Raw genomic sequence first — 57,671 nt, 5'->3', positions numbered from 1 at the left:
CCAGGTGTGTAGCCATCATTTTTGTTGTATTGAATTGTGACTTGTGTACTTTCATCACCACTTATTGGCGCTTTGATGTTTTCATTAATTTCGTGAGAAAATCCATCATCCCAGACAAGTTGAAAAGGGAAAAGTAACCAGTATTTATCATTGATAAATTTTTGATGTGCTTCAGCTAAATCGTCATCAACATTATTGGTGTTGAACTTTGTCTTTTGATCATCAATCATCATTTGGACCTCGCCAGTTTTTGGATTCCAAATCCATGAGCGTTCCATGTGATTTCCTCCTCTATCAATATTAAAAGTGTATTCTAAAGAATTGATTTCATCCCAATTTTTGATGCCGTGAGCTTCTGCTATTGAATGTAAAATGGGTTTTTTTTGAGTTTCAACCTGACTTGATGTTTCAACTTGTTTTTGTTCAGAATCTTTTTTTTGATTTTCTTGACAAGAAGTCAAAGATAAAAACGCGAACAAAAGGCTTAAATATTTCATTATACTAAGAATTTTCGTAAATATAAATGAAGTCTTACAGCTATACAAAGTTAATTTTTAAATCTTGATAAGGATTTAGTTAAATGTAAATTGAGTTGAGTTTACAAAGGTTTGACGCTCGTCAAAATACAAGGCATAAAGCAATTTCATCCAGATATACATTATTTGTATGCGTTTATACATTTTGTAAATTTAAATCTATTGATTTTCAGATATTTGTGGAGTTGTGTGAGTCGATTTAGAACTAATTTTTCTTACCAACTTTAAAGACAATTTTTAGGTGCAGCAGCATCTTGATCTGAAGATTATTAGTCATGAAATTAATTCTATTATTATAATAGTTGCGAAAATTTTATAAATCAGAAATCCACTAAAATCAGATTATTGTGCTGCTGTTTTTTTAAAATAAATAACTAATATTTAAACACATAATATACTATGAAAAATTTAAACATTATCCTATCAGCATTTGTTCTCGCCTTCTTTACCTTCTCATGTAGCAGTGATGATGATTCAGGAAATCCTGATCCAGGAGGTAACGATGGTTATGGAAGTTACGAATACAATATTGATGGCGTAGGGTCTTACACAAGCGCACCTGAAGATATGGCTTATGCTGTTTATTCGACAGACCCTGAAGATACTGAAGTTGATGGTGTGTCAGGTGTTTATATTGTTAATGGAAGTAGTTCGTCAGGTAATCATATTATGAATCTTACACTTATCGAAATAAACGGTGAGATTGTTACAGCTATTAACAGTGATGCTGATGATAGTTCAGGAGCTTATATATCGCATTTAGATAATGGAATGTATTTTTCCGTTAGCGGTCAGATTGAGGTTCTCCACGCTTCTCACGGGCCGCTTAATGGAAATAATGTTGCGACTGCAAAAGTCAAACTCAAGCTTAACGGACAATTTATGGATTCATCTTTTAATGAAGAATCACTTAAAAGTGTGAGTGCTTCTATCAATGCTGATACACCACCTTTATTTTATCCCGGCCTATAAAAAAATATTAAAACTTTAATGTGAAGTGAGGTTTGAGCTGTCCGAGTGAGTTGGACAGCTTTTTTTTATGAGATGAGGTCAAGTATTGATTTTTGTGACATGAAAATTAAAATAAACAGAAATTGCTTTTAATAATCTGATATATAAAATATATTTGTATTAAATTAATTTTGAATCCTATGAAATTTATAGTCTCGAGTAGCCATATGCTTAAAAAGCTACAACTTCTAGGCGGTGTGCTCAATAACAACAATACTTTACCAATTTTAGATAATTTCTTGTTTGAAATTAGCAGTGGAAAATTAAGTATGACAGCCTCTGACTTGGAGACAACAATCACCTCAACTTTAGAGATTGAAACAACTGATGAAGGTAGTATTGCTGTCCCTGCAAAGTTAATTTTAGATACACTCAAAACTTTTCCTGAGCAACCCTTAACATTTGTTGTGAATGAAAACAATACTTTAGAGATCAGTTCTGATCAGGGTAAATACGAAATTGCTTACGCAGATGCTGAGGATTACCCTAACGAAATTGAGGTTGAAGACGCGATGACGACAGATATTCAAGGTGATATCTTAGCGACAGCAATTCATAAGACACTTTTTGCAACAGGTAATGACGATTTGCGTCCTGTGATGAACGGTGTTCTTTTTCAGATGAACGAGCAAGGAACTACTTTTGTTGGCACAGATGCACATAAACTTGTAAAGTACCATAGAGCTGACAAGGTAGTTGAAAAAGCTACTGAATTCATCATGCCTAAAAAACCTTTAACGATACTCAGAAACACATTACAAGGTGAAGAAAATGACGTTAAAATTGAATATAACGAATCTAACGCAAAGTTTATTTTTGAAGACATTCAGTTAACTTGTCGTTTGGTTGATGGGAAATACCCAAACTACGAAGCTGTGATTCCGCAAGAAAACCCGAATGTATTGGTGGTTGATAAATCACAGTTTTTGAATTCTGTAAAACGTGTTTCTATTTTCTCAAATAAAACAACACACCAGATCAGATTAAAAATCGCTGGTTCTGAGCTTCATATTTCAGCAGAAGATGTTGATTACTCTAATCGAGCTAAAGAACGTTTAACTTGTGATTACCAAGGTGACGATATCGAGATTGGGTTTAACTCAAAATTCTTAATCGAAATGTTAGGGAATTTAACCGCTGATCAAGTTCAGTTACGAATGAGTTTACCAAATCGTGCTGGTATTTTAACGCCAGTTGATGGACTCGAAGAAGGAGAAACAATCACGATGCTTGTGATGCCAGTAATGCTGAGCAACTCGTAAGAGAGTTATGATACATTGACAAAAAAGCCGTATCGAGTTCGATACGGCTTTTTTTATACTTTGTTGTTTTTCAATTAAAGATAAAAACTCTTTTGAGTTATTTTAGAAATTTAAATGAAAGCGGATAACTTGTTGATTCACCTTTATTAGCTTTAACCGCATTGATAATTGGAAATATTAAAGTTAAAAGTCCGACTGCAAATATAATAACAAAACCGATCAAGATTAAGGTCAAAGGAATTGCTACTATTGCTGCAATAAGCATGGTGATTTGAAAGTTTAAAACTTTCTTTCCTTCCTCATCAAGGTTAATGATTTCATCTTTTTTAACCAACCAAATAATGAGTGGTGCAATTAAACCACCAAAACCTGTAAATAAGTTGAGGAGCTGAGATAAATGCGTAAACATGATAATTTGTGTGTCTTCACGCTGCGCTTTTTGATGTACTTCCATAGTATTGATTATTAATATAAGTGTTTAATTTGTTTCAATAGTTAGACTTTAAATTTAAGACTTTGTTACAGAGTGTTAATTTAAAACTTCAAAAGCAATGCTTAAATTTATACTTTATTTAAAATTATAAAGTCACAAACTTAGAAATATTATCCATTAAAAATATCTAAATGATGAAAAATATATTTATTGCAGTTTTTGGTCTTATGCTAATGAGTTGCCAGAATAATTCTGCGCAAAATCAAAACTCAAAACAAAAAGTGCTTTATGACAAAGAACCAATTGAAGTTTCTGAAACAAATGAAGGCTATAAAAAAGCTTATTTTGCAAGCGGATGCTTTTGGTGCGTTGAAGCAGTTTATGAAAGTGTAAAAGGCGTTAAAGAATCAATATCAGGTTATGCTGGCGGGCATACAGAAAACCCAACTTATGAGTTGAGTAACACTGGCACAACTGGTCATGCTGAGGCTGTAGAAATTATTTATGATCCTGAACTTATCGATTTTGAAACCTTAGTCGATGTTTACTTTGGTTCTCAAAATGTGACTCAAAAAAATGGTCAAGGCCCAGATATTGGCTCGCAGTATCGCTCAATTATTTTTTATCAAAACCAGAAACAGAAAGACATTATTCAAAATAAAATTGAAGCATTACAAAAAGAATACGACAAGCCTATTGCTGCTGAAGTGATGCCATTTCAGAAATTTTGGAGAGGTGAAGATTATCATCAAGATTATAAAAAGAAGCATCCCAATAATCCTTATATTTTAAATGTCTCTAATCCTCGTTTTGAAAGATTTAAAGCTAAATTTCCTGAATTATTGAAATAAATTCAAGGCAAGATGACCTACTTTATAAGATGCTAAATAAGAATTTTCAGTTTTTTTATAAATTCAATATATGTCTGTAACTTTGCAGCATGACAATTCAAGACACAATTGTTGCATTAGCAACACCATCAGGAAGCGGAGCGATAGGTATCATTAGAGTTAGCGGATTAAACGCAATTGACTATTGCAATTCTATTTTTTTTAGTCGTTCACGAAAATCACTTCTTGATCAAGCTTCGCATTCAGTACAACTAGGATTAATCAAAGATGGTGATCGCGTAATTGATGAAGCTTTAGTCACAGTTTTTAAAGGTCAACGCTCCTACACTGGTGAACCAAGTGTCGAAATTTCATGTCATGGCAGTTACTTTATCTTAAATGAAGTCATACAGTTATTAGTTCAAAAAGGTTGTCGCGTTGCCAATGCTGGCGAATTTACCATGAGAGCTTTTCTTAATGGAAAAATGGACTTGAGTCAGGCTGAAGCCGTTGCTGATTTGATTGCGAGTGATAACGCAGCTTCACACCAAATGGCAATGCAGCAAATGCGTGGCGGATTTTCAAATCAACTCAAAGAATTAAGGCAAGAATTACTTGATTTTGCTTCTTTAATAGAGCTTGAACTCGATTTTTCTGAAGAAGATGTTGAGTTTGCCAATAGAGAGCAATTTCAGAATTTAATCTTAAAAATTCAGAAAACACTTCAATATCTCATTGATTCTTTTGCGGTTGGGAATGTTTTGAAGAAGGGAATTCCTGTTGCAATTGTTGGTGAGCCTAATGTGGGGAAATCAACCTTATTAAATGCTTTTTTAAATGAAGAAAGAGCCATTGTCAGTGATATCGCAGGGACAACAAGAGATAGTATTGAAGACGAGATATCGATTAACGGCATAGGTTTTAGATTTATTGATACAGCAGGCATCCGTGTGACTGATGATAAAATTGAAGGTTTAGGAATCAAGAAAACCTTTGAAAAAATAGAACAATCTCAAATTGTTTTACGCTTAATTGACAGCCCGTCATTATTTAATAATGATTCAGAAACACCAAGCCTGGATAGTTTAAAAACTGAAATTGAGAAGTTGAAATCAGAATTTTCACATAAACCTATTTTGGTCATTGCCAATAAACTTGATGGGTTAACTGGAGATCAAAAAGAAGTTTTACAGTTAGAATTTGATGACATTCATTTTATTTCAGCAAAAGAGAAACAAGGCATTGAAGATTTAAAGGAAAAGTTGACATCACTTGTAGATACAGGCGCTTTACAATCTCAAGATGCGATTGTAACCAATGCGAGACATTATGCTTCATTACAAGCCGCACTTAAAGAAATCAATGAAGTTCAGAAAGGTTTAAACCAAGGTTTAACCACAGATTTATTGGCTATTGACTTACGTCAAGCGCTTTATCATTTCGGAGAAATCACAGGTGAAGTCACAAATGATGAGCTCTTGGGTAATATCTTTGCAAATTTCTGCATCGGGAAGTAGATCAAGAATAAAGTTTATATTTTAGCTTACAAGCAGTTGTTTGTAGAGAACTTTCACTTATTTATTTAAGTTTGTTTTTCAAAACTATATGGGATCAATGCACCCTGAATTCAAATCATATTTACAAAAGCTATTGAAAGCAAAAGATTGTCAAGAAACTGAGGTTATACAATCTTTATGGAGTGGATATGGGAAGATTTCTCGATTTCAGTTATACGGATCAGCATATGGATCTGTTGTGGTGAAACAGATTAGATTAGAAAAAGTCAAAACGCATCCGAGAGGTTGGAATACCGATATTTCGCATCAACGAAAAGTGAAATCATACAAAGTAGAAACAAATTGGTATAAAAATTTTAACAAAAATTGCTCAGTCGATTGTCGGACGCCACAATTTTTAGGATCGTTATCGCAAGAACAAAAACAGTGGATTGTCTTGGAGGATTTGGATCATTTTTTTCCTTTGCGAAAGGAGTATTTACAACTAACTGAAGTAAAACTTTGTTTGCGTTGGCTTGCTCATTTTCACGCTACATTTTTAAACAAATCACCAAACGGACTCTGGAAAATTGGGACTTATTGGCATTTGGCGACTCGACCTGAGGAATTTAATAAAATGGAGCTTTCTCCTTTAAAGGATAAAGCTAAGCGCATTGATGATTTACTTAATAACTGTCAATACCAAACTCTTGTTCATGGTGATGCCAAAGTAGCAAATTTTTGTTTTTCACAAAACGAAAAACAAGTGGCTGCAGTCGATTTTCAATATGTCGGCGGTGGTTGTGGGATGAAAGATGTAGCCTATTTAATAGGGAGTTGTTTAACTTCGGAAGAGTGTCAGAAATATGAAAAAGAGATTCTGAATTTTTATTTTGATGTGCTTAAAAATCTTTGTTTAAACTCTATGAGTCTTGAAGAATATGAAAAATTAGAGCAGGAGTGGAGAAAGTTGCATCCTTTTGCTGTTGCCGATTTTATGAGATTTATGAAAGGCTGGATGCCAAACCACAAAAAGGTGAACAGCTATACTGAAGAAAAAGTGAATGAGGTTTTGAAAATTCTCAATCCCCAACAATAAATATCTTCCTTTAATTTTAGCCTTGTATTCATCAAAAAAACTTAGTGAAACTTTTGACAATTTTTTCTCTAAATTTGCATTTTTAGCGATGAATTAAAATTCAAATGATGAAAGCTAATTCTCTTCAAAACTTCTAAATCTTGTCAGGAAAACAAAAAATGCACCATAAGAAATAAATCCTATTGCTGTAATTGCCATCAACACTCTGCCAAATGTTGATTGATCCATAAAGGCAAAAGCATCTTGCATGCCTTTGATGTCATGGTTGCCAGTATAAATACCAGCACGTAAAAAGAAATAAGCGATAATAAGCACAACAAACGCTCGCGCATAAAATCCAAACCTTCCAACCGATCTGATGATTTTATGATGTTTTTGCCCTTCTAAATTAAACTGGTCTAACAAACCACCTTTAAAAGCACCAATAATAAGAATAATTCCTTGTACTAAGAGAACGATTCCAATTCCAATAAAAATATAAGATAATACAGTCGGATCTATAAAACTCATATATTTCGTTTGAGAATCACCCTTGTAAGAACTCGTCAATAAATGGTAAAAAGCCATAACAGCAACGGCTGTATAAACTAAACCTGTGGTGAAAAGACTAAATCGACGTAGTTTCGCATTTCTGTTTGAGCCTCTATTTTCAGGGTCTTTGATACTTTGTAAAAACATCCATACAGAATAACATAGAAGGCCAGCACCAAGAAGCAAAAGCATAACTTGTCCAAAAGGTTGACTTTTTAAAAAAGCCAAAGCTTGATTGGTTCCAGAACTTTCACCACCTAATTGTAATGCAGCTAATAATGATAAAAAACCAATAACTAAATAGATAAAGCCTTTAGAGATAAAGCCAACGATAGCTATTGTCTTATAAGATTTTTTCACTTTATATTATTATTAAAATCAATTAACGAATTGACATTTAATCCTAAAAATAAAATACTTTGTACAATTGAAATCATATCTAACGAAATATTATGATTATGAGTTTTCTGAAATTTAGCCTTACTATGCAATTCTTTATTTGATATTTCGTTTTATAGATATGAAAGCGTTATTTCTATTTATAATTTTCACGTTTTCAGTTGTTATATATTCTCAAACTGAAAACTCAACAAAAACTTTATCTGATCATGCGATTGAGCTCATTGATGAAGAGGTAATATACGATCCAAGTTACTTTTCAATAGACTATCCAAATGGTGATGTGCCAGAAGGTAAAGGTGTTTGCACTGATGTTATCATCAGAGTTTATCGTCAAATGAATATTGACTTACAGAAATTAGTTCATGAAGATATGAAGGCTAATTTTAAGGATTATCCTCAAATTTGGGGACTCAACACAACTGATAAAAATATTGATCATAGAAGAGTACCGAATTTGATGAGGTTTTTCAAAAGAATGAATACTGAATTACCAATCACGAATAATCCCGATGATTATAAACCTGGAGATGTTGTGGCATGGAGATTAAGCAACGGAATGACTCACATTGGTGTCGTGGTTGATTTGAAATCTAGTGACGGAAAAAGACCTTTAATTGTTCATAATATCGGCGCAGGTCAAGTGATCGAAGATTGCTTATTTGATTTCAAAATCATTGGACATTACAACTATAATTAATTTAGTTTCCTAGAAAGTTTTATCAAAAAAAATCATTCAAAATATAATAAAAAAGACTTTTTTTATCTAAACGATTTTAACTTGAAAATTCATCGATAACTTCCCAATACGCTTGGGAAAGTATCTCAACAGAAGTTTCCATTTCTTGTGGATTAAGGTGAGCAAAACCAAGTCGTAAAGCAATTGTTTTTTTGTTTTGATAAAGACAAACACTTGGTATTAATAGTTCTTTTTTTCTTGCCGTTTTTTGAAGTTGCGTTAGTGAGAAAAAGTTTTTAAACCGAATCCAAAACGCCAAACCTGAATCTGGAGTGCTAAATGTAATTTGATCTTTTAAGTGCGTTTGAAGTAAATTGGCAAAGAATTCTTTTCGTTCAGTAATTACTTTTTTAGACTTTCTTTGATAGCGATGAATATCTCCTTGATGAATAAGTTCTCCCAAAGCCTTTTCCATCATTAAATCTGGTTTACCAAAAATATTTAAATATTTAGAGGCTTCTTCTAAAAGGTCCGTTGGAGCAATTAGAAAGTTCATTTGAAAACCTGGGCTTAAAAATCTTCCGAAAGTCCCCACATAAATAACGCGCTTTCCTCCATTCTTGCTGAATAAGGATTCTTTTTTATTTTTTATAAGTGAAAATTCAAAATCGGTATCATTCTCAATCACAATAAAATTGTAGTCTTCAGCTAATTCCAGTAATTGTATTTTTCGATTCTCTGAAAGACTGACTGTTGTGGGATATTGGCATTTTGTGTTGATATATATCAAGCGTATCTCCCCGGGTTTAAAGTTATTTTTAATAAAGTCAATATCCATTCCTTCAGAATCAACAGGCACAGTTTTCATTTGAGCTCCCGCCTGATTAAAAATCATATTGGGTAAAAAATAACTGAATTCTTCTACTAAAACTACATCTCCTAAACTGATGAGCAAACGTGATAATATAGAATGAATTTGTTCCAAACCAGTCACAGGTAATAGAAAATTTCTAGACAGATGAAAGCCTCTGGTCAAATTCAGATAATAACTCAATTGGTCTCTGAAAAATAATTGACCATCATTCGTAATAGGTAATGTTTTAGCGTTTTTTTTTCTGCGAAGTACTGAGCTGTAAAAACGAACCAATTCTTCAGAGTTAATAACACGATAGTCTGCTGTTCCATCCGTAAAATAAAGCTTTTCTAGGTGTTTGTCTAAAGGTGTGTCTAAAATGAATTCTTTCCTAAATTGAAAGGGAGCAATTGTTGGCGGTTGCTGAAAAGCATTGACTTTTTTTGATTCAACTGATGAAATTTCTGGGTTTTTTACAAATGTCCCAATATTAGGTCGCGTTTTTACCCAACCTTGTTCTTGTAACTCCTCTAAAGCAGCTATTATCGTTTTACGATGAACTTGCAGCTCTTCGGCAATCTTTCTGCTTCCAGGGAGTCGGTCATCATTTTCTAATAGCTTGCTTTTGACGGCATTAATAAATTGATAGACAATCTGCATATAAACTGCTTCTTTTTTTCGGCGATCTATTTTTATAAAAGATTCAAAGCTGACTTTAACTGGACTACTCATTATTTTTATTTCGGACTACCAAAGCTAATTTTTTTATCCAAATATTTGCACTTCAGTTTTAAATTTTAGTATTAAAAAATGATGAAGAAAGTATTAACTATTGCAGGTGTTTTAGCATTCTTTTCAGGCTATGCACAACAAAAAGATTCAATTCAAACGCATAATTTACAACGTGATGAATTAGAGGAGGTTGTGATACAAGGCAACCGATTGGATACACCATTTGATAAAATAAATCGTGATATACAAGTGGTGACACAAAAGCAAATTGAGGCGCTCCCTGTCAAGTCGCTTAACGAAGTTTTATCTTATATCAGTGGTGTTGATATCCGACAAAGAGGACCTTTTGGAACGCAAACTGATGTTGCAATTGATGGTGGTACTTCTGAGCAAACAATTGTGCTCATTAATGGTGTGAAAATGATAGATTCACAAACGGCTCATAATATGATGAATATTCCGGTGCCCTTGAGTGCTATTCATCATATTGAAGTTCTAAGAGGTGCTGCAGCCAGAGTTTATGGTGTCAACGCCTTAACAGGAGCGATTAATATTGTGACTAAAAAAGAAAGGCGTTCTTCTGTCACGGCAAATCTCCAAGCTGGCAGCTCTTTCAAAAATAAGGAGGAAGGTGATGGCTCTGGAATTTACGGTGGAGGATCAGCTGAGGTGACTGGCGTTTTTGGATCAGAAAAACAAAGTCAACTTTTATCTATCGCTCATAACAATTATAACGGTCAGCGATATAATTCGGCTTCCAAAAACACACGCCTTTTCTATAATGGTCATTATGATTTTGATGCTAATAACAGCATCCAGGCGATGGCAGGTTATGCCTACAGCCGCTTTGGAGCTAACGGATTTTACGCTGCCCCCGGTGATGTCAATTCAGAAGAAATTGTTGAGTCTTCTGTTTTTAGCCTTTCTTCAAAACATACTTGGGGAAATTTTACAATTTCGCCTCGAATTAGTGACCGATACGGAGAAGATGATTATCGTTATTTTAAGGGTGATCTGAGTAAAGGCAGGTCTGTACATTACACAAACGCCTTGATGATGGAATTAAATACGAGTCTTAAAACAAACATAGGAACTTTCGGTTTTGGTTGGGAATCACGTTTAGAGGAAATCAACAGTTCGAATATCGGTGAACACAAACGCGACAATCATGGAGCCTATGCAGAACTGAAAACAAAAATCGGTGATAAAATTAGAACATCAGCGGGTTTGTATGCTAATTACAATACTGATTATGATTGGCAAGTCTATCCAGGTATTGATTTAGCTTACCTCATTAATGATGCTTGGACGCTTTCAACGAGCATTGGTTCTGGTCAGCGTATCCCGTCTTTTACGGATTTGTACCTCGATCAACGTCCAGGTAATATAGGAAATGAATTATTGCAACCTGAAAATGCTTGGACTTACGAAGGGAATATTCAATATCAAAAAGCTGGCCTTCAAGTGAAAACAGGATATTTTTACCGTAGTATTTCAGATTTTATTGACTGGGTAAGGGATGATGCTTCAGAGCCTTACACCCCAATTAATTTTGGTAAAAACAAAATGCATGGTGTTTATGGAAGAGTACAGCAAGATTTTTATTTCGGACGTCAGCAATCTATTGGTTATGAGTTAAGTTATAATTACCTGAGCCCAAGTTTAGAAACACCAGATGGCAATCAATCTAAATATGTTTTAGAGTCTTTAAAACATCAGTTTATTGCAGGGATTCACTACCGGGTTAATGATTTTTCTTTGCAACTGAAAAATAGATGGCTCAAACGTGAATTGGCCAGCGCTTATAATATTACAGATCTTCGCGTTAATTATCAATTAGATAGCTTTCTTCTCTATACAGAAGTTACCAATATATTTGATGCAGAATATACAGAAGCTGGCGCCGTTCCAATGCCAACACGTTGGTTTGGTTTGGGTGTGAAGTATCAATGGAAACAGTAAAGAAGATTTACTAGTATTGAAGCAGGTGTTTTGAACGATTTGAAGGCTTATTGTTAATAACAACAGTCTTATTTCAAAAAGGGAGACAAAGAGAATTTAAAGCTTTGTGTCCTTTTTTTTTTAGTTTAAAAATTATAAGCTCAACTTCATTCCACCAAAATAATTTCTTTTAGCTGCAGGGTTAAAATAACGCTGACCATAAGCGTTAATGTCATTTCCTAAACTATAGTCTTCATTGAGCAAATTATCTACACCAGTAAAAAACTCAATTTCTGTTGTATTACTGATATTCCATTTCCATATCCCTTTCATTTGTATTAAGTGATAAGCTTTTGAATAAACTGTGTTGGCATCATTTAAAGGGATTTCGGAAGTATAGTTGTGAGAAATATTTAAATTTAAATTTTGAGTAAATTTTATAAATAGCGTATTATTGACAACCCAATCTGGCACTGAAGTTACTTTGTTATCTGAAAAATTATTGTCTTTAACTTTATAAGTTCCAAAACGATAATGATTGTATGTTAAGGCTGATTTTAATTTTAAATTTCTAATAAATCTGTTTTCTGTTTCATTGATGAGGTTTGCCCAAAAGCTAGCTTCAATTCCGTTTTGATTAATCTCACCTGCATTGACGTAATATTCATTTCCATTGTCATTCAACTGACGAACAATGCCGTTATTCATTTTGTAATTGTAGAAACTTAAATCTGCAATAAAGCGTTTGTTTTCAGTTTCATAGCGCAACCCCAATTCGTAATTCACACCTGTTTCAGCTTCTAAATCAGTATTGATTGTATTATCTGAGGATCTCACCTCTGCGATTGTTGGTGGTGAATAGCCTTTAGAGATCGATGCACGAATGGCTAAACCATCATTAATTAAATATGATGTGGCAACACGTGGCATCCAAACACTTCCAAATGAAATTTCTCCTTCAGGATTTTGCACAACAGGAAAGCGCGTGCGATAGTCTATTTTAACTTGATTAAGACCCAAAGAAGCTTCTATTGTCCAGCGTTTAAAAAGATTAGCTTTGGCTCTGTAAAAATAAGATACTCTTGAATTGTCTAAATTATCTTTTGCTTGAGTAGAGCCAAGACTTCCTTGGTTATTATCAAAATTATCGATGCTATTCCAGCCTTTTTGACCTTCAAAACCAATCTGCATTTGGTACTTGAAATTTTGATTAATATCATCTTTAAAAGAAAAATAGCTGCGTAAACCAATATTTTCTTCGGTTCTGAATTCATAATTGGTGATAAACGGATTTTCAAAATCAGTTGTAGAACCAAAGATGCTGATGCTGTGTTTAAGCTTTTTAGAAATTTGTGCATCGTGTGCAATTCCTCCAAAAAATGTTTCATTATAAATTCCTGCATTTTGTTCTTTAGCAGATGGATTTGGATCGCTAGCTGGCCTTGACATTCTCCGGTTTTCTTCTAACTGACTTTCGGTAAGTCCGCCTGGGGTTTGGTATTCTAAATCAGAATATAAAGCAAGGAAACGCAAAGTGTTATTTTTTGAATATTTCCATTTGTGAGCAGTTTGTAGTGTTTTTTTATTTAAAGCTGTATGATCTCTATAGCCATCAGAGCGCGTTAATGACTGATCAATAGAAAAACTGTACTCATCATTAACTTTGCGTTGTACTGAAACTTGTTCTTGAAATAAACCGTAAGAACCACCACCGACTTGTAAGGAAGTTTTGTTTTTATTGACGCTAAAACCATGAGGTTGCAACCTGATAACGCCACCTGAATTAGCACCATAAAGTGAGCCATCTGGTCCTTTTAAAATGTTTACAGATGAAAGTGAGGCAGGATCGATGAGGTTAAGGTAGGTGTTTCCGCCTGCATCGGTTAAGGCAAATTCATCGAGATAGATTTTGATATTACGAACACCAAAAGGTGAACGGATCAGGCTTCCGCGCATGGCTAACCTGTAGCTTCCAGGTGAGCGTTCCTCCATACGTAAACCTGAGACAGTATTGAGTGAAGGAAGTAAACTTGTGTTTTGTTGAGTTTCAATTAAATTGGTTGAAATAGATTCGCCAGCTGATGTTAATTCTAGAATAGGTTGCTTGCTGAAATAAGCGATGATATCAACAGACTTTAATTCTTGAACTTGTGAAAGACTGTCTTTTTCTTGGGCATATAAATTTAATGATGAGCTTAAAACAATAAAAAAGAGAATAAGAATTCTTTGCATTTGAGTTTCTTTTAAAATCTTTAAAAAACGAAACAACTGCTGTTAAGATGTCTGACAGCAGTTGTTTGAGGAAGTATAAGTCCTATATTATTTCTTGCTAATTTTATAAAGTTTTCCACTATCGGTTATTGTAAATAAAGCGCCATTTTTTGATTGCGTAATATCTCTAAAACGTTCATCTTCATCTTCTAAAAGGCGTTCTTCACCAATTACTTTATTGTTTTCAATCACCAATCTTGCGATGTGCTGACTGCTTAAACCGGCGATGAATAAATTGTTTTTCCATTCAGGAATTTGATCACTAACATAAAATGTCATCCCACTTGGTGAAAGCACAGGATCCCAATAGTAAACAGGCTGTTCCATGCCTTCTTTTTGCTGAATCACCGGGTCGCCAATTTTGTCACCACGATACTCAATACCATAAGTAATGACTGGCCAGCCATAATTATTACCAGCTTCAATTAGGTTGAGTTCATCTCCGCCGCGTGGGCCAAACTCATTACTCCAAAGCTCTCCAGTTTCTGGATGAAAAGCCAAACCTTGTGGGTTACGATGTCCGTAGCTATATATTTCAGGACGGGCTTCATCTTTATTGATGAAAGGATTGCCATCAACAGGCTTACCTTCAGTGGTGATATGAATTATTTTACCAAAAGAGGTATTTAAATCTTGCGCTTTAACGCGCGTCACTTTATCAGAACGTTCGCCAATACTCACAAATAAATTTCCTTTTTTATCAAAAATAACGCGACCTCCGTAATGTAATTTTCCATCATAAGTAGGCGATGCGCGATAAATGATTTTGACATTCTCAAGCTTTTTCTCATCTTCAGACAGCTTTCCTTTAGCAACGGCAGTATGATTGCTATCTTCAACTTTTTCAGAAAAAACCCAGTAAATCATGTGATCTTCTTCAAAATTTGGAGATAATGTTAAGCCTAGCAAACCGCCTTGACCTCTATTATCAACTTCGGGTATGCCTTGAATTTCTTCACTCATATTTCCATTATCTGGGTTAATGATTCGCATATAACCTTCGTTTTCAGTAATCAAAAGTCGAGCATCAGGCAATTCTGTGATGCCCCAAGGTTCATCTAAAGATTTTGTGATTATTTTGGTCTCATAAGCTGTTGAAGTTTTGACACCAGAAATTCTGGTTTGCCCTTCAAAAGCTGGCTGAAAATCTGTGTTTGCTTTCTCTGTTTCTACAGGAGGCAAATTTTGTGATTCCTTTTCTTGATCAGTCGTTTTTTGTGCTGATGATTTGCTGTTGTTTCCGCATGATAATAAGGTTAAAGCGATGATTGTTGCTGGTAAAATTGATTTCATAATAAAGCCTATTTTATAACAAACTTATTATATTTTATAAATAATTAAGGCTGAGAGCTTTTTTATTAAGATAAACTTATTAAAAACGTCTCATTAGTTTGACTTCATCAAGGTTCCTTTAAGCTTCATTATATTTGCAATTACATTTACTATAAATTCAAAGTCATGTTTAATTCTAACAAAAACTTAATTCTCATCTTATTTCTAATCATACAAAGCATTGCGATACAAGCGCAAGAATGCAGAAGTTTTGATGAGGATTTTATTAGAAAAGAAAGAGAAAACATCCCAGGCGAAACGATGGGGCAAAAACTTGAAAGTTTACTTTTTTGGTCACAAAAAGAAAAAGAACGCCGCTTTCCGATGATGTATGGCATTTACCCAAGTATAGAGATTTCAGCGAATCAAGATGTTTTGGATTTTCAGAAGTCAAATGAAATTGATCCGCATTGGGGTAACAGCACAACTGTAAAAAAATATATGGTTGATAATCATATTGCAGGTGTGATTGTTTTGAAAGATGATGAAATTCGATTAGAGAAATACGCTAAAGATGTTGATGAGAAAACATTGTGGACATCTTTTTCAATGGCAAAATCTGTGTCGTCAATGCTTTTAGGTGTTGCTCTAAAAGAAGGAGATATTGAAAGCCTTGATGATCATTTGAAAAAATATATTCATGAATTTGAAGGTTACGACTATGGTGAAGTGAGCGTTAGGCAATTATTAACCATGACATCCGGCATTGCTTGGAGTGAAGATTATGAAGATCCTAACTCTGATGTGGCTCAAATGTATCAGAATCCTTGTGTTGGCGATGAGTCGCATATTTTGACTTATATGAAATCTTTAGAATTCGAACATAAGCCAGGCACACATTGGAATTATAGCACAGGTGAAACTGATTTGGTCGGTATTTTAATTCAAAAAGCGACTGGCAAAAGTTTAGCTGAATATCTTTCAGAAAAGATTTGGAAACCTTGGGGAATGGAGCATTGCGCTTATTGGCTCGCAGATGAGTGTAGCAATTTAAATATTGGTGGAAGCGGACTCTCAGCAAGTTTGAGGGATTATGCGCGATTAGGGCATTTGATGCTGAATAAAGGTCAGCGAGATGGGATGCGTCTTCTTTCAGAAGAATGGATGGCAGATGCAACTTCACTTTTACAGCAAACAGATGAGCAGGGTGGAGGCTATGGTTATTTATGGTGGCGATTTAAAAATGGAAGTTATGCAGCAGTTGGTATTTTTGGACAAATGCTTTATGTTAACCCAGATCAAAACCTTGTGATAGCACAAGTGGCAGCTTGGCCAAAAGCGAGTTCAAAAGAGCTTATAAAAGAAAGGTTGAAATTTATTAAAGCAGTTGAGAAGGGAATTGAGTAAGGAGGCTTTTATGAAATGATTAAAGTATTAAACTTTAGAGTATTATTTATTAATCGTTATTGTATATTCACTTTTAAATAGTTCTTTTTGAATAGAAATCAAATCAAATTTTCTTTAGAGTTTCTACTGCTAGGTATCGCTCCTGTCTTTTTATATGCGATGATCTTGTGTTTTTACACGCCAAATTTAATGGATTACTTACGAGAGATGATTGATCTTTCATTGACGTGTTTCTTAATTTACGCAATTGGATTTTTGATACCAATTGATTTTCTTAAGCGTTTATGGCTTTGTTTACTCTTGAGCCTATTTAGTTTAATTGTTTTCTTTAAGCTGAGTTTCTATTATTTATTTGAGTCAAAACTTACACTCTCTGCTTTTTATATTATTTTGGAGACGAATGCATCAGAAACTAAAGATTTTTTTAGCCTTTATTTTAATTGGATAATAGGAACTCTTTTTTTGTTGATATTTATTCCGATTGTTAGACAACTTCATCTTTTAGTTGCTCATCAAACAAGGTTTAATAGCCTAGGTTTATATAATGGTCACAGCAAAATGAATTTTCGTTTTACTATTTTGATTATCGGAGGAATTTTTATTTCCATTTATATTATCAATAAGAAAACAAAAGCTTTAAATATTGCTTACACTTCAATAGATGCTTATAAGTCTTACCATGAGATGCAGGATATTTTTAAAAATGATTTAGGTCAATCTGAAAGCGATCATTTTTTCAATATTAAAAGTGAAGATCATGAACAAACTTATGTTTTGGTGATTGGTGAGTCAACTACTTCACGAAATATGAGTCTTTATGGGTATGAGCGTGAAACGAACCCTCTTCTTGAAGAAATCAAGGATGAACTTTTAGTTTTTAATGATGTTATTTCTCCACATGCGCACACAATTCCATCATTAAATAAAGCCTTAAGCTTTTCTAATTATGAAAATGAAGAAGATTATAATTTGGGTTCACTTATACAAGTAATGAATGCTGCAAATTTTGAAACATATTGGTTATCAAACCAAAAGCCTTTAGGTTTATATGAAAATATGATTACTTTATTAAGTAAGGCTTCTGATCAACAAGTTTTTTTAAGTGAAGACAATCATCAATACGGAGCATATGATGAATATTTGCTTGATCCTTTAAATGAGTTGCTTTCTCAGTCTGTGAATAAAAAATTTATCATTGTTCATTTAATGGGAACACATTCAGTTTACAAACATCGCTATCCTTCTAAATATGATTTTTTTAATGATATCCCTAAAACAAAATTCCCATCAGATAAGGCAACTGAAATGATCAATACTTATGATAACGCTTTACGTTACAATGACTTTGTCGTTAGGGAAATTATCGAATCTGTTAGAAAAGAAAAGACAAATGCTTATGTAATATATCTATCTGATCATGGAGAAGAGGTTTTTCAAGATATAGATTTTGTAGGGCATAGTGAGCATCGAGGTAGTCGGACAATGTTTGAAATTCCTTTTTTAGTTTGGTTATCTGAAGGTTTCAGAAAATCTGATTCTAAAAATCATTTATATGAAAATTATTTAGATAGAAAATACCTTACAGATGATTTAATACACAGCATATTAGATTTAAGCCAAGTTAAGCTTAACTTATTTAAACCTGAACGAAGTATTTTTAATTCAAATTTTAAAACTCGTCAACGTATAATTAAAGGAACTATTGACTATGACAAGCAATAAACTGATTAAATTTATTTTGAAATCTCTTCTTTTTATAGGGGTCTGTCTTGGTGTTGCTTATGCTTATCATTATTATCCATTTAAGTTGGAGCATATAGGTCATACAGAAAAAATTTGGGTATGGCGGGTTAATAATTTAGAGAAACAAGCATATACTCAAAAACTTTATACAGGACTCGAAGTTGATGTAATGTTTGATATCACTACAAAAACATTTGATGTTAGGCATCCTAACAATTCAAGTATTGGTTTATCACTTGATGAGTATATGAGGCATTTGGGAAGTGATAAAGGATTATGGATAGATTTTAAAAACCTTAACAAGAAAAATCGAATTGACGCATTAAAAAGATTAATTGAAATCACTGATAAACACAAGATTTCTAAAAATAATCTCAGAATTGAATCTTTAAAGCCTAAGAATTTAATGCCATTTCAAGAAGTTGGATTTAAGACATCTTATTATTTGCCGACTAATTTACATAAGTTATCTAAAGATGAACTTTTAATTGAAATAAATGAAATTAGAAAGACAATGGAAATTTATGAAACAACAACAATCTCAACTGATATTGTTAACTATGAAATTACAGCAAAATATTTTCCCGAAAAAAAGAAAATGATTTGGACATTATTTACAACATTTCATAATAATTTCATTTCAAACTATTTTAAGACAAAGTCTGTTGTTCAAGATACAACAGTTGAAGTATTTTTAATTCCTATCGCTAGAAAGTTTAATTTAAATAAGAGATAATAAAATCCCTCCTGATAGCTTTATCTATAATTAATAACCTATTTAGCACCAGAATTCTTTTGTTGACTTAGTTTTGTCTCTTATATCTTTTTTATAATCAGACTTTTTTATAATTTAAAGGCTTATTGTTTTTGTAAGTTGGTTAATATTCTAAACCTTCAAAAAACGATAAGCTTTATTTTTATCATACTTTTATCACTCAAAACACAATACATGTCTAAAGTTATTAGAAGTAAATATTTCGTTGCCAATAAAGCTGTGTTTTTTATTTCCATAGTTTTAATTTTTATCTTGATCTTTTTTGGTGTTGCCTTTCCAGAAGCAATGGATAAGAAGTTAACAGTTTTTCGACTTTGGTCATCAAGTAACTTTGGCTGGTTATTTGTTTTAGCGGTTAATATCATCTTGGTTTTTTGTATTTATTTGGCATTTTCTAAATATGGGAAAATTAGGCTAGGCGGTGCTGATGCAAAACCAGCTTATAGCAAAACCTCATGGTTTGCCATGTTGTTTAGCGCTGGCATGGGTATTGGGTTGATGTTTTATAGTATAGGCGAACCCGTTACACATTTCGGCACACCACCACTAGATGTGGCCAACGATCTTGAAAAGGCAAAACAAGCCATGAATTTTACGAGTCTTCATTATGGTTTGCATGTGTGGGCAATTTATGCATTAGTTGGTTTGGCTTTAGCTTTTTTCGCTTATAACAAGAATCTGCCGATGACATTTAGATCGGCATTTTATCCATTTATGGGTGATAAAATTAATGGCGCTTGGGGTGATGCGATTGACATCATTTCAGCATTAGCCACTGTGTTTGGTTTAGCCACAACATTGGGCTTAGGTGTCATGCAAGTTTCTACCGGTTTAGAGTTTCTATATGGTTGGGAAGTTACGCCCGAAATGCAGATTATCATTATTCTAGCTGTTATTTCTGTTGCCACTGTCTCCGTATTTCTAGGTGTAGATAAAGGCGTTAAAAGGTTAAGCTCAGCCAATATGTATATGGCTTTACTTTTAGTGACTTTCGTTTTTTTGTTAGGACCTACATTATCAATTATGAAGGGTTTTGTTGAAAATACAGGTTCATATTTAGCAAATTTACCTGCGATTGCCACCTGGAATGAAATGTATAAAGACACGAATTGGCAAAATGATTGGACGATTTTTTATTGGGGTTGGTGGATTGCATGGTCTCCTTTTGTAGGAACTTTTATCGCTCAAATCTCAAGGGGTCGAACTGTGAGTGAGTTTCTTTCAGGTGTGATTATTGTGCCGACAGTGATTGTGATTTTCTGGATGAATGCTTTCGGAGGAAGCGCGCTTGACATGATTGTTGGCGGTGATGCTTCAATGTTAGAAGCTGTACAGGAAGATATGACTTCTTCCTTATTTATTTTCCTTGAAAATTTTCCTTTAGTAGAAGTCACTTCTTTATTGGCAATTATTTTGGTGTTTTCTTTCTTTATTACGTCATCAGATTCTGGTTCGTTGGTTATCAATACTATTACAGCTGGTACTGAAGGGGAAAATACACCAGTATGGCAACGTGTTTTTTGGTCTTTTATGCAAGGCGCAGTGGCTATCGTTCTTTTATTAAGTGGAGGTCTTGGTGCTTTGCAAACGGGTGTTATTGCCATAGGTTTACCTTTTTCAATTGTACTACTTTTACTTTGTTATAGCCTGTTAAAAGGTTTAAAAGAAGAGTACGAAAAAAACCAAAAAGCGCTGAATGCTAAGCAGGAGGAAAGCTATAGAGAAAGAATTAATAAAATTGTTGAAGAAGAACAGCAAAACTGATAATTATGGAAATTACAAAAGCACCTTTAAAAGTTTTAGTGGGTTTAGATCTATCAAAAATGGATCAGCATCTTTTAGATTATATCAACACACTAGAGCAGATTTTAGACTTTGATAAAATTACTTTTTTACACAATATCAAAGTGACAGAATTACCATCAGGAATGTTGTCGGCTGATAAATTAGATGAAATCAGAAGAAAGGTTAAAACAAAAATAACAAGAGACATTAAATCTTCCGGATTAAATTATGCATTTGACGTGGCGGTTACTTCAGATCGATTTTCTGAAACAAGCTTTTCAAATATCTCTGAAAAACAACGATATGATTTGCTGATACTTGGAAATAAACAAAATTTACGTGGAAATGGAGCGCTGACAAACAAACTCGTCAGATTATTTCCTTCACCAGTGATGCTTGTTCCTGAAACCTTTAAAACGCCTATTAAATCAGTTGTTGAAGCGATTACTTTTTCAAAATACACCAAAGGAATTGTTGATTGGTCAAACAAATTTGAAACAAATCGGTTAGGTGAGACTATTGTCAAGTTACCAGTTCATGTTTCAAAAATATTTTATTATCCATTAATGCCTCAAAAAGAAATAGATCAAATCACCCAAGAGGATCGATTGGCTAAAGAGAAAAAGTGGGCAAAAGAATTTCCTGAATTGAAGCCGTTAAAAGTGATCTCATCTCATGAAGAAGGTATTGCAACTTCATTAAACAATTATGCTGAAGCTGAAAATGCTGAAGTCATGATTCTTGGTATTAAGAGTGATTCGATGATAAAAGATCTTTTCATCGGGAGTGTTGCAAATGAAATATTGATACGTCCGACAAATGTTGCTTTATTATTTATTAAGCCTTCAAAAGCTTAAAAATTAAACTTAATTTATTGTTATAGCATTGTTGAGTTTTGAAACTAAATTAGATATTTACTCACCAAAATTACATGAAATTTCAATTTAGTTGATAATAGTTTCATGAAGTTAGGTTTTTGAAGTCAATTATGTAATTTCAAAAAAATATTTTATACAAAACTCAATTATGGGATTACTCCTTTTATACCTCTTTATTGCAATATTTATCTCATTTCTATGTTCAATAATGGAGGCAGTTTTACTTTCAGTTCCACTTTCATATTTAAAGACAAAATCTGAATCTGGTGATAAAAGTGCTGATAAAATGATTGAATTGAAAGATAACATCGACAAACCTTTATCTGCTATTTTATCATTAAATACAGTGGCTCACACTGTTGGTGCCGCTGGTGTTGGTGCGCAAGCAACGGTTGTTTTTGGTGAGGCTTATTTTGGTCTGGTATCTGCAATTCTAACATTTCTAATATTAGTACTTACTGAAATTATACCAAAAACCTTAGGTGCAAACTTTAGTAGAGAATTAGTTGGCTTCACAGCTAAAGTGATTAAGATTTCAATATTTCTGACATATCCTTTAGTTCTTCTTTCTTCTGTCATAACTAAAATGTTGTCAAGAGATAAACCTCAATTTTCAACAAGTAGAGAAGAGGTTTCGGCATTGGCCAGCATTGGCGCTCAAGAAGGTGTTTTTGCAGATAAAGAAAATAAAATTATTCAAAACCTTATCAAGTTAAAAAGCTTAACAATAAACTCAGTGATGACGCCAAGAACAGTTGCGGTGACTGCGGATGAAAATATGACCTTAAAAGAATTTTTAGAGAATAAAGATTTTTTACACTTCTCAAGAATACCAATATACAAAGATACTCGAGAGAATATTACTGGTTATGTTTTTAGAGAGTTGGTGTTTGAAAAATTGGCTGAAGATCAATTTAATTTGAGATTAAGAGATATCAAGAGAGAAATTGTTGTTTTTTCAAGAAAAATGACTTTATTCGATGCTTGGGAGGTTCAGTTACAAAAGAAAGAGCATATCTCTCTTATCATCGATGAATATGGAGGCATGGACGGAATTGCAACTCTTGAAGATATTATCGAGACGCTCTTAGGTTTTGAAATCCTTGATGAAAAAGATAAAATTGAGGATATGCAAAAGTACGCCATGAAGAGGTGGAAAGAAAAACAAAAAAAATATCAACTCCTAGATGGTGATAAGCCTAAGGAATTATAAATAAAAGTGATTTAAAAACTCAAAAAGCATCTGAATTTCAGATGCTTTTTAAGTTTAAGAACTTTAGTGAACTAAAAACTTTTTAGTCAGCTTCTTCCTCAACTAACTCTTGCTTTTCTTCACTTACAAACTGTTTTAAACATTCTTACCTCTCTTAAATATTTAGGTTTTAAGATTGAATATTCATTATTGCCAACTATCATTAAAATCTTACTGATTACAAAGTCAACCACGCAGATGATAATATGAGCTCCAATAATTAGATTACTATTGTATAATTTAGATGATAATTAACATACTGAAAATATGTTAATATGTTGATTTTCAGTGCTTAATAATGATTAATCTAAAGAATAAACTTCATGCCTAAAAGTAACAAGAAGGTCCTCGTGTTTTTGATTTTACAAGTTTTACCTCTAGTTATGATGTACGGACAAGATATCGGTAATTTAAAGGATGAGAAGCCTTTCACGATTAGTGGAGGTGTTGGAGGAGGCTTAACATTTTTTTCATCAAATGAACCAAACTCTTCTCGAGATCCTTTTACATGGAATTTACATGGCAGTTTTATTCCTTCAATTTATGGGCTTTCTCTTCCTTTTTCATTTAATGTATCTCAATACAGTGAAAGTTACGAGGATCCGTTTACACAATTTGGGATTAGTCCTTCCTATAAATGGGCAAAACTACATTTAGGTTACCGAAGTATTCAATTTTCCCCCTTTGTTTTTGATGGACAAAATTTTTTAGGAGCAGGTGTAGAGATTAATCCAGGATTATTTTATTTAGCTTCTTTTTACGGAAGAACCAACAAAGCCATTAGCATTGATACAACTCAAGTAAATAATGCCGAACCGAAATATGCTAGAAATGCTTATGGTATTAAAGTCGGAATAAAAGACTCTAGTAAAGAACTGACTTTAATGTACATGAGAGTCAAAGATAAAGTGAGTTCTATCAAAAAAGAAACTTCACAAGATAGTCTCTATCAAATAAATCCAGAAGGGAATACAGTTTTAGGTCTGACATGGAAATTTCCGATTTCTAAAAGTCTGACTTGGCAAGGTGATATTGCTGCAAGCTTGTTAACCCGAGACATATCATTAGGTGTTTTAGATGAGGTTGAGGAGGTTAAAATTCCTAAAATCATTCAAAAAATATCTCCTTTCAATTATACGTCAGTTTTTAGTTGGTCTGGACAAACTCAGCTTTCATTATCCTTAAAAAAATTTAACGCGATGATTGGTTACAAAAGAATTCAACCTGACTTTAAATCTTTAGGAATCCCCTATATGATTGATGACATTGAAATGATTAATGTGAATATGGGAGCACGATTGATAAAAGGTAAATGGAGTATGAATGCCGCATTTACCACTCAAAATAACAATTTAGATGGCATGAGAAACTCAAAATTAGTTACTAATACAGGTAATTTTTCTACCAATATTTTTGTGAGTAATAACTTTAATATTAATGCAAATCTAACAGGTGTTGAGGTTCAACAAAAAGATGGATTGACAAAACTAACTGATTCAACGCGTGTTGATCAACTCATGTTGACATACACTTTAGTTCCTTCTCTCAACTTTACCGGAGAAGCACATCAGCACTCGATAAGTACTAGCTTGACTTACACGGATTTAAATGATAAAAATCCAGCAACTCAAGAACAAACTAAAGGAAATAATTTTAATGCTTCAGCAAACTATTCGCTTTACTTCATTCAAAAGTATTTTGGAGTTAATTCAAATGTCATTTATAGTAATTACAAAACAAGCTCTAATGAGTATAGTTCAGTTGGATTAAATCTAGGAGCAAATGTTCAGCTTTTGAAAAAACATAATTTGATGCTTCAAGCGAATGCTGGTTATTTTGTTAACGAAGCCACAGATTCACCAACGGGAAACAATACCACTTTTAACTTTAGTGCAAATTTTTCTCCCAATCGTCATCATCGGTTTGGCATATCAACAAGTTACACGATGACGCCTCCAGTAAACCTCAATCCATTGAACGAAATTGATAAAGTTCCCTATGCTGTCAATAGCAAATTATTTTCTGGCAGTATTAATTATACATATAAATTTTAAAAACAAAGATTATGAAAGCCCTGACCCAATCTATAAATTATCATCAAACTAAGATTTTTATATTATGTTTTTTTCTTTTCATAACTTTATTTTCAACCTCTAAGGTTCAAGCACAATACGACATCAATGTAACAACAATTGTTCGTCAACCAGTATCTCCATATTTAATGAATTTGTCTAACAGAGACGGTAATCTTAATATGGCAGGAATTACGAATGATTTGGTTGACAATTTATCAGTGATATTAAGAAATACGGGGAGCCAGCAAAGAGCTGTGAAATTATATATGAAAATTGAACGGATTTCTCCTTCTCCAATGAGTATTTCGGTTAAAGATTCCTATCAACCTCAAAATCCAATTATCCTTCAGCCAAATCAGACTTTGCAATTGTCGCCTGATGTTATCGAGGAAGCTTTTGGGCGTTTTTCAAGGAATAATTTACGCTTTGATAATATTAGTTTATCAGAATTGAGATCAAGTGGAGTTAATTATAAGTTACCTGAAGGTCAGTATAGATTTTGCGTTACCGCTTATGATTATAATCAACCAGGTCAATCAATGCCACTTTCGGCTCCAGGTACAGGATGTGCAAATTTCAGGATTTGTTATTCAGCCTCAGCACCGCAATTTTTGATGCCAGTATCTTCAATGCAATCTTTTGATAATGATTTTGAAGAAATCGTTCCTACATCAAGTCAGATTCAGTTTTCATGGACGCCACCAACAACAACTTGTGGCCTACCGATGGGAGCTCTTAATTATAATCTTGAAATTAGAGAGATGTATCCTGGGCAAACCATCACTGATGGCATAAACAATCCGCCTGTATTTGAAAAACAAAATATACCTACAACAACTTTTATGCTGGATACGTTGAGGTTTCCAAATGTTTTAAGAAAAAATCAAAAATATATTGTTCGTGTAAAAGCTGATATGATGCAGCAAATGAACAGCCCTTTAATGATTGATAATGATGGCTACAGTGAGCTAATAGGTATTATTTATAAACCTGAAGAAAGGCAAACTGAAATAAGCGAAGATGCCATTTCTGAAGTTGAACGAGAGGATAATAGATTAGGTGATAAAAGAGTAACAGGAACTTTATCTTGGGCCTTTAGAAAATCTGAAGAAAATTATGAACCTCCAGTAGCATCGATATCAAATTACGTACCTATTAATGCTGGTCTTGAGATTTCAACAGAAACTCTTTCCGTAACTCCAGTCGGACAATATGTAGGCATAAACACTTTTAATCAAAACAATTATTCTGCTTTAACAACTGTAGATCCTACACTAGACATTTCAAGTGGTTATGATTTGAACATAGCTGGATCTGGAAACTTTGAAGAAATAGGATCAAGTATTATAGGTTCAAATTTTTCAGAATGGGAAGCAACAGTAAGTTCAAGTGGAGCAAATACTATTAATTATGAAGTAAAAATTGAAAGTACTGAAGAAGGAAGACAAAAACACCCTTTGGAAGGCGCAACAATACAACTTAAAATGGCAAAAAGTGCTGTAGAATCTGATGTTACTTTAAGTAGTGCACCTGCTTCTCAAAATCAGCCTGTAACTGCTATAGGGGGACGAACAAATAATTCTTGGGGAACATTTATTTCCGAAAATGAGTCGGTAGGCATATCTTCACCAAATCAATTAAATGTAGCTGAGGCAACCAATACATCTGAAATAGTTGGCGCTTTAATGAATACAGAGAGCATCACTCAAACTGGCGATGAATGGCAAGTGATAGCATCAGCCGTGACAACTGCTGATGGAAGTTTTACATTGGATTATGTCAATGAAGAATTTCTTGAAAGTATGCAAGGTGAAGAATTAATGATTAGTGTTGATCATCCTGGTTTTTATAAGTTTAGTCAAAAAATTACTTCAAGTGAAATAAATCAATCATCACAAGAAATTGATCTAGGTGAGTTGACTATGGTTGCTAATACTTTCAGGTTTTCTCCATCCGTCAAAGATGTATTGAAAGAATCAACAGGTTTTCCTATAGAAGAACTAAAAATTGATATTTATAGAGAGGCTTCATTATATAGTTCAAATAATTTCTTAGAAAAAGAAGGAAATTTAAGTGGAGCATCACAAGAAACAAAAACTTTTAATGGTAATCAATATCACAAAGTCTCATCAGGTGTTATTTCTGAAAATGGAGATGATTGGAAAACTCTAAAGTTTGATCAATTATTTGCTTTTGATAAGTTTTTTATAGAAATCACAAGTGAAGGTACAGGACTAAAACCTTTAACAACAAATTTAAGGGTTAAAACTCCAAATAAATTAGATATTAAGTTAGCTGATGTCTATGCTGAATATGAACAAACTTTTAAAAGACCTTCTATTGAAGGTAGAGTCGTCGTTGGTTTAGACGGAAACGAAGTCTCAGTTCCAGATGCAGTTATCAAAGTGTCTTACCAGAAGTCTGATGTTGATGGGCTAACTTATGAAGAAGAACAAGCGATTCTCGATGCTCTATTAAATAATAATCAAGAGTCAATTGGCAATCTACCTCAAAACCCAGGTGGTGGTTACACAATACAAGATCCTTATGAATCCACGACTCAGCATAGCTCAAATGGGACAACCTCTCCGTCTATTGTGACAGCAACAACAAGTAGTGTTGGAATTGTAACCTATGAGGCTGAAGCTTTAGAGATTTTGGGCACAGATGAAGTCTGGGTAGAAGAATATGAAGACCCACTTAGCGATATGTATGAAAATCTTATGATGGGATCAAAAATTGTGACTACAGATGAATCTGGTTTTTTCTATGCAGATAATTTACCCAATCTTAAAGACGGAGCTCAATATACAGTAACTTTAGAGTCAGTGCCTAACGCTTATAAGGACATGCCAGTTGATCCGCAAGAGAAATCAATGGATGTATTGGTGAACCCTGGTTCAACACCATTTAAAAAATTTAAGCTTACACCTGAAATCACACCAATTATTGGGAAAGTTCTTAATGAACATGGAGATGTTTTGCCTTATGCTAAATTACATTTCGAAAATAGTGATTCATATTTTGAAACAAATGAGTCTGGTATCTTTCAGACAACTCACTTCCCTGGATCACATACTTTAATTGTTGAAAAAAATGGTTATGTAAAAAAAGAAGGAACACTTGTTATAGAGTCTGGTGAAGCTACTGTCTCACCGCCTCTCGTTACAGAAGAAACAACTTCTAATGAAGTAAGCGTAGATGATTCTTCAGACCAAAACTCTTTTAATAGTTATGCCAGCGCATTAATGTCAACTCCATCAGGAGCTAATTTAGAGATTGTGGGTGTTCAGCCGCCATTAGTTGAGTATGGTTCCAATTTTGATGTTTTGGATCCATCTTCTAATGATGAAACACCTACCCAGACAATTTCAGATATTATAGATATCGGAGATATTGGTTTTTTAGAAAGAAAAAGAGCTAAGATTCAATTTATTGTCAAAGACGAAGAGACAGATGAACCTATTGAGAATGTGAAAATCGCAGTTTTTTATACCATTAACCATACAAATGCAGAAGGGAAATGGTTTTATGAAGGTTTTGGAGGAAATACAATTGTGACAATGTCGCCTCCAGAAAATAGCCAATATGTTGCAAAGCAGTTTGAAGTTGACTTCCCTGAAAATAATGAAACTGTAGAAGAAGTTTTTTACCTCAAAAAAGGCGTGAGAGTTTTTGGGCAAGCGACGATTGCTAACTCAAGTCAAACTATTGATAGTTTAAGAATTAGAGTGGTAGATAAAGAATATATAGAAACTTACACAAATGATAATGGAGATTATGAATTTTATGTCCCTCAAGATGAGTTGACCTTAAAAGCATCTAAAGTTGGGTTTGTTTCAGCAGAGGAAACACAAGAATTTATAGATGATGATGTAGAAATTAATTTTGAGCTTCAAGATGGAGGAGGTAAAAATATCAGTCAACTACTTGGCTTTGATATCGAGTTATCTGAAGTTGAAGAGAATGGTGATGGTTCACAAACTTGGACAGGTGAATTTGTCAATTTAGATTTCTTTTTGCCTATTATTAAATTGGACAATGAATCAAATTTAGATTTTACAGATATTCAAGTGACTTTTGATGATGATGGTAATGCAATTCCAGAGTCAGGTGAAGTGGCTATTAACAAGTCAAGTTTAGAGGCAAATTTGTTTGAGTACATTCCTTTAAAATTTGAAAATAAAGACGAAGCTCAAATCATCGTTAAAAAAGACGAGAATGGGAGTTGGGGAAGCATCAGTGGTCATATTTCTTTGGATCCTTTCAGGATAATTTCTCATGAAACATCACGGGAAATGTTAGAAAACTTTGCACCAACAATTTTACCAGATATTGCCTCTGATGCAATGGATGAAAGTACACCAGGATCAATTGAATTTTTCATGGGTAAAGGAGCAGACAGACTTCCAAGTATAGGCACCGAAAATGAAAATGTTTTTAAACAATGGTTAACAGATCAAGGAGTGCCTGTTGCTGAAATTGAAGATACAGCTAATGATATTCAAAATTATAAAAATGAATTAAAAAACTTAAAATTTTATTTTTCAGATGCTTATGATGGCGATGTAGAGATTAATGTTTATGATTTTGAGCTAATTCTCGACACTGAAAATTCATGGGTGAGTCAACAAGGAATTAATCTCTCAGGCGAAATCAATACGCCTGAAATAGGCCCGCTTGAACCACTAGAATTGCCTGTTGAAGAATTATCATTTGATACTGCTTTTGAATTAAGTAATTTACAGATTGAAATTGATGATGTGCCAGCTTTAGAATTTGGAGAGAATTTAAGAGCTCATATTAATCAATTGCAAATATCAGAAAATGGAATTACTACAGGCGGAATAGTGACTTTGAGTTTGCCATCTTCAGAGCCTTCTTATTTAAAATTAACCGATCTTAAAATAAATACAAACGGTATCTCTGGCGGTCAATTCTCATTTTCTCTTGATGGTCTGGAACAAGAAATTAAGCAAAAAGCAAAAACTGCAGCTAATGATACTAGAGAAAGAATTAAGGAAGAAATTCCAGCTTTTGGAGTAGCGATTATAAAGGATAATGGATCAAACTTAAGCTTTGGTCAAATGTCTAATACAGGTGCTTATTATCTATCGGGCAGTGTTGATATGGAGTTCACAAAATACATCAAACAGAAAGTTAAGATCAACAATTTTATGGTATCAACAGATGGAGACTTTACAATTGATGTTCCTACAGATTACACCGCTGATTTTGGATTTGCATCTTATAATTTAAATGCAATTGAAGTGAGGTATATCCAAAGCTTACCTGCTTTAAGTTTAGATGGAGGATTCGATGTTAACTTCAATATTGTTTCTTTCGAAGCAAGTGATATTGTTTTTAAAGCCACCCAAAGTGGAGATGTAAATGTAGATATTGATCGTATCAATGCATCACTTGATGTTCCAGGGATTAATGCAGATGTCACTCTTGATGTTGGTGCCAATGATAATGGAGATGAAGGTTTTAGTGGAGATGGAAGTTTTGAAATCCCAGGAACAGACTTTGGGACAGAGATTGCATTCCACTACTACAAAGGACCAAGTAGTTTAGATGTTGGAGCGAGTTTTAATGCAGATGCAACCATACCTTTAGGAGGTGTTGTCAGCTTGACAAGTATAGGCGGTGGATTTAGATATGAAAAAGAAAACAATCAGTATAAAGTGAAAATCAATATCAAATCAGGTGTTGCCATTACAGGTACTGGAGATCTCATCAAGATTGATCCTTTAAATGTAGAGGTGGAAACGGGTAGTTCAAGCCATCCTGTGATAAAAGGTCATGGAAACATAAAGGTCGCTAATTCAATTAACCTCGTAGAAACCGACATGACTTTAGATTTAAATCAACAGTTTTTTGCAATTTCTATAAACGCTGAGTTTGAACCTATGAATGGCGTTAAAGGAGAAGGAACTGGCTTAGGGAGAGTGAGTTGGAAAGATGATTTTTATGTATTTATGGGTGCTAGAGCTGATTTTGAAGTTGTTAACTTGTTGGAGACCAACGGTGTTTTTGCTTTTGGTTATAATATTAAACCTTCAGTAAGAAACAGCAGTGATATATCACCCTATTTTGATAATGAGAATATAGATGAAGAAACATTGGGAAGAACTGATAATTTTAATGGAGTTTTTGTAGGAGCTAAAACCGGTTTTGATACTGGAAGATTAGGCGGTGATATTTGGATTGCTTCAGCTCACGCTAGTTTTAGCTCAACAACATCAGCTTTCTTCTTCTTAAACTTTCCAACAACCAATGCAAGAGATGCTAATTTTAAAGTGAGTCTCAGCGGTGATATTAACGGATCAGCAGGCGTTAGCGTATTAGGCTTTAACGTTCTTAGTGTTAGTGCAGGTGCTTGCTACAGAGTGACAGGTGGTTATAACAATACTATTGGTTGGAATATTGATGGTAAAGCCGCTGTGAAATTAGAAGTAGATATTTTAAATCATCCAAACGAATGTAATAGTGCTAAATATAAATATATAGTTGTTCCTGTTGGAGCCAGAGTTTGTGGCTATGCAAGTGTTCATATTAACTATGAACAAAAAGGATCTAATAAAGGGCTTGATCTAGGAGGAAGTTTAGGTAAAAATGATGGACTAAGTGAAATGAACTGTAATTAATAAGAAAATGAAAAGATATAATATTAATAAAACGAATTTGAACTTACTGATGTTTATGATATTGAGCTTATGTATATCTATAAACATGAATGCTCAAGAGCAGCCAAACTTGATTCCGGGACCAAAAGGTGTTGTAATTTCTGGGGAAAGCTTAGGTTACTTTACAATAAAAGGAGATGAAGTTGTATTACCTTCTCCAGATGAAAAGGTCAATATCTATAAATCTGATCAGGGAAAAGGTAAGTACAAAAAAATAGGAGAGTTTAAATTTCCTGAATCTTCTAAAGAGCTTGAAGAAGAATTAAGTCAGAAAAACCGTAAAGGACTTTTGCAGTATTTCAAAGTCAATGATATTAATACTGTTTATAATCTCATCAGAAAGCATGGCATAGATACTTTAGGTTTAGGGTATATGTTGCCTGAAGTACGTAAAGCTTTAGGCGTTTTGTTTGTTGATCCTTCATGGAAAAAAGGAGATAAAGTTGATTATAAGTTTGAAAAATTAAAAGCTGATGGTCAAGAAGAACTTGTCAAAATAATTTCAATAAACGGAGATTACCAAAAGTATAGCCATCAGTTTAAAATTAAAAATCACTGGACAACAGATACTATAGCTGGGGTTACATTTGCAGCTTCAAATTCAAGTGAAAAGTCAGTGCCAGTTTATGGAGAGTTAATGTCTTATGATTCTTCAAAAAATAAATTTATAAAATCAGATACAACATTTGTTGTCAGGCATGATAAAGATAGTATTTCTGCTTTTTTTAATAAGAAAGTCAAACCTATGGAGCAAATTATCCTTTACATGAGAACTCTAGACTTAGCAGGTAATTATGGGCCATCTTCGGACACTTTATATACAATGAATGTTAATAAGAGTAAGATTGCTGGCATGAAAAACTTAAAAGTGACAGATACAATCGATGGTCTGTTAATGCAGTGGGAGCAACTACCAAAAACTAAAGTTTACAGCGGAATCCAAATATTAAAGTCTAGACAACTCGGGAGTGATTATGTTCCGCTAGACACTCTAGCCACTTCAGCAACGTCTTATATGGATAAGAAAGTTATTCTAGGCTCAAATTATTATTATAAAATCAGACCTATTTTGATTCCTCTTCCTGATATCAAGCCTCTAGTTTTTACAGAAATTATGGGATATAAATCTTTTCCTGAAAATGAAACCCCTGAGACACCTCAAGGATTAAAAGCGACTTCTGATAAAAAAGGAGTCAAGCTAAGCTGGAAACCAAATCCAGAATTAAACTTACATGGTTATTATATTTTAAGAGGAACCACTAAAAGAAATTTAAGATTAGTTTCAGGTCCTATAAAAAAATACACTTACACAGATACAACAATGAGTAAGGGTTATACGGGTCAATATACCTACGCTATTCAAGTAATGGATGCTGCTCAAAATTTTAGTGATACCTCTTCTGTAGCTTCAATTTTTGTAAAAAGTCCTAGAAAAATTATTTCTCCAGGCGGAATTAATGCTCGTCGATCAAATGATCAGGTTAATATCGAATGGGAAAACACGCGAATTAAAGATAATTCAATTATAGGTTATGTGCTTTACCGTAAAGAAAAAGGAAATGAAAAATATCAGGTTTTAAATAAAGAGCCTATAAAATTACCTTCATTTACAGATTCTGAAACCGATCCGTTAAAGAGTTATAAATATGTTGTGAGCTCAATAGATAGCTGGGGAAATCAAAGTGCAGTTTCAACAACTGTTGAAATTTCACCTGATATTAAGGGACAGTTAAAGCCACCACTTCGTTTTTCTTTAAAAAATTTAAATGATGGAATCAAAATATCATGGGTAGAACCAAGAAATATTAATGATAAAACATATATTATTTATCGTAAAATGGCAAATGAAAATTCATACAAGAAAATTGGAGAAGTTAATCCTGCTGATACTGAATTTATTGATAAACGTACAAGTAAAGGTGAATTATATCAATATGTAATTTCAACAGCAAGAAAAGATTTAGAAGGGAAAAAAGGAAAAAGTGAGATAATTAAACGACGATAAGTCAGAGTTAATGACCACTATCCTAAACCAAAAAGCATCTGAATTTCAGATGCTTTTTGAGTTTAAGAACTTTAGTGAACTAAAAACTTTTTATTCAGCTTCTTCCTCAACTAACTCTTGCTTTTCAGTTTCAGATTGATCATCGTTTTCTATGACGTTAAACTTTTCGAGTTGTTCTTCTTCACCTGTAAAGTATGGAAAAACATCTAAAATAGGCGATTCGTTTATTGCAGGTATTGCATAATCTCCCATTGTTTCTGCCATCGCTTTTGTGGTATTTTCATAAGCTTCCTTCACATCATTAGCTTGTACTAAAAGATAAGTGTTAGACTTTTTCTCTTTTCCGCTTCTTTCATCAATCGTCACAAGAGAAACTTTCACTTTAAACCAACGATCGGAGTTATCAAATGGGTGAACCTCAGAAAAGTTAGCGACTTTAATATTCATGATTCTGAACTCTTCTTCAGTCAATGTTTTCATTTCTTCATTCAGTCTTGCTTCAGCTTCAGTAAAAGAAACGGCATCAAGTAGATAGGTGTCAGTTGATATTTTCTTTTCACCAGTTTCATGTGTTTTTCTGTATTTCACCTTACATTCATACCAAATTACGCTCATAACATTTTTTTTTAGGAGGTCAAAAATAGAATTTATAATCAGCCTACAAACCTATTTCAAAAATAGATATCCACAATTTAGTTTTTGTAGGTGGGAAGTTGAAGTTGAGCTTAAAATCGAAATCAAAAATGAACTTATAAATCAAAATATTTTAATTTCACTAGCATTTAATTTTATGGATCACGGTTTAAAGAAAATAGAAAATTTATTATACAATGCAGGAATGAAAATTTTATATATACCAGTCTTTTATAAACAGTTGTGAGTTTATTTTATAAACTGTTTTTGATAACGTTTAATCGCTTTTTTGAGGTTGTGAGAAAGTGAAACAAGCCAAATTAATTGATTACTAATAAGGTGTGCTTCTTGTAACTGATGTAGTTTTTCTTTCTCGATTTTTGTAAAACCTGCTTGTATGTTTTCATCGCGTTCATCAGATAAAAACTGATAGGTATTTATCAATTTTTGCTTCGCTTCCTTTATATCTCCATGTGGTTGAACTTCATATTCATGAGACTTATCTATAGATTTTACCGTTTGAGATAAAGTGTTCAAGATTTTTGAAAATATCGCTTTCGTTTCTATGGATTTTTCTGTCGTTTCATAATTATTTACAAAACTTCCTAATGAAGCAATTGCGGATAGAATCGTTTGATTAAGCGTTACAATCTCATAGATTAATCTAAATTCAGTTTGTTTAGATTTTGGATCTTGCGTAAATCTTTGAAAGGCAGCGCTGAGTTCACTCAATGCCAAAAAAGCTTCTTTACGAGCAAGTTTATATTTTAATTGATTATTTTCTTTGTCTTGATAAAGCTCTTGTGTAGCTTCCAAATAAGCACTATTTTTTTTAATAGCTTTTAATAAAACACTTTTTAAATTTAAAACTTCCCAACTAGGAAAAAGTAGATAAACTGCTGCAAAAGCAATAACACCACCTATGATAGTGTCGATCACACGGTATTGAATAACCGAAACTGAATCCGGATGTATAAATGAATAAACAAATACAATGTTTAAGGTGATAAATGCCGCTGCCCAGCGGTAATTACGTTGCATTAAAGAGAAAGCTAAAATGAGTGAACTTACAATCAGAATTGCGTAAATGATTGTATTTTGAGTGAGCAATACGATGCCAAAAGCAATGCTTCCTCCAATAACAGTTCCTATTATTCTATCTTTGGCACGTTCCTTTGTCAAACCATAATTAGGACGGAGAATCACCAGAATTGTCAGCATAATCCAATATGAGTTTTGGATTTCTAATAAACTCCCCAACGTAAACGCAAACAAAATAGCAATAGTTAAGCGCAAAGCATGCCTGAAAATAACAGAATTCATAGTGAAATGCTGTAATAATATTTGTGGCTTATATTCTTGAAGCGTCAAAAATTGATTAGCTTCATGTCGCTTTAAAGAAACTTTTGAAGATTCAGTAATATCTGCCATAGCATAGCCAATGGCGTCAACTTCTCGCAAAATTTGTTTCTGATAATCATATAGGTTTCGCATGATTAACGCGCCTTCTCTTGCTTGAGGTAATTTATATTTTTCAATGTAAGCTGAAATGGAATGATAAGCATTGACCAACGCCGTCTCTAAATTTTCTTTATTAGGAATTTCAGATTTAGTGATCAATATTTTAGAGAGTTCTTTCAATTGATCATTCATTGCGAAATTGAGTTCGCTGAATTTTTCTAGGTGCTTATTATTTTCACCAAAGAGGTTATCAAACTTTTCATAATCCCAAGTGTTCCCAACAATAATTTCAAAAATATCGATTAATGAAATAAATATAAGTAATCTTTTTTCATCAAAATGTGAACGTCCTGATCTTTTCCTGTTCGTTAATAAGAGCTCTCTTAATGTTTCGTGTTTTTCGTTGATTTGAGATTGTAAAACAAAGGTTTTTTTGATGTCGCTTTCTCTGTCTTTTGACGCTTTAAGTAATCTGGCACGCACTTCAAGATAATCACCAGTGAGTTCTAATGTTTCTGACAAAAGTTGATTTTCATCCTTATTCGGAATAATTTTGTGAAAGCTGATTGAAGAAAAAAGATACCACAATCCACCGAGTCCCATAAATAAAACATGGGTCCATATTTCTACTGAAGTCATTTCACCTAGCGCAAAAGCAAGCACCATGGCTAACAAACTTGAGAAGGCGAGTAGTGCACCTCTAAATCCATAAGCCGATAAAAAGGATAGAGAAAAACTGATTAAACCTATTAGAACAAGGGCTATGCTAAAATTATTTTTAGCGTATAAAACTAAAACGGTAATCAGCATTGTGAGTCCAATACTGATTAAAATTCCATTGACTTTTCTTCTTAAACTACCAGGAATATCGCTAGGCGCATTAAGAAAAGTACCTATCACAAAAGACGGTACAAAACTCATGAGCCCGATGAGGTTAAAAAGTAAGACAGGAATAAGCACAGATGATGTTAAAACGACTGCTCTAAAGAAATGTGAGCTTCTCAAAAACAATTCAACTTTTGTGCGTTTGCTTTTATTCATAAATGATTTTGATAGGACAAAGGTATGCTAATTATAGAGTTAATTTTTTAAAACTCAAAATCTTAAAAAAGATAGCTGGATTATCTTTTTGAAAAAGAAAAACTTCATTTATAAATTGATAATCTTCAGATCAATTGATTATTTTTTTTGCACCTGAAATAACACCTAACACAAGAAAGCCAATAATACCACCAACAAGAAATTCTTTTAAAATAGAAGGAAGAAAAGTCAGAATATGATGAAAGAAATCGATGTTATGAACAAATATTCCACCAGAAACCAAAAGTAAAGCAATCGTTCCTATAAAAGATAAACCCTTGATGACTTTGGGTAAAGCAGCAACTAGAAGTCGGCCAAATTTCGCTTTAAATTGATTTGAATTTTCACTTTTTTCGATGAGTTGGTATCCTGCGTCATCCATACGGACAATCAACGCAACAATACCGTAAACACCAACAGTAGCGATCAAAGCAATGATACTCACAACAATAATCTGTGTGCTTAACTCAGCAGTAACAATCGCGCCTAAGGCAATAATGACAATTTCTACGGAAAGAATAAAGTCGGTGACAATTGCTGACTTGATACGTTCTTTTTCGACCGCCAAAATCTCTTTTCTAGTTTCAACTTTTTTTAATTCTTCTTTTTTAGAATGCTGATGAGGTTTGAAATAGTAATAAATTTTCTCGGCACCTTCATAGCCTAAATATAACCCACCAATAAGTAAAATGATGGTAATAGCAACAGGAAGAAAAGCACTCAACAAAAAAGCAATAGGCAAGATGATGAGCTTATTGAGCAATGAACCTTTGGTAATTGCCCATAAAACAGGAATTTCACGAGCTGAGACAAACCCTGAAGCTTTCTCAGCATTGACAGCTAAATCATCACCTAATAAACCAGCTGTCTTTTTAGCGGCAACTTTACTCATCACGGCCACATCATCCATTAAAGCGGCAATGTCATCTAAAATTGCAAAAATTCCTGAAGCCATAAAATTGTTTCTTTATTAAAATACAAGATCGAAAATAAGTTTTTTGATTCTATTGCGTTAAAATATGATGTAAAAATTTTCTGGTCATTGATTAAGAGTTAGTAAAAATTAACATTTGATATCAGACAACAGGTAACAGAAAAACAAAAAACAGCTATTTACTAACAAATAACTGTTTCTTGTTTATTTTCTAAAATTAAAACTCTAGAGTAGTTTTAAACATCAAAAGGATTATCGATGCTGTGTGATGGTTCGGTAAACCATTTTGGGCCGTTTTCTGTCATATAAATATGATCTTCTAAACGTATGCCAAATTCGTCTGGCACAACAATCATAGGTTCAATACTAAATGCCATTCCAGTTTTAATTTCTATTTCATTTCCTCTTAAAATGAATGGATGTTCGTGAATTTCGAGTCCGATACCGTGACCTGTTCTGTGTGGCAATCCTGGTAAATCATAATCAGGACCAAGGCCATCTTTTTCAAGTTGCACACGCACCTGATCATCAATATGGCCACATGTTTTGCCAAGTTGCGATGCTTTAAAAGCTGCTAGTTGAGCTGATTTTTCATTATCCCAAATTTTCTTTTCCTTATCTGTTGCATCACCATATATGTATGTTCTCGTGATATCTGATAAATAGCCTTTGTATTGACAACCTGTATCAACTAAAACAATATCGTTTTCCTCAAGTGGTTTAGGGGATTTGACACCGTGTGGGAAACTTGAGTCTTTACCAAATAAAACAATACAGAAATAAGAACCGCTTTCAATACCTAGTTTTTGATGTGCTGAGTTGATGAAACTTTCAACTTCTGCAGTTGTGATACCAGGTTTAAGAATTCTAGCAGTGGCTTTGTGCACTTGCATGGTGAGATCCATCGCATATTGAATATGTGCAATTTCAAGATCACTTTTAACCATTCTGATATCTTTAATCATTTCTTCTGCGGTAGAAATTTCAAATTTCTCATGATTTTGAAAACGTGAAACCAAATTAAATGGTGTTGAATCATCTATGGCTAAACGTGTTTTTGCCTTAAGCGAATCAGCAATTTTATCAATCGGACATTCGTGCTCAGACCAAGGGATAAAGTCACCTTTGATACCGATAAAATCATTAAAAGTCCCGATTTCAAATTTAGGCACAACATATTTCAAAGACCCATCAGCAAATAGAATAGCACCCACCAAACGCTCAGATGGATTCCATTCTGTATTTGTAAAATAATACAAATTGACACCAGCGTTGAGATAAAGTGCATCTAAATCATATCTTTTTAAAGCAGCTGCAGCTTTGTCAAGTCTTTTCTGAAATTCATTTTGATTAATTTGTGGAGGTTTATTTGTCGGTTCTTTCAATTTTGCAAGCTCTTGTTCTGGTGTGCTTCCGCCAATTCCGTATTTTCTATTGCTGTTCATAATGTTATTTTTTGTTTTAAATACTGAAAAATTTCAGCGATGACTATTCATATTGTAATATAAAAATGTGAATTCACAAAATTTGAAAATTATTATTTAATAAGATGATCGTCAATATATTTTTGAACGCGCTTTTCTAAAATGGGAAGTGTCACAGTACCAACACCCAAAATAATGTCATGAAAATCTCGGATGTCAAATTGCGTTCCTAAAGCTTGCTCTGCTTTTGTTCGTAATTCCCTGATTTTAATTTCTCCTATTTTATAAGAAACAGCTTGACCTGGCCATGAAATATAACGATCAACTTCAGTATTAATGTTGTGCATTGATATAGCTGTGTTTTTCTTAAAGTAATCAACAGCTTGCTCACGTGTCCAGCCTTTGGTATGAATGCCAGTGTCAATCACCAAGCGACAAGCGCGCCATTGCTCGTAGGTGAGTTTGCCAAAAAGCTCATAAGGCGTTGTATAAATGCCCATTTCTTCAGCTAAAAATTCTGAATATAAACCCCAACCCTCACCATAAGCGGAGAGGTACATATTTCTTCTGAATTTTGGGATGTCATCACCTAATTCAGCATTTAAAGAAATTTGTAAATGATGGCCAGGCACCGCTTCGTGAGCTGTTAATGATGGCAAAACATAAAGCGGTCGGTTAGAAAGATTATAGGTATTGACCCAATAAAAGCCAGCTTGAGTTTCATCAGAAGCACCGATGTAGCGACCTGTTGTGTATTTTGGTGCAATGGCATCAGGCACTTTGGCAACACCATAAGGCTTCCTTGGTAAAGTCTTGAAGTAAGCTGGCAATTTTGCATCGATTCGCTTAGCAATATCTCTAGCTTCCTTTAAAAGTTCTTCGCCAGTTGTGGCATAAAATTGCGGATCAGTTCTCAAAAAATGGATGAAGTCGTCAAAGCCGCTTTCAAAGTTAACTTCAGAAATGATTTCTTTCATTTCTGAATTAATACGTGCCACTTCTTTTAAACCAACTTGATGAATTTCGTCTGCAGATAAATTTAAAGTTGTGTAATAATTCAATCGATTTTGGTAATAATCACGACCGTTAGGAATTTCAGAAACACCGATACCCTTTCTGGTTTTTGGTAAATATTCATTTTCAAAAAAATCTTTAATTCTTTTAAATTGTGGAATCACATTTTTATGAATTGCAATTTCTGCTGCTTGCAAAACTGAGTCTCTTTGTTTTTCAGAAAGTGTTTTTGGAAGATTTTCAAAAGGTTCATAATAATAACTTTTTTGAGTATTTTCGACAATCTGATCATTGTATGTTGATGCATAACCTTCAAAAATAACACGAGGTTGTGTGATCCCTTTTTTTAGACCTTCTCTCAGTAAAACCAAATGCTGATCAACATAAGTCGGGATGGCATTAAGCTTATTGAGATAATTCTTGACTTGATTGTAATTGTTTAAATCTCGTACGTGATATGTTAGGCTTAAATGAAAACCTGAATCTGACAACAACGGATTAAGGTATGCTTCATATTCATAAAAATCAACTCTTTCTTGTAGTTTGAATTTTAATAATCTCAAAGAAATATTTTCATCTTCTGATAATTTTTCAGAATTTATTTCTGTTAACTTTTTTAATTGTTTTTGAGCAAATTGAGCTTCCTTTCGATAGTGTGATTTTGTGTATAAACCTAAAGGGTAATCATTGTAATCGTAGGCTCGGTGTTCCTCAATTTTTTGAATGATTTTTTCAAAATTCTCTGAAGTATTTTGACCAGATGAAGACCAGATAAACAGAAAGCTTATAGCAACAGAAGAAATAAATTTCATAGAAAAATAATTTTTGATAAAGATAAGCTTTCTCTCTAAAGTGAAAAATGACAGGGCTTTAAAGTCTTGTTGATGGGTGAAATCAATTTAAAATGGTGTTTGCTGATTAAAAACTATCTTTGTTGTATTACAGTTAATATTATGGATATAGAAACCACAAAATTGGAATTGATACATCTTTTACTTCAAACAGAAAAAGAAAGTATTTTAAAAAAACTTAAAACTGTTTTTGAGGAAGAAAAAGGTGATTGGTTGGATGAAATGTCTGAGAAGGAAAAAGAAGAAATTAAAACTGGTTTATCACAAGCTGATGATGAAGAGTACAAGGCTAGTGAGTTGGTTATGAAACGTTTTGATAAATAGCGTTAAAAATAGTTTGGACACCACAAGCTGAAATTGGATTAACTAATGTCCTAGATTATCTAGAGAAAGAATGGACAAAAAAGGAAATTCTGAATTTAGAAAAGAATTTAAATAATCTATTAAACCTAATAAGTAAGTACCCTGAAATTTGTCCTCAGACTAGTAAATATGATAATGTTCACAAAGGCTTGATTGACAAAAATAATTACATTATTTACAGGACTCAAGCAAAAAAGGGAATCATCGAAATCATTAACTTTAGAGGAACGAAACAAAAACCGATAAATTAAAAGCCATTGGTGGCCAAATTAACATCAAACCAATATCAGCTTAAACAATACTTTACATTACTTTTTATCATGATTTTATTTATGCAATAAATCATTTATATAATCCGCAATAAAACTTTCAATTTATCCGAAATGCTTTAGATTGCACACGCGTGTTTAAATCGCATTTATACTATTATTATGGACTTTATTGTTGATCAGGATTTTAAAGATGAAGATTATACAGAATCAAAAATGCAAAGAGTTGAGTATGAAGATTGCAGCTTTACAAATTGCGATTTTTCAGCGGCTAATTTATCTCATTTACGTTTTGTTGATTGCGAAATTATCAACTCTAACTTGAGTTCTGTGATGCTTGGCGATACAAGTTTTCAGAATGTTTCATTTATAGATTGCAAAATTTTAGGTGTTGATTTTAGTGTATGTAGTGATTTTGCTTTTTCTGTTCGCTTTGAAAACTGTCAACTCAACCATTCTTCTTTCGAAAAACAAGATCTTTCTCAAACGCTTTTTAAAAATTCAAAACTCTTTGATGTTGGTTTTTTTGAATGTAATTTATCAGCAGCAGTTTTTGAAAACAGCGATTTAATGAATGCGAGATTCAATCAAAATAACCTTAAGAAAGCTGATTTTAGAACTGCCATTAATTTTGTGATTGACCCCGAAGATAACCAGCTCAAAGGCGCTAAGTTCTCCAAACATTCATTACAAGGATTATTGGAAAAATATCAGCTTAAAATTGAAAATATTTAAACGGAGACTTTGTTTATTATTTGAAAATATGACACTTGTCATACCAGTGGTATGCCCTAAAAGGATATCTTTGTCTTAATATGCAAAAGCTTAAATCCATATACGTTTCATTCTTTGTTCTATTGATTTCTTTCAATAGTTTGAAAAGCGGATTTATGCTCAGTTTTTACATGGTTGACACAAAGGAGTTTGTGGAATTGTTTTGTGTGAATCAAGATCAACCTGAATTACATTGTGATGGGAAATGTGAACTTTCAAAATTAGCTCAAAAAAGTTCTCCCAACGAAAAACCGTCACATTTAGATTTTCTTCAGAAAGAAGTTATCATGTTTTATTCAGAAATATCTGCTGTTGATTTCAAGACTGAAAATTTTAATTTAAAAGTTGAAAGTTCTTATCTTAATTTATATCAATATCTTTCCATTGACGAGGTAAGTCATCCACCTATCGCCTCATAATTTATTTCAGTTCATATCTCATTTATTAAGGAAAAACTTTTCCCTATGAGATAATTATAAACTCACATTAAATTATTAAAAGATGAAATTATCAAAATATATCAGCTTATTAGCTGCAATACTCCTATTCTCATGCTCATCAGACGATGATGCGCCAAAACAAATTAATGAAACAGAAGGTTTAACTTTAGTTCAAAATATTCAGAATGATCAGCATACAATAGCGATTTATACTAAAAACGGAAACCTTCAACAAGGTTATAATCACATTTATTTTCAAATAAAAGATGGAGAAACTTTAATTGAAAATGCTGAGGTTTCTTGGATGCCAATGATGCATATGACAAATATGTCGCATAGTGGACCACATTCAGAAATTACTAAAAAAGCAGATACAGAGACACTTTATGAAGGTTATATTGTGTTTCAAATGGCTGAAAATGATACAGAATACTGGGATCTTACTTTTGATTATAATATAGATAATGAAACTTTTTCAGCAACAGATATTATTGAAGTTGCTGCTTCTGCCAAAAAACGCGTCAATGTTTTTACAGGAAGTGATGAGGTGCGCTACATTTTGGCACTCATTGATCCACAAGATCCTAAAGTTGCTGTGAATGATATGTCAACAGCTATTTTTAAGATGGAAGATATGATGACTTTCCCTCTCGTTGATGACTATCAAATTAAGATTGATCCGCGTATGCCGAGCATGGGAAATCATGGTTCTCCAAATAACGAAGATTTATTTCAACAAAATTCAGGTGAATTTTATTATGGAAAGTTAAGCCTTACCATGTCAGGTTATTGGAAAATTAATTTACAGCTATTGAATGCTGAAAGTGAAGTTTTAAAAGGTGAGAAAGTCACAGAAGAAAATGCAGCTAGCAGTATTTATTTTGAGTTAGAATTTTAAAAAACAATTTGTCTGGCAGTGAATGAGCTGCCAGACAATACTTAATACTTAAGGTTATGAAAAAGAGTCTATCCTTTTGCCTATTATTCCTATTTGCTTTTAACATGTTTGCGCAAGAAAAAGAGCAAGATACATTGATGAAATATGAAGAACTTGCTGAAGTGATTTTGGTGAGTAAAAATGCGAATAAATATCACAAAGAAAACAAATCTTTGGCGACAATTGAAACTTATCTTATGGAAGCCAATTCAGTTGATTTTATTAAAAGAGGTGCTTATGCATGGGAGCCAATGGTGCAAGGCATGACCTCTGAAAGAAGCGTCGTCACAATTGATGGCATGCGTATTTATGGCGCGTGTACAGATAAAATGGATCCGATTACATCTTATGTTGAAATTTCAAATTTATCAAAAGCGAAAATTCAAAAAGGACAATCTGGTGCTGAAAATGGAGCAACAATTGGCGGCGCTATAGATTTAGAACGTCGGAAAAGTAGTTTTGAAAATCGAGGTTGGAACGGGAATTTACAAACAGGTTTTGAGAGCGTGAACGAACAAAAAATTCTTGGAGCAGCTGTACAATATGCTTCTGATAAACTTTTTACTGACATCGACTTGATGTATAGAGATGCTAATAATTATGATGCTGGAGGAGGAGGAGAAGTAGAATATTCTCAGTTTACAAAATACAATTTATCAGTAACCACAGGTTATCAATTTAAAGAAAATAAGAGTCTAGAAGCCTCTTTTATCTTTGATGAAGCCAAAGATGTTGGCTATCCAGCTTTGCCCATGGATGTTTCGCTTGCGAGAGCTTTTATCGGTTCTTTAGAATATATTTACACACCTGAAGAAGAGTTGTACAACGAATGGAAAACCAAAGTTTACTACAATGATGTGACGCATATTATGGATGATTCTCAACGCCCGGATGTGCCCATAAGAATGGATATGCCTGGATGGAGTAAAACTTTAGGCATGTACTCCAAACTGAAAGGTGAAAAAGATAGACATACTTGGAATTTCTCTGTTAATGCACATTATAACAACTCCCTTGCAGAAATGACGATGTATCCAAATAATCCTGATGAAAAAGAAATGTTTATGCTCACTTGGCCAGATGTTGGTACAACTTACAGCGGTATTTTTGCAAAAGACAACTATCGCTTTAATCCAAACTTATCAGCAGAGATTTCTTTAGGAATTGGTGTGCATCACAACAAAATAGAAGATGAATTTGGATTAGAGAGTTTACGTATTTTTTATCCTGAAATGAAAGATACAAAGACAAGGTTTTTGATGAATTTAGGAGCTCAAATGATTTATCAAAATAAAAACTGGACACACCGAATCGGAATTGGGTATGGTGAAAGAGCACCATCGGTTTCAGAAGCTTACGGGTTTTATTTATTCAATAGTTTTGATGGTTATGATTATATTGGAAATCCTTATTTATCAAACGAAAAATCAAAAGAAATCAATTTATCAACAACTTTTAAAAAGAGTGATTTTTCAGTGACTTTAAATTCTGCTTTCTATCATATATCAGATTATATTATTGGGAAACCAGACCCGAGTTTATCTCCTATGAATATCGATATTAATGGAGTGAAAGTCTATGAGCAATTGCCTTATGCGCTGATGTGGAGTAATGATTTGAGTTTTGAATATCAGTTTTTGAAAAACTTTACAGCAAAAGGGAAAGCAGTTTACAGATTGGGGAGAGATGATGAAAATAAGCATTTACCACTAATTCAACCCTTGACTTTTGAAGCAGGCTTACGCTTTAGGAAAGATACTTTTTATGTAGAAGCATCAGTTGAAAATGCCCTTAAACAAAGTGATTTTAGTCCTGAGTTTGGCGAAAACCAAACACCAGCTTACTCAATTTTTAATTTAGCGATATCTCAAATTTTTTATGTCAATCAACAAAGGATGATTTTGAAAATAGGAGGCGAGAACTTGTTTGATGAAAATTATTCAACCTATTCTGATTGGAATAATATTCCTAGACCTGGCCGAAATTTATATGCTAATTTGATTTACAAATTTTAGAAACAGAAACCTAAATTTATAAAAAAAACATTGGTTTATTTTGTACGAAATTAACTCATTCTATCAAATCTTTTAAATATAGTTTTTCTTTTAATTTGAGTTTTGAGTGATGATATAAATGATAATTTTTGCTTTGCATGTAGGCTAGCATTGAATCTTTTAATTTAATTTCTTTTTGGCTCAAAGAAGTATAAGCGAAACCTTCATTAAACTTTAAGTCATTATATTTCTCATCTGGATTTGTTAATAAGACGATATATTCAAGAGACTTTTCATATTTATTGCTCGACTTTAAGCGTTTAAGTTGTAGAGGATTTTCTGTGAGATAAGTTTTTATTTCTAAAGAATTTTTGAGAGGAATAACATCACTTTCTATCACTTTTAAATTAAGAATTGATTCATGCGCTTCTGATTTTAAGAAACCAAAAATTTGAATATTCCAGTTTTTGATTAAGCTTTCATCATTTGTTTCTATTTGAAATATTGCAGTTTCCTGATGATTTGAATTTGTTGAGTCTATCGTTTTATTAAGTTGAAAATTTTTTATAACATCAATTTCTGCATATTGGTTTTTTTGTTCTTCTATCGCTGCTGTTCTTTCCTTAACTCTTTTTCCTGATGAAAATTTATTAAATAATATGATTGCAGAAACGATGATGCCTAGACTTAAAACACCAATCATTAAGCCTAAAAATATTTTTTTGAAAATATTAAATGAAGCAGGTGCTAGGAAAGAAATAATTAAGCTGATAAAACAAATAATCATGCCTGCATAAATAAAGAGGGGAGTGATATCACCCAGACCTTTAGATTTGTATGTTTTACCAAGGAAATAAAATAAAAGTATTCCTATTAAAGATAGAATATGCGACAAATATTTCATGCTTACATTATTGAAAATAAGCTATAAATGTAATCTTTTATATGAAATTCACTCCCAGAAATGATCAGGATAATCTTCTTCCTTTAGTGTTTGATGTGAATTCTCTATGCTTTCGAGCTGTTCATCACTTGCATGATCGAGAACAGCTTTATAAAGTTCATGTTCTTCAAATCTGATAAGAGAATAAAGTTCCTCTTCAAGTAAACTCAATGATTTGAGAAGGTTATCTCTGTCAAAAAATAAACGCTTAATGCGGCGATGTTCTCTTTTTGCTTTTTTGACTAATTCATTCTCATTTCCTAAAATAGGGAAAACCATTTCTTCTTCAAATTGAAAATGATCTTCTAAATAATTGATATAAAAGAATTCAGCGTAAGCTTGCATTCTCTTTAAATCAGTTCCTTTTTGAAAGCCTTTTTGTATTGTCCAACAAAAATGTAGACCATGTTGATGTTCATGTCTGAAACTTTCAATAGCGGGATGTTCTTCCATTTGGTTCTAAGGTTTTAGTGTTTTTCGGTTTCTTGATGCTTCTCGTGGTCGCCACCACATGTTGGACAAGTTTCAACTTTTCCTCCTTTTAATTTAATTCCATCAATATGTTTGACAACAAATTTCTGAACTTTCATATAGCTATCTCTGTGATTGTTGACATCAATCTGTTTATCCTTAAAAACAGTTCGGATTTTACTGTCATATTGTTGATGTCCCCAACAAACAGGGCAGGTTCCTTTTGGTGATTCCTCCTTAGTTTCTATTTGAGGTTTTTTAAAATAGTCAAGTATGTTATTGATTAAATCCATTTGTCTACTTTTTTAAAATTATTTCTTAATCATTTTTTTTTGGGTTAAGAGGTCTTACCGTAAGGTCGCTAATGAGCATATTGTTTGGTGTTTCTAGAAGATGAATAATTGTGTTTGCCAGTTCGTTTGGTTGAAGCATATTGTTGTGAGATGAAATGCCAGAAGTTTGAAAAAAATCTGTTGCAATAGAGCCTGGATTGACACAAGTGACTTTAATTTGATCGTATCTTAGCTCTTTAGATAAAGCTTCACTAAAACCCTGAATACCAAATTTAGTTGTGCAATAAGCTGTACCTTCAGGTCGACCAACTTGTCCTAAGATAGAACCAATGTTGATGATGTGTTTTGCTGATTGATTATTTTTCATGAGCTTCACTAATTTAGAAGTCAGAAGAAATGTTGCATTGAGATTGACATTCATTGTTGTTGACCAATCTTGTGCTGTGACGTTTTCAATTTTCTGAAAAACACCATAGCCAGCATTGTTAATCAAAATATCAGGACTTTTTTCTTTCGAAAAACAATCAGAAATCCACTCAGATAAAGTAGCCTCATCTGTCAAATCTAATACAACAGGAATAAAATTATCACCTAATTTTTTTCGCATCTTTATCAATGTCGACTCACTTCGAGCTATGCCATAAACAATTGCGTTCTTGCTTATTAAAGCTTCTGTGCATGCTTTGCCTAAGCCTTTGCTAGCGCCGGTAATCACTGCTATTTTATTTTCTATATTCATCAACTTTGTTTCAAATTATCCTTTATAGGAAATACTTTCTTTAAACTAATAAAGCTCCTTGGATAATCGACAAAGAGCTTTATTGACTTTTTAAGTAGTTAAGTATATTGCACTTTTATAAACTATAAAAGCTCGGCATCTAAAGTAATTTCAAGGTTAAGCGCTTTGCTCACTGGGCAATTTTCTTTTGCGTTATTGGCACATTCCATAAATTTATCCTGATCAATGGATGGAATTTTAGCTTTTAACTCTAAGTGAGATGAAGTGAGCTCTAATTTATCAGTATCCATTTTTACAGTCGCTGTTACTTTGAGCTCATCAGGTGTATAACCAGCTTCACCAAGCATTAAGCTTAACGCCATTGCAAAACAACCAGCGTGTGATGCAGCCATCAACTCATCAGGATTTGTACTTTTACCATCACCAAAACGTGAGTTATGACAATATGAAGCTTTGTTTAGAACTTCACTTTTTGTTGTGAGTTTTCCCTCACCTTCTTTAACTGAACCGTTCCAAACGGCATGTGCTATATGTTTCATAATAATTTAATTTTTGAAATATTTATTTAATGTCTTGCAACATTTTCAACGCGTTCAGCCTTATCAGCTTTATTTAAACTCAGCCTTACTATGCTATCTGATGTAGCTTTCAGATCATGTGGAACATTACCTTCTAAAGCAATTAATCCACCTTTTTTGAGTTGATGCATTTGACCCTCAACACCAAAATCAATGCTGCCTTCAACAATTTGAACAACTATAGGAAAAGGTGTTTTATGTTCTTTCATCACTTGTCCTTCTTTAAAAGCAATTCTGATTTCTTTTCCAGCATCAGTGTCAAGCATCACCTGTATCGCTGGTCTTTTTTCGTTGTATTCAATGTTACTAAGTAAATCTGCTGTTTTCATAAATGATATATTTCTTATTTAGAATGATTTAAAATTACGAAAAATAAATTAGTTGAATAAACATTTCTTGATCTATTTAGAAAGAATTTAATTAAGCTAACAACTTTGTTTAAATCAGTTTGTAAACCAATTCGAACAAAGTTTGAAAGACAAACTACACTTAAAAAAATGATTCATATAAATCTTGATCCCAATACATAATGAAGTAGAAAAGACCAAAGGCAATAATAAATATAAGAAGCGCCCATATCCATGATGGTATTGCCTTTGGGTTTTCTGAACCTTTAATGATAAACTTATCATTGGTTTCGCTGCCGTAAGCGTTAATGATGATTGAAGTTTGTGTATCGATAACTTCATTTTCTTTAAGGCCAATAACAGAAATTTCGGGTCCATTTTTGACTTCAAAAGGAATGATTTTTACACCTTCAATTTGATTTGATGATTTTGCAACAATTTTAAGTTGATGCTTACCGTCAGGAATTTTAGTTGTGTCGAGCACAAATTTGACAGGAGGCGCAAACTCAGCAAATGGATTTGGCTCATCATCGAGAAATACTTTTATGATGCGATTGTCTTCTATGTGATTAGAATCCTTCATCTTTCGTAATGTTTTTTATGTGTTTAGGGTCGTTTTCATCAGGTTTGACTAAAAATTTGATACTTAAATATAGAGTTACCAAAACAATAGCAACAGCTATCCAAATAATGATAGCATCTACAAATGCGTTTGTTTTGGCAGGATTTCCATTTGCTGCAGGTTCTATTTCGCAAAACAATTGAGCAAATATTGGTTTGCTTATCATGAAACTCAGAAAAAGAAATATGCTTTTTTTATACATGATTTATTGTGCTTTAGTGTTTTCCAATTCTTCTCTTACCTTTCTAACATCTTCTTCCGTAACTTTTGGTGCATCATTTCCCCAATGTGATCTTTCGTAGGTCATAATTGCGGCAATTTCGGCATCAGATAATTGTTCGGCAAAACCTGGCATAGCACCATAGCCTTCCATTTCATCGTAACCTTCTAAAATGATACGAATCATTTTCTTAGCATCTTTATTATTTACAATTTCACTTCCTGCTAAAGGAGGAAATGCGCCAGGAACACCTTGGCCTGTTGATTGATGACAAGTTGCACAAGTACTCGTAAATAACTTTTCACCATCTAATCCCGATGAAGCTTCAGTGGTTTGATCATTACTTTTCTTATTTTTTTTAGAAAAAGGAATAAATTCAGGTTCGCTGTTTTCAGGCATTTGAGCTTGTTGAAGCGATTGTAAATAAGCGACAAGTTGAATCGCTTCATCAGTCGCAACTACTTTTTTGCTTTTGTCATCCAGTAGCTCATTTGGTACAGCTACCACAACATCAGAATCTTTAACTCTATTGCTATCAACTTCTTTAAAGAGCCAAGGAAAATTAGGCATAATAGATTCTTTCACAACAGCTCTCGGATTGTATAAATGTAATAAATGCCAAGATTCGCTTGGTTGCCTTCTGCCAATATCGGTTAAATCAGGACCGGTTCTTTCACTTCCTAACACCGAAGCTGATTGTCGCCATATATCTAATCTTTTTTTGCTAAAATGATAATCTTCAGGCACTGAAGGTCTCTTTCCCCAGACCTGATCCATTTCTATATTCCTGACTTGTTGTGTGTGGCAAGCAACACAACCTTCAGCATTGTAAATTTTAAGTCCTTTAAACTCTTGTTCGGTTAAATCTTCTTGTTCAGGAAGAGGTTGATACTTCTGCATTTCGTTAGCAGGAAAAATGGCGACGCCAAAACTCAGTACAACAAAAACAATAAATGCTGTAAGAACTAAAGCTTTATGATTTGTATTAAAATCCAACATATTCTTTCTTTTAAACGTTTACAGATTCACCTTTAATTTTTTCAACTTTTTTACTTTTCTTTTGAGGCTCTTTTTTAATCATATAATATAGGTTGTAAGCAAAAACAACATGAGACAAGAACATTAAAGACCCGCCTACGGCTCTCCAAACCCAATAAGGTTGCATCATTATGACAGATTCAATAAAAGGTTCACCATCCATCCAGCTCATTCCTTTTAAAGTACCTCCAACCATCATTGAAATCATGTATGCAAAAAGTCCGATAAACGCTAACCAAAAATGTGCACCAACTAAAAGCTGAGGTGGTTCTTTGCCATTGAGTTTTGGTAAAATTGTATAAATACAAGCCCAAAGTAAAAAAGCAATAATTCCGTACATCGTCATATGAGAGTGAGCGACATTGAAGTCAGTAAAATGCCAAACATAATTTGTAAACCTAAAGGCTTGAAAACTCCCTTGACTTGAACCAACGAAATAAAAAATAACACCGACTAAGAAAAAGGGTAAAACATAACTTTTAGAAATATGATTCCAACTGCCTCGCATTGTCATCAAGAAGTTTGTTGAACCAGCAATAACAGGAATAAACATCCCAACACTAAATACAATTGCAATCGTCTGTAACCACCAAGGTAGAGGACTGAAGACAAAGTGGTGTGTCCCGATCATGGTATAAAATAGCATTTGCGTCCAGAAAGCTAAAACACCTAAAGAGTAGGAGTAGATGGGTTTATTAAGGGTTGCGGGTAAGTAATAGTAAACCAAACCAAGTGTAAATGTCATAAACCACATCCCAACACCTTGATGCATATAATAACCTTGAATGACTGTCTCGCCCAATCCGTCTTGATAAAATGGTAAATAACCGATAATAGAAAGTACAATTGTCCATATTAAAGCAGCCAGAATAAACCAATTTGAAATATAGATTTCAGAAATTTTTCGTGTAGCAACAGTTTTATAAAAATTATAAAAAGTAATGATAAGCCCAATTGCAAAGAGTAACATGATTGGCCAAATGTACTCACGATACTCGCCGCCGCCATTATTAATACCTGCCATCAATGCAATATTTCCTAAAATAACAGTCAGGTTAATAAGCACCCAAGCTATTTTTGCTTTTTTGTAACTATGAATTAGATTATTTGAAGTTCGAGCAATGACGAAATATCCTAGTCCAATCATGGCAAGCGATGACCAACCCCAGAAAACTGTATTGGTATGAACTGGACGTAACCTTCCAAAAGATAACCATGAGATGCTATCAAGCTCTGGCCACACAAATTTTAAACCTAAATATTCACCTATAAAAGTTCCAAACAAAAGCCAAAAAGTTGCAGCAACTAAATAATAGGTTACTATTTCTTTTAATTCTTTTGGGGTTTCAATGCTCAGTGGTGTTTTTTTCTTTTGATCAAAGAAAGAATTACTTGGATCTTTTCTGACACGTTTGACCAAACCTTTTTTGTCAACGACTTTATTTTTACCACCAAGCTCGTCTCCTTTAAGCTTATATTTGAGGGCTCTTTTTCTATTTTCTAAAATAGAATCAATTTCATCACCATCTAAGTCGGTGAGTTCATCGCTAAATTCAATTCTTTTTTTCTCAATATTTTTACGCTTCATCTTATCGATAAACGCATTTATTTTTGCTAAGAAGATAATTACTGCTATAAAAATAACGATACATACAAGCACTATTGTCCCAATGATACCAGGACTTGTTTCCCAATTTTCAGTAGCTTTAGTATTTTGAGCCTCTAAGATAAAAGAGGAGAGGCCGAAGAAGATAAAAAGTAAACGAAATTTATAACCTTTCATAAATATGACAATTGAAGCTTTAGTTTATTACTGATGATATACTGAGAAAATAAACCTTTTGAACTTGTTCAGTAAATCGTAAGCAAAAATATCAAGCATAAATGTGCTTATTTATGACTTAAATCATAGGAAGTCAATGGAGATTTGTATAATGCATAAAATATTCTAAACCTTCAAAATTACATCTCAATTTTAAAATGAAGAATGACAACAGGTTATGTCATTTTTGATAGCCATCTATTGTCTTGGCTATAGAAATAATTTTAGAATTTAACAGAGAGTATTTTATATCAATTTTTATGATAGATTATTTTCAATTATAAATTCAATCAGAAGAGAGTCTATCTAGATCTTTCTTGTTTTGTTCAATTTCTTTCTTCTTCTCCTGTAATTCTTTCATTTCTTGCTCGTATGCTGGTTCACCAAATCGGCTTGGCTCAATATCTTCATTTCGATATAATGCATATTGAACAGTGAATTCTGCACCGAAAAACAATATAAGACAGGAGTAATAAACCCATAATAAAATAGAAATTACAGAAGAAGCACCACCGTAAACGGAACCAGGATCACTTTGATTGAAGTAAAAACTTAACAGATATTTACCTATTAAGAATAAAATTGTCGTCATTGATGCTCCTATAAAAGTTGTTTTCCATTTGATTTTAATATCTGGTAATAACCTAATAATACTTGCAAACAAGAATCCAATAAAAATATAACTCAAGATGAAATTGATAATTTGCAGACTATAATTTGTCAATTCAGGAGCAAAGTTATTGATATACTCACCGAGGAAACTGATCAATGTTGTGACAACTAAGGAGATTAATAATAGAAAACCGATAAAGAAAATCATTCCTAAAGAAATAATTCTGTCTAAAATCATACCTTTTATATTATTGTTTTTGGTTCGCACACTCCATATATTGTTCATTGCTATTTTTAATTGAAAAAAAGCACCTGTCGCACCAAATAAAAGTATGGCGACACTTATAATAATAGAGAAAGTACTGCCTTGATCAAGACCTGCACTATCAATCATTAACCGAATTGATTCAGCAGTATCTGCTCCAGTAATTTTACTAATTTCCGAGATTAGCTTTTCTTCAACGTTAGATTCTTTAAAGAAATATCCAGCTATAGCAATGACAATCATTAATAATGAAGGGAGTGAGAATAAAGTATAATAAGCTATGACGGCACTGTGTTGAAAGGGATCGTTTTTAATCCAGTTTTGATATGTCTTTTTAAGAACAACTAACTTTTTTTTCATTGTATGTGTTTAAACTAAATTATAAAAACTATCTATTCAAGCTAATTTTCAGTCGTTAAAATCCCTTTAAATTAGAGGGTAAAGAGAATGTCTAGTTCTGATCTTTTTATATCTTACAAGAAAAATAATGACACATTTCCAAAAATTAAATCTGATTTCTATTCTTCTTGTTCTTGTAGCTGTTGTAATGATTGCTCTTGGTTTTCAGATGAAAATAGCTGCGCCACCATTAACAGGAGTTGGTTTTATTTTGCTCGCATGGGCAATTCAGATATTGAAAAAAGAGTTGTAAAAGCACAGTTAACCTTTAATTATTGATCGTCAAGAGTAACAGCATCTGTTGAAGCTCCGAGATTATTTAAAATTTGACCAATTTCTTTTGTCATTTTCGGAGGCCCACAAACGTAAAAGTTTTGATCAAAATCCTTGATGTTCTTTTTTAAGAAGTTTTTATCAATGAAACTTTTAGTGTGTTTGGTGTTATCTTGATCTGTGATCACATAAGTGACATTATGACCTAACAAATCATCTAATTCATTTTAAGAATAATATCATAATCTGTTTTATTAGTATATATAAGGTGCATGCCATTCAGTTTGTTTTTCTTTTTTAAATCACGAAGCATTGCAATATAAGGGGTTGTCCCAGCTCCACCTGCAATGATGTAACCTTTACCATTGTATGAAATTGCTCCCCAAGTATCTCTAATTATTAAGTTATCACCAGGTTTGAGATGATTGATTTGCTCTGTTACGCCATCATGATCTTTGTATATCTTTATAACAAACTCCAATTCATCCTCGTTTGTTAAGCTTGTGAATGTAAAGGGCCTTTTTCTGTCTCTCCAATCATCTTTATCAATAGACACTTCGGTTGCATGGCCAGGAGTGAATTTGTATCCATCAGGCTTTTCGACGAATATTTGTTTAACATCGTGAGTTAACTGAATGATTTGCTTAATTCTGACTTTCTTTTCCATGATATTTATTTTTCACATAAATATATGATTGTGTATTAAATGATAGAGACTAATTAAAAGTGTTTTAACAAGATTTGAGATGATGTTTGATATAAGCTCATTTTATTAATAACAATTTCATGTCTTTATAATGGTATAAAAAATCACTTATGTGATGACTTTTAATTGCTCCTACTATGAAAGTATTTTATTTCATATTCTAACCCTTTGATTTTCTATTGTTTAAAATTTATTTTAAATTTCTTTAAAATATTTCATTGTTTAGATGAAAAAAGGTTGTAGTTTTGCACCCGCAATAACGCATTGCACGATCATTGAGAGTAGGGTGTTTGAGAAGGGTTTTAGGAATTAAGATCTTATATTTGTTTAAGTTTCAAAAGGCTTTAAAAAAATAAAAAATTATTTCTCAAAAACATTTTGTCAGAGTAAAAATTAGTTTTACATTTGCACCCGCAAAATAACGGAACTTATCGGTAGAGATGCTGAGAGTTTAGCAAGAATTTTTTTAGAAGTTCATTGACATATTGAATTGACAATTTTAAGTGCTAGAGATAGTATTTAAATGTATAATGAAGCATTAAGACTAGAAGTTAATTTTGAGTTTTTATTTGGAGAGATTCGAATAAATAGTTGTAGAGTCTATTTAAGATATTTAAAAGACAACAATGAAGAGTTTGATCCTGGCTCAGGATGAACGCTAGCGGCAGGCTTAACACATGCAAGTCGAGGGGTAACATTGGTGCTTGCATCAGATGACGACCGGCGGATGGGTGAGTAACGCGTATACAATTTGCCTTACAGCGAGGGATAGCCCGAAGAAATTTGGATTAATACCTCATGGTTTTATCGATTGGCATCGATTGATAAATAAACATTTATGGCTGTAAGATGAGTATGCGTCCTATTAGCTAGTAGGTATGGTAACGGCATACCTAGGCGACGATAGGTAGGGGTCCTGAGAGGGAGATCCCCCACACTGGTACTGAGACACGGACCAGACTCCTACGGGAGGCAGCAGTGAGGAATATTGGACAATGGAGGCAACTCTGATCCAGCCATGCCGCGTGCAGGAAGACTGCCCTATGGGTTGTAAACTGCTTTTATATAGGAAGAAAAAGAATCACGTGTGATTTGTTGACGGTACTATATGAATAAGGATCGGCTAACTCCGTGCCAGCAGCCGCGGTAATACGGAGGATCCGAGCGTTATCCGGAATTATTGGGTTTAAAGGGTCCGTAGGCGGGATAGTAAGTCAGCGGTGAAAGTTTGTGGCTCAACCACGAAATTGCCGTTGATACTGTTGTTCTTGAGTTATTGTGAAGTGGTTAGAATGTGTAGTGTAGCGGTGAAATGCATAGATATTACACAGAATACCGATTGCGAAGGCAGATCACTAACAATACACTGACGCTGATGGACGAAAGCGTAGGTAGCGAACAGGATTAGATACCCTGGTAGTCTACGCAGTAAACGATGGTTACTAGCTGTTCGGTCTAATTGAGGATTGAGTGGTTAAGCGAAAGTGATAAGTAACCCACCTGGGGAGTACGTTCGCAAGAATGAAACTCAAAGGAATTGACGGGGGCCCGCACAAGCGGTGGAGCATGTGGTTTAATTCGATGATACGCGAGGAACCTTACCAGGGCTTAAATGCAGTTTGACAGGGTTGGAAACAACTTTTTCTTCGGACAAATTGCAAGGTGCTGCATGGTTGTCGTCAGCTCGTGCCGTGAGGTGTCAGGTTAAGTCCTATAACGAGCGCAACCCCTTTGGTTAGTTGCCAGCGAGTCATGTCGGGAACTCTAGCCATACTGCCAGTGTAAACTGTGAGGAAGGTGGGGATGACGTCAAATCATCACGGCCCTTACGTCCTGGGCTACACACGTGCTACAATGGTAGGGACAGAGAGCAGCCACTGGGTGACCAGGAGCGAATCTACAAACCCTATCACAGTTCGGATCGGAGTCTGCAACTCGACTCCGTGAAGCTGGAATCGCTAGTAATCGCATATCAGCCATGATGCGGTGAATACGTTCCCGGGCCTTGTACACACCGCCCGTCAAGCCATGGAAGCTGGGGGTACCTGAAGTCGGTCGCCGTGAGGAGCCGCCTAGGGTAAAACTGGTAACTGGGGCTAAGTCGTAACAAGGTAGCCGTACCGGAAGGTGCGGCTGGAATACCTCCTTTTTAAGAGAGATAGCTTTACGATGATATCAAGATTATTTGATAGTCTTTATGCTTTGTCAATTCAGT

At 33.5% G+C, this 57,671-nt stretch carries 46 protein-coding genes and 1 rRNA gene (1 of these 47 running past the window's edge); 23 read left to right on the top strand and 24 right to left on the bottom strand.

Annotated features, from left to right (window positions below; translation table 11 throughout):
• Nucleotides 1-497, bottom strand: the 5' portion of a protein-coding gene (locus CAP47_RS05890) for a hypothetical protein (RefSeq protein WP_100775798.1). Its footprint begins 196 nt before the window's first position; 497 of the gene's 693 nt are visible here — the first part of the coding sequence; it begins with the start codon at nucleotides 495-497; its stop codon lies beyond the left edge, outside the window.
• A 438-nt stretch (nucleotides 498-935) separates the two neighbouring features.
• Here CAP47_RS05890 and CAP47_RS05885 point away from each other — a divergent pair, with 438 nt between their 5' ends.
• A complete protein-coding gene (locus tag CAP47_RS05885; protein WP_100775797.1) occupies nucleotides 936-1,508 on the top strand; it encodes a hypothetical protein in 573 nt (190 codons plus the stop codon).
• 179 nt (nucleotides 1,509-1,687) lie between these two features.
• Nucleotides 1,688-2,809, top strand: coding sequence for a DNA polymerase III subunit beta (gene dnaN / locus CAP47_RS05880; protein ID WP_093244162.1), 1,122 nt, complete (start codon nucleotides 1,688-1,690; stop codon nucleotides 2,807-2,809).
• 97 nt (nucleotides 2,810-2,906) lie between these two features.
• Here the strand turns inward: dnaN and CAP47_RS05875 are convergent, their stop codons facing one another.
• Nucleotides 2,907-3,263 carry a DUF4870 domain-containing protein gene (locus tag CAP47_RS05875; RefSeq protein WP_100775796.1) on the bottom strand — a complete coding sequence of 119 codons (357 nt, stop codon included), beginning with the start codon at nucleotides 3,261-3,263 and terminating at the stop codon, nucleotides 2,907-2,909.
• A 173-nt stretch (nucleotides 3,264-3,436) separates the two neighbouring features.
• On the opposite strand from CAP47_RS05875, the gene msrA reads away from it, so the two are divergent.
• The 3 genes from msrA (at nucleotide 3,437) to CAP47_RS05860 (ending at nucleotide 6,667) form a co-directional block, all read left to right on the top strand.
• Nucleotides 3,437-4,093, top strand: a complete 657-nt coding sequence (gene msrA / locus CAP47_RS05870) for a peptide-methionine (S)-S-oxide reductase MsrA (RefSeq protein WP_100775880.1) — start codon at nucleotides 3,437-3,439, stop codon at nucleotides 4,091-4,093.
• Nucleotides 4,094-4,182: 89 nt separating this feature from the next.
• Complete coding sequence (mnmE, locus tag CAP47_RS05865) at nucleotides 4,183-5,589, top strand: tRNA uridine-5-carboxymethylaminomethyl(34) synthesis GTPase MnmE (RefSeq protein ID WP_100775795.1); 1,407 nt, start codon at nucleotides 4,183-4,185, stop codon at nucleotides 5,587-5,589.
• Between the two features lie 88 nt (nucleotides 5,590-5,677).
• Complete coding sequence (locus CAP47_RS05860) at nucleotides 5,678-6,667, top strand: oxidoreductase family protein (RefSeq protein WP_238140974.1); 990 nt, start codon at nucleotides 5,678-5,680, stop codon at nucleotides 6,665-6,667.
• A 114-nt stretch (nucleotides 6,668-6,781) separates the two neighbouring features.
• Here the strand turns inward: CAP47_RS05860 and CAP47_RS05855 are convergent, their stop codons facing one another.
• The gene (locus CAP47_RS05855; protein ID WP_100775793.1) at nucleotides 6,782-7,558 is read right to left on the bottom strand and encodes a DUF1206 domain-containing protein; all 777 of its coding nucleotides are present in this window, start codon (nucleotides 7,556-7,558) and stop codon (nucleotides 6,782-6,784) included.
• A 160-nt stretch (nucleotides 7,559-7,718) separates the two neighbouring features.
• On the opposite strand from CAP47_RS05855, the gene CAP47_RS05850 reads away from it, so the two are divergent.
• The gene (locus CAP47_RS05850) at nucleotides 7,719-8,297 is read left to right on the top strand and encodes a DUF1287 domain-containing protein (RefSeq protein ID WP_100775792.1); all 579 of its coding nucleotides are present in this window, start codon (nucleotides 7,719-7,721) and stop codon (nucleotides 8,295-8,297) included.
• Between the two features lie 76 nt (nucleotides 8,298-8,373).
• On the opposite strand, the gene CAP47_RS05845 is transcribed toward CAP47_RS05850, so the two are convergent.
• Nucleotides 8,374-9,861 (bottom strand): PLP-dependent aminotransferase family protein, encoded by a 1,488-nt coding sequence (locus CAP47_RS05845; protein ID WP_100775791.1) that lies wholly within the window; start codon nucleotides 9,859-9,861, stop codon nucleotides 8,374-8,376.
• Nucleotides 9,862-9,939: 78 nt separating this feature from the next.
• Here CAP47_RS05845 and CAP47_RS05840 point away from each other — a divergent pair, with 78 nt between their 5' ends.
• Nucleotides 9,940-11,823, top strand: a complete 1,884-nt coding sequence (locus CAP47_RS05840; RefSeq protein ID WP_100775790.1) for a TonB-dependent receptor plug domain-containing protein — start codon at nucleotides 9,940-9,942, stop codon at nucleotides 11,821-11,823.
• A gap of 132 nt (nucleotides 11,824-11,955) precedes the next feature.
• Here the strand turns inward: CAP47_RS05840 and CAP47_RS05835 are convergent, their stop codons facing one another.
• A complete protein-coding gene (locus CAP47_RS05835; RefSeq protein WP_100775789.1) occupies nucleotides 11,956-14,034 on the bottom strand; it encodes a TonB-dependent receptor in 2,079 nt (692 codons plus the stop codon).
• Between the two features lie 87 nt (nucleotides 14,035-14,121).
• On the bottom strand, nucleotides 14,122-15,366 hold the full coding sequence (locus CAP47_RS05830; protein ID WP_100775788.1) for a PQQ-dependent sugar dehydrogenase: 1,245 nt from the start codon (nucleotides 15,364-15,366) through the stop codon (nucleotides 14,122-14,124).
• Nucleotides 15,367-15,531: 165 nt separating this feature from the next.
• On the opposite strand from CAP47_RS05830, the gene CAP47_RS05825 reads away from it, so the two are divergent.
• From CAP47_RS05825 to CAP47_RS05785, 9 genes are all read left to right on the top strand, one after another.
• On the top strand, nucleotides 15,532-16,752 hold the full coding sequence (locus tag CAP47_RS05825) for a serine hydrolase domain-containing protein (protein ID WP_100775787.1): 1,221 nt from the start codon (nucleotides 15,532-15,534) through the stop codon (nucleotides 16,750-16,752).
• 87 nt (nucleotides 16,753-16,839) lie between these two features.
• Nucleotides 16,840-18,474 (top strand): sulfatase-like hydrolase/transferase, encoded by a 1,635-nt coding sequence (locus CAP47_RS05820; RefSeq protein ID WP_100775786.1) that lies wholly within the window; start codon nucleotides 16,840-16,842, stop codon nucleotides 18,472-18,474.
• 16 nt (nucleotides 18,475-18,490) lie between these two features.
• On the top strand, nucleotides 18,491-19,231 hold the full coding sequence (locus CAP47_RS05815) for a hypothetical protein (protein WP_192869947.1): 741 nt from the start codon (nucleotides 18,491-18,493) through the stop codon (nucleotides 19,229-19,231).
• Nucleotides 19,232-19,444: 213 nt separating this feature from the next.
• Nucleotides 19,445-21,034, top strand: coding sequence for a BCCT family transporter (locus tag CAP47_RS05810; protein WP_100775784.1), 1,590 nt, complete (start codon nucleotides 19,445-19,447; stop codon nucleotides 21,032-21,034).
• A 5-nt stretch (nucleotides 21,035-21,039) separates the two neighbouring features.
• Nucleotides 21,040-21,912, top strand: coding sequence for a universal stress protein (locus CAP47_RS05805; RefSeq protein WP_100775783.1), 873 nt, complete (start codon nucleotides 21,040-21,042; stop codon nucleotides 21,910-21,912).
• Nucleotides 21,913-22,081: 169 nt separating this feature from the next.
• Nucleotides 22,082-23,146 (top strand): CNNM domain-containing protein, encoded by a 1,065-nt coding sequence (locus CAP47_RS05800; RefSeq protein WP_100775782.1) that lies wholly within the window; start codon nucleotides 22,082-22,084, stop codon nucleotides 23,144-23,146.
• A 362-nt stretch (nucleotides 23,147-23,508) separates the two neighbouring features.
• Complete coding sequence (locus CAP47_RS05795; RefSeq protein ID WP_153043495.1) at nucleotides 23,509-25,239, top strand: hypothetical protein; 1,731 nt, start codon at nucleotides 23,509-23,511, stop codon at nucleotides 25,237-25,239.
• Between the two features lie 11 nt (nucleotides 25,240-25,250).
• On the top strand, nucleotides 25,251-31,910 hold the full coding sequence (locus CAP47_RS05790; RefSeq protein ID WP_153043494.1) for a hypothetical protein: 6,660 nt from the start codon (nucleotides 25,251-25,253) through the stop codon (nucleotides 31,908-31,910).
• An 85-nt stretch (nucleotides 31,911-31,995) separates the two neighbouring features.
• The gene (locus CAP47_RS05785; RefSeq protein ID WP_100775779.1) at nucleotides 31,996-33,954 is read left to right on the top strand and encodes a fibronectin type III domain-containing protein; all 1,959 of its coding nucleotides are present in this window, start codon (nucleotides 31,996-31,998) and stop codon (nucleotides 33,952-33,954) included.
• Between the two features lie 90 nt (nucleotides 33,955-34,044).
• On the opposite strand, the gene CAP47_RS05780 is transcribed toward CAP47_RS05785, so the two are convergent.
• The 5 genes from CAP47_RS05780 to CAP47_RS05760 form a co-directional block, all read right to left on the bottom strand.
• Nucleotides 34,045-34,569, bottom strand: a complete 525-nt coding sequence (locus CAP47_RS05780; protein WP_093244174.1) for a DUF4494 domain-containing protein — start codon at nucleotides 34,567-34,569, stop codon at nucleotides 34,045-34,047.
• A gap of 267 nt (nucleotides 34,570-34,836) precedes the next feature.
• Nucleotides 34,837-37,089, bottom strand: coding sequence for an FUSC family protein (locus CAP47_RS05775; RefSeq protein ID WP_100775778.1), 2,253 nt, complete (start codon nucleotides 37,087-37,089; stop codon nucleotides 34,837-34,839).
• A gap of 130 nt (nucleotides 37,090-37,219) precedes the next feature.
• Nucleotides 37,220-38,083 (bottom strand): DUF808 domain-containing protein, encoded by an 864-nt coding sequence (locus CAP47_RS05770; protein ID WP_100775777.1) that lies wholly within the window; start codon nucleotides 38,081-38,083, stop codon nucleotides 37,220-37,222.
• A 215-nt stretch (nucleotides 38,084-38,298) separates the two neighbouring features.
• A complete protein-coding gene (locus tag CAP47_RS05765) occupies nucleotides 38,299-39,507 on the bottom strand; it encodes a M24 family metallopeptidase (RefSeq protein WP_100775776.1) in 1,209 nt (402 codons plus the stop codon).
• A 92-nt stretch (nucleotides 39,508-39,599) separates the two neighbouring features.
• Nucleotides 39,600-41,312, bottom strand: coding sequence for a DUF885 domain-containing protein (locus tag CAP47_RS05760; protein ID WP_100775775.1), 1,713 nt, complete (start codon nucleotides 41,310-41,312; stop codon nucleotides 39,600-39,602).
• A gap of 72 nt (nucleotides 41,313-41,384) precedes the next feature.
• On the opposite strand from CAP47_RS05760, the gene CAP47_RS05755 reads away from it, so the two are divergent.
• The 5 genes from CAP47_RS05755 (at nucleotide 41,385) to CAP47_RS05730 (ending at nucleotide 46,149) form a co-directional block, all read left to right on the top strand.
• Nucleotides 41,385-41,675: a hypothetical protein gene (locus tag CAP47_RS05755; RefSeq protein WP_238140972.1), complete on the top strand. Its 291-nt coding sequence runs from the start codon at nucleotides 41,385-41,387 to the stop codon at nucleotides 41,673-41,675.
• A gap of 470 nt (nucleotides 41,676-42,145) precedes the next feature.
• Nucleotides 42,146-42,718: a pentapeptide repeat-containing protein gene (locus tag CAP47_RS05745; RefSeq protein ID WP_100775772.1), complete on the top strand. Its 573-nt coding sequence runs from the start codon at nucleotides 42,146-42,148 to the stop codon at nucleotides 42,716-42,718.
• 155 nt (nucleotides 42,719-42,873) lie between these two features.
• Nucleotides 42,874-43,176, top strand: coding sequence for a hypothetical protein (locus CAP47_RS05740; protein ID WP_100775771.1), 303 nt, complete (start codon nucleotides 42,874-42,876; stop codon nucleotides 43,174-43,176).
• An 82-nt stretch (nucleotides 43,177-43,258) separates the two neighbouring features.
• On the top strand, nucleotides 43,259-44,095 hold the full coding sequence (locus tag CAP47_RS05735) for a hypothetical protein (protein WP_100775770.1): 837 nt from the start codon (nucleotides 43,259-43,261) through the stop codon (nucleotides 44,093-44,095).
• A 56-nt stretch (nucleotides 44,096-44,151) separates the two neighbouring features.
• Nucleotides 44,152-46,149, top strand: coding sequence for a TonB-dependent receptor plug domain-containing protein (locus CAP47_RS05730; protein WP_100775769.1), 1,998 nt, complete (start codon nucleotides 44,152-44,154; stop codon nucleotides 46,147-46,149).
• Between the two features lie 55 nt (nucleotides 46,150-46,204).
• Here CAP47_RS05730 and CAP47_RS05725 read toward each other — a convergent pair whose 3' ends face one another.
• The 11 genes from CAP47_RS05725 to CAP47_RS05675 all read right to left on the bottom strand — a co-directional run bounded on the left by CAP47_RS05725 (nucleotide 46,205) and on the right by CAP47_RS05675 (nucleotide 54,438).
• Complete coding sequence (locus tag CAP47_RS05725) at nucleotides 46,205-47,032, bottom strand: hypothetical protein (RefSeq protein ID WP_100775768.1); 828 nt, start codon at nucleotides 47,030-47,032, stop codon at nucleotides 46,205-46,207.
• A 48-nt stretch (nucleotides 47,033-47,080) separates the two neighbouring features.
• The gene (locus CAP47_RS05720; RefSeq protein ID WP_100775767.1) at nucleotides 47,081-47,524 is read right to left on the bottom strand and encodes a hemerythrin domain-containing protein; all 444 of its coding nucleotides are present in this window, start codon (nucleotides 47,522-47,524) and stop codon (nucleotides 47,081-47,083) included.
• Between the two features lie 14 nt (nucleotides 47,525-47,538).
• Entirely contained in the window at nucleotides 47,539-47,835 is a 297-nt protein-coding gene (locus CAP47_RS05715) for a hypothetical protein (RefSeq protein WP_100775766.1), read from the bottom strand.
• Between the two features lie 25 nt (nucleotides 47,836-47,860).
• Nucleotides 47,861-48,574: an SDR family oxidoreductase gene (locus CAP47_RS05710; RefSeq protein WP_100775765.1), complete on the bottom strand. Its 714-nt coding sequence runs from the start codon at nucleotides 48,572-48,574 to the stop codon at nucleotides 47,861-47,863.
• 122 nt (nucleotides 48,575-48,696) lie between these two features.
• The gene (locus CAP47_RS05705; RefSeq protein ID WP_100775764.1) at nucleotides 48,697-49,113 is read right to left on the bottom strand and encodes an OsmC family protein; all 417 of its coding nucleotides are present in this window, start codon (nucleotides 49,111-49,113) and stop codon (nucleotides 48,697-48,699) included.
• Nucleotides 49,114-49,139: 26 nt separating this feature from the next.
• On the bottom strand, nucleotides 49,140-49,481 hold the full coding sequence (locus CAP47_RS05700; protein WP_100775763.1) for a cupin domain-containing protein: 342 nt from the start codon (nucleotides 49,479-49,481) through the stop codon (nucleotides 49,140-49,142).
• 160 nt (nucleotides 49,482-49,641) lie between these two features.
• Nucleotides 49,642-50,082, bottom strand: a complete 441-nt coding sequence (locus CAP47_RS05695; protein ID WP_234953119.1) for a cytochrome C — start codon at nucleotides 50,080-50,082, stop codon at nucleotides 49,642-49,644.
• The gene (locus CAP47_RS05690; RefSeq protein ID WP_153043493.1) at nucleotides 50,069-50,260 is read right to left on the bottom strand and encodes a hypothetical protein; all 192 of its coding nucleotides are present in this window, start codon (nucleotides 50,258-50,260) and stop codon (nucleotides 50,069-50,071) included. The genes CAP47_RS05695 and CAP47_RS05690 overlap by 14 nt, the downstream gene beginning before the upstream one ends.
• A 66-nt stretch (nucleotides 50,261-50,326) precedes the next feature.
• A complete protein-coding gene (locus tag CAP47_RS05685; RefSeq protein WP_100775762.1) occupies nucleotides 50,327-51,340 on the bottom strand; it encodes a cbb3-type cytochrome c oxidase subunit II in 1,014 nt (337 codons plus the stop codon).
• A 10-nt stretch (nucleotides 51,341-51,350) separates the two neighbouring features.
• Nucleotides 51,351-53,162, bottom strand: coding sequence for a cbb3-type cytochrome c oxidase subunit I (locus CAP47_RS05680; protein WP_100775761.1), 1,812 nt, complete (start codon nucleotides 53,160-53,162; stop codon nucleotides 51,351-51,353).
• 325 nt (nucleotides 53,163-53,487) lie between these two features.
• A complete protein-coding gene (locus CAP47_RS05675) occupies nucleotides 53,488-54,438 on the bottom strand; it encodes a YihY/virulence factor BrkB family protein (protein ID WP_100775760.1) in 951 nt (316 codons plus the stop codon).
• Between the two features lie 127 nt (nucleotides 54,439-54,565).
• On the opposite strand from CAP47_RS05675, the gene CAP47_RS12365 reads away from it, so the two are divergent.
• Nucleotides 54,566-54,730: a hypothetical protein gene (locus tag CAP47_RS12365; protein WP_192869946.1), complete on the top strand. Its 165-nt coding sequence runs from the start codon at nucleotides 54,566-54,568 to the stop codon at nucleotides 54,728-54,730.
• A 19-nt stretch (nucleotides 54,731-54,749) separates the two neighbouring features.
• Here CAP47_RS12365 and CAP47_RS12540 read toward each other — a convergent pair whose 3' ends face one another.
• Together CAP47_RS12540 and CAP47_RS05670 are read right to left on the bottom strand one after the other, a co-directional pair.
• The gene (locus tag CAP47_RS12540; protein ID WP_262502131.1) at nucleotides 54,750-54,962 is read right to left on the bottom strand and encodes a hypothetical protein; all 213 of its coding nucleotides are present in this window, start codon (nucleotides 54,960-54,962) and stop codon (nucleotides 54,750-54,752) included.
• A gap of 5 nt (nucleotides 54,963-54,967) precedes the next feature.
• A complete protein-coding gene (locus CAP47_RS05670; RefSeq protein ID WP_262502130.1) occupies nucleotides 54,968-55,417 on the bottom strand; it encodes an FAD-binding oxidoreductase in 450 nt (149 codons plus the stop codon).
• A gap of 662 nt (nucleotides 55,418-56,079) precedes the next feature.
• On the opposite strand from CAP47_RS05670, the gene CAP47_RS05665 reads away from it, so the two are divergent.
• A 16S ribosomal RNA gene (locus tag CAP47_RS05665) occupies nucleotides 56,080-57,605 on the top strand.
• Nucleotides 57,606-57,671 lie beyond the last annotated feature (66 nt).

It is taken from the genome of Psychroflexus sp. S27 (assembly GCF_002810405.1).
In the GTDB taxonomy this organism is placed as follows: domain Bacteria; phylum Bacteroidota; class Bacteroidia; order Flavobacteriales; family Flavobacteriaceae; genus Psychroflexus; species Psychroflexus halocasei_A.
The sequence above is the reverse complement of the archived record's forward strand: the minus strand, read 5'-3'. Positions and strand labels throughout refer to the sequence as shown.

Coding starts and splice junctions, on each gene's coding strand:
- CAP47_RS05695 (WP_234953119.1), bottom strand. CDS start 50,082: ATGAAGGATTCTAATCACATAGAAGACAATCGCATCATAAAAGTATTT.
- CAP47_RS05860 (WP_238140974.1), top strand. CDS start 5,678: ATGGGATCAATGCACCCTGAATTCAAATCATATTTACAAAAGCTATTG.
- dnaN (WP_093244162.1), top strand. CDS start 1,688: ATGAAATTTATAGTCTCGAGTAGCCATATGCTTAAAAAGCTACAACTT.
- CAP47_RS05675 (WP_100775760.1), bottom strand. CDS start 54,438: ATGAAAAAAAAGTTAGTTGTTCTTAAAAAGACATATCAAAACTGGATT.
- CAP47_RS05700 (WP_100775763.1), bottom strand. CDS start 49,481: ATGAAAACAGCAGATTTACTTAGTAACATTGAATACAACGAAAAAAGA.
- CAP47_RS05840 (WP_100775790.1), top strand. CDS start 9,940: ATGATGAAGAAAGTATTAACTATTGCAGGTGTTTTAGCATTCTTTTCA.
- CAP47_RS05685 (WP_100775762.1), bottom strand. CDS start 51,340: ATGTTGGATTTTAATACAAATCATAAAGCTTTAGTTCTTACAGCATTT.
- mnmE (WP_100775795.1), top strand. CDS start 4,183: ATGACAATTCAAGACACAATTGTTGCATTAGCAACACCATCAGGAAGC.
- CAP47_RS05735 (WP_100775770.1), top strand. CDS start 43,259: ATGAAATTATCAAAATATATCAGCTTATTAGCTGCAATACTCCTATTC.
- CAP47_RS05775 (WP_100775778.1), bottom strand. CDS start 37,089: ATGAATAAAAGCAAACGCACAAAAGTTGAATTGTTTTTGAGAAGCTCA.
- CAP47_RS05835 (WP_100775789.1), bottom strand. CDS start 14,034: ATGCAAAGAATTCTTATTCTCTTTTTTATTGTTTTAAGCTCATCATTA.
- CAP47_RS05680 (WP_100775761.1), bottom strand. CDS start 53,162: ATGAAAGGTTATAAATTTCGTTTACTTTTTATCTTCTTCGGCCTCTCC.
- CAP47_RS05885 (WP_100775797.1), top strand. CDS start 936: ATGAAAAATTTAAACATTATCCTATCAGCATTTGTTCTCGCCTTCTTT.
- CAP47_RS12365 (WP_192869946.1), top strand. CDS start 54,566: ATGACACATTTCCAAAAATTAAATCTGATTTCTATTCTTCTTGTTCTT.
- CAP47_RS05875 (WP_100775796.1), bottom strand. CDS start 3,263: ATGGAAGTACATCAAAAAGCGCAGCGTGAAGACACACAAATTATCATG.
- CAP47_RS05740 (WP_100775771.1), top strand. CDS start 42,874: ATGCTCAGTTTTTACATGGTTGACACAAAGGAGTTTGTGGAATTGTTT.
- CAP47_RS05830 (WP_100775788.1), bottom strand. CDS start 15,366: ATGAAATCAATTTTACCAGCAACAATCATCGCTTTAACCTTATTATCA.
- CAP47_RS05725 (WP_100775768.1), bottom strand. CDS start 47,032: ATGAAATATTTGTCGCATATTCTATCTTTAATAGGAATACTTTTATTT.
- CAP47_RS05745 (WP_100775772.1), top strand. CDS start 42,146: ATGGACTTTATTGTTGATCAGGATTTTAAAGATGAAGATTATACAGAA.
- CAP47_RS05780 (WP_093244174.1), bottom strand. CDS start 34,569: ATGAGCGTAATTTGGTATGAATGTAAGGTGAAATACAGAAAAACACAT.
- CAP47_RS05755 (WP_238140972.1), top strand. CDS start 41,385: ATGGGTGAAATCAATTTAAAATGGTGTTTGCTGATTAAAAACTATCTT.
- CAP47_RS05715 (WP_100775766.1), bottom strand. CDS start 47,835: ATGGATTTAATCAATAACATACTTGACTATTTTAAAAAACCTCAAATA.
- CAP47_RS05770 (WP_100775777.1), bottom strand. CDS start 38,083: ATGGCTTCAGGAATTTTTGCAATTTTAGATGACATTGCCGCTTTAATG.
- CAP47_RS05705 (WP_100775764.1), bottom strand. CDS start 49,113: ATGAAACATATAGCACATGCCGTTTGGAACGGTTCAGTTAAAGAAGGT.
- CAP47_RS05730 (WP_100775769.1), top strand. CDS start 44,152: ATGAAAAAGAGTCTATCCTTTTGCCTATTATTCCTATTTGCTTTTAAC.
- CAP47_RS05795 (WP_153043495.1), top strand. CDS start 23,509: ATGCCTAAAAGTAACAAGAAGGTCCTCGTGTTTTTGATTTTACAAGTT.
- CAP47_RS05670 (WP_262502130.1), bottom strand. CDS start 55,417: ATGGAAAAGAAAGTCAGAATTAAGCAAATCATTCAGTTAACTCACGAT.
- CAP47_RS05710 (WP_100775765.1), bottom strand. CDS start 48,574: ATGAATATAGAAAATAAAATAGCAGTGATTACCGGCGCTAGCAAAGGC.
- CAP47_RS05790 (WP_153043494.1), top strand. CDS start 25,251: ATGAAAGCCCTGACCCAATCTATAAATTATCATCAAACTAAGATTTTT.
- CAP47_RS05825 (WP_100775787.1), top strand. CDS start 15,532: ATGTTTAATTCTAACAAAAACTTAATTCTCATCTTATTTCTAATCATA.
- CAP47_RS05845 (WP_100775791.1), bottom strand. CDS start 9,861: ATGAGTAGTCCAGTTAAAGTCAGCTTTGAATCTTTTATAAAAATAGAT.
- CAP47_RS05805 (WP_100775783.1), top strand. CDS start 21,040: ATGGAAATTACAAAAGCACCTTTAAAAGTTTTAGTGGGTTTAGATCTA.
- CAP47_RS05785 (WP_100775779.1), top strand. CDS start 31,996: ATGAATGCTCAAGAGCAGCCAAACTTGATTCCGGGACCAAAAGGTGTT.
- msrA (WP_100775880.1), top strand. CDS start 3,437: ATGAAAAATATATTTATTGCAGTTTTTGGTCTTATGCTAATGAGTTGC.
- CAP47_RS05765 (WP_100775776.1), bottom strand. CDS start 39,507: ATGAACAGCAATAGAAAATACGGAATTGGCGGAAGCACACCAGAACAA.
- CAP47_RS05760 (WP_100775775.1), bottom strand. CDS start 41,312: ATGAAATTTATTTCTTCTGTTGCTATAAGCTTTCTGTTTATCTGGTCT.
- CAP47_RS05850 (WP_100775792.1), top strand. CDS start 7,719: ATGAAAGCGTTATTTCTATTTATAATTTTCACGTTTTCAGTTGTTATA.
- CAP47_RS05720 (WP_100775767.1), bottom strand. CDS start 47,524: ATGGAAGAACATCCCGCTATTGAAAGTTTCAGACATGAACATCAACAT.
- CAP47_RS05800 (WP_100775782.1), top strand. CDS start 22,082: ATGGGATTACTCCTTTTATACCTCTTTATTGCAATATTTATCTCATTT.
- CAP47_RS05810 (WP_100775784.1), top strand. CDS start 19,445: ATGTCTAAAGTTATTAGAAGTAAATATTTCGTTGCCAATAAAGCTGTG.